Source organism: Bdellovibrionales bacterium (genome assembly GCA_019750295.1).
GTDB lineage: Bacteria > Bdellovibrionota > Bdellovibrionia > Bdellovibrionales > JAGQZY01 > JAIEOS01.
This window is the reverse complement of sequence record JAIEOS010000023.1, coordinates 1-57,671: the sequence shown is the minus strand read 5'-3', so window position 1 is coordinate 57,671 and position 57,671 is coordinate 1. Positions and strand designations below refer to the sequence as shown.

The following is a 57,671-nucleotide window of genomic DNA, read 5'->3' as shown; positions in this document are numbered from 1 at the left end:
AAAAAAGGAGACCGTTACTTCTCGCTTTTCAACCAGCAACACATGATGACCTACTGGTTTGACAAATCCACCGAAATCCCTGGAGACCTAGAGTCCGACAAAATCTATATCGTGACCTCGGTTTTCGAAATGAAGTCTCTCAAGGCTTTTGCAGGAGTCACTCAAGCGGATATCACTTTTGTTGAAGAGCAGAACTACGAGTACCAGATTATTTTTTCGACCCTCAATCCTGAAGAGCAAGATGCACTTCGAGATGTTTTTATTGAGGGGATTGAAAGTGGTCGAGGCTTTGATATGAAAAACGAAAAACACATTATGACGTCTCAGCAGATCTTCGAAACTCCCCAAATCAAGCAGGCCATGATCTTCTCTTACCTGAAGGTCGAGTATACATTTTCGGATTACTTTATCGTTTTGATGGGAAGCCTTCTCATGTTTTGTCTCTCGTCCCTCACTCTCTTATTAGGATACTGGTGGGCCGAGAAATCGCTAAAGCATTAAAACGTTCGAACCTTTTGCGACGCTTCGATAATATCACCATATTCAGCGGCGACCTTTTCCATCAGCTCCTGAGCGAACGCCCGAGGCTCCACAGAAAAGTCCTTGAGGGCTGAGGTCGGCACCGGAGTACCTTCATTACTGACGTTCACTGCAAAGTGAATCAACGAAGATTGAGGTGACAAAGTGGCTATAGAAATATTGAGCTTCTTCTTCTCCCAATAAATATCATCGCCCTGGCGTTTTAGATTTTGCGCGAGTGGGCTTTGGCTTTTTAAGATGTCGATGGTCATTTCGGCCATCAGCCTCTGCAGCACCACCGCTCCCTTGAGAGGAAAATCAAAGGCCTCAATGATGAAATGAACCATCTGCTCACCGCAGATTTGGCTTTGGGCGCGAACATCTTCTCCATCGATCATGTGATCGAAAGGAACATTGCAAGGGCCAACCCAGGAAACGATCGACGTGCCGAGCACGCCAAATTCCATGTAATTATTGAGTGGCTTCAGTTGCTCGCCGGAATAAAGGAAGTTTTTCTCAACAAATAATGTCTTCATCATAATACACCTGCCGCGCGACGAGCGCGATCAAAACGCTGACACGATTCACACTCTCCGCACCACTGCTCACCCCCAAAATAGCAGGGCCACAGGGCATTTAAGTCTAAGCCCATCTCTAATCCCCAGCACACGATTTCGGGCTTTTGCATATCTTGAGTGTAACAAACCACTTTCACTTGATTTTGGGTGGAAAACGCAAACGCTTGATCGAGAGCCTTGGCATATTCGCGCGTATTGTCGGGAAACGTCGCCGCTTCCTCGGCATTAAATCCCGGGATAATCATATCGGCACCCAGTCCCTCGGCAAAGCCAGCGGCGATGTTTAAGAAGATTCCGTTCCGATTAGGAACCCAAACCATCTCCGCCGTTTTAAAGCTCTTTTCCATGCTACTGATATCGACGAGGTCTTTTTGGGGAATCTTCGAATCGCGGCCGACGAGACCGCTTTTTTGAGAGAACTTTTGAAAGAATGAAAGATCCACCACTCGATGGGGAAGTTGGTGCTTTTCGCACAGCTTTCGCGCCCGCGAGATCTCCTGTTCGGCCGCCCGCTGGCCATAATCAAAGGTAATGACCATTTTGACCGTGGTTTCGCGAAGAGCTTGGAGCAGATTCACCGTCGAATCTAAACCCGCAGAGAGGAGAACAACTGAGGACTTCATGCCTCGTGTCTTAACCGATGTTTGGGGATTTCTCCAACGGTTTTCCATAGGATGAAATATAATCTCTTTTAAAGACTTTTGAGGTCTTTAATTAACAACTGAACGCGGCGGGTTCCCATGTATTCATTCCACTGGGGCTCCACCAAAAGAGTGATTTTTTTAGCGGTGGCTTCGTCTCCGAAAATTCGCACGCGGTCTTCGGTACTGGCACCAAACCACATGGCCTCGAACGACTCTGATTTTTCGGACCGCAGAGTGAGTCGTAAATGACCGCCTTTCAGTTCACGCAGTTGCGTGACTTCGACATCTTTTAAATGAATCAACGGCGGCGAAAAATGCTGGCCGAAGGGCTCAAGCTTATCCCACCAACTCATAAACTGACGGATTTCTCCGTAGGTGCTCGAGAAGTCGTAGGTCAACACTCGGTTTTCATTGGTGAGATCTACTGAAGAGAAAAACTCTTCGAGCTTGTTCCGGAACGCCTCGGCGTTTTCGGGAAGTAACTCAAAGCCCGCGGCCGCAGGATGACCACCAAATTTTGTGAGGGTCGCGCTCGCAAACTTGAGCGGCTCGAGAACGCTGATCGGATTCTCCTCAGGAGTTCTTGCGCTCCCCACGATTTTACCGGCGGCTGTGAGTGTTCCAATAAAAGCCGGCTTCTGTTTTCGTTTCACGATCTGGGTGGCGAGCAATCCGATGACCCCTTTGTGAAACTCTTTTGACCACGACCAAACAAAACGGTCGGCCTCATCTTTTTCTAAATTATTTTGTAGAGCCTTTTCACAGGCCGCCATGATTTTGACTCGTTGCTGGTTCGTCGCTAAAACACGCTCGACCATCGCTAATGCTTTGCTCGGATCATTCACAAGAAAGACGTCGATGGGCTTGATCTCCGACTCAAGACGAGTCAAGGCATTGAGCTTGGGCACAAAACGGATCGTCACATCACTGCTCGAGAGCTTTTTCTCCGAAAGCTGAAGCGCTTCCAAGAGAACCTTTAGCCCAAAGCGCTTGGTGTTTTGCAAAACCTGGAGACCGTGCTTCACTAAAATGCGATTTTCATAAATCACCGGGACCATGTCGGCGAGAGTCGCGATGGCAAAACAATCTAAAAGAGTTTTGACATCAAAATCCTTCTCGAGGAGCCCTTGATTTTTAAGTTCGCGCCGGAGCGCCATGATCAAGTAAAATCCCACGCCGGTTCCACAGAGGTGCCCGAGCCCCGACGTGCAATCCTTGCGATTAGGGTTCACCACCGCGATGGCGCGAGGCAACTGTTCGGCCTCTTGGTGATGATCCGTGATGATCACATCGACACCCTTCGCGTTCGCCGCCTCAACTGTGAGGACGTCGGTGATCCCTAAATCCACTGTCACAAACAAACTGGCGCGATGCTCTTGAATGATCTTCTCTACAATGTGCGTATGAAATCCATAGCCATCCTTATGGCGATCCGGTTGAATGGGGATTAAATTTTTAAATCCTAACTGGGATAATCCATCAAGGACAAGTGCGAGCCCCGGAGTCCCATCCATGTCAAAGTCAGCGTAGATACAAATGGTTTCTTGTTTTTTAAAAGCATCCACGAGGCGATCCACGGCCTTCTGCATGTCGATGATGGAGAGAGGATCTCGCAAGTCTTTCAGTTGAAAATTGAGAAATTGATCAATCGCTTCGGAGGAGGAGAAACCGCGGGCTAAGAAGAAGTCCTTAAGAGCCCCAGTATAAGGGAGATCGGTCGTCGAGAGGACTTCGCGCTGACGCCATTCCGTGATCAAAATCCCCCCTTTGTTATCCAATGAATTATCGAAAAAAAAATCGGAGTTGACACCCCACTACGAAATCCGCAGTGGAGTTTTTAGTGAGCTTAGCCAGTGACCTTTTTTAAAAACTTGTCCGTCATCAAAATCATTGGAGAGGCAATGTAGATCGTCGAGTAACTTCCGATCACTACACCTACCATTAGTGTAAAGGCCAACTCTTCGATCGCGCCCGTTCCAAAGATGTAAAGGCAGGTCGCAGAAATGAAGGTCGTTAGCGACGTTAAAATCGTACGGACAAGGGCTTCGTTGACCGATTTGTTGATCACGAAATTAAAGCCTTTATCCTTATAGATCGGCTCGTTGTTCCGAATAAAGTCAAAGTTCACCAGAGTATCGTTCAAAGAGTAACCGATCAGGGTGAGAACCCCAGCAAGAACCTGCACATTCACTTCGCGCCCAAGGACAACGTAAATCCCTAGTGTAATGATAGCATCATGGAAAAGACAGAATACGGCTCCTGGAGCGTATCTAAAATCAAACCGCAGTCCGACATACACGAGAATCATCAAAAGACTGTACAACGTGGCTAACATCGCCTGCGTTTTGAGTTCAGAACCCACCTGAGGGCCCACAGAATCCACGCGGCGAACGCCATCCTCTGGAAGTCCTGCCTCTTTTTGCAGAACTTGCGTGGTCTTCGTCACCATTTCCTGGTTCAAACGGTTGGTCTCCACGGCATCTTTGCCTTGAGGCTGCTGCATGCGAATCAAAACCTCGTTCTTTTCGCCGAAAGATTGCACAGTAGCTCCAGGAAGACCTACGCCCTCTAACGACGAACGAATTTTTGCGATATCGGGAGCTTGCGGAAACTGCAATTGCATTTCCGTTCCCCCGGCAAAATCGATTCCGTACTTAAAACCTTTAATGGCGATGAGTGCAATCGAGGCTATGACAAGAGCTCCAGAGATAAATCCCATGATCGGAGCCAAACCCATAAAATCAATTTTAAAAACATGATTCTTAATAGACATCTTTAGCTCCTACAGTTTGACATTCCATTTAAATTTAACCGTGAACAGATCGAGAAGCGCTCGACTTAAGAAAATCGAAGTGAACATCGATACCGTAAGACCGATCAATAACGAAACCGCAAAACCGCGAATCGGTCCCGTTCCGTAATACATCAGCACGACGCAAGTTCCCGCCGTGGTGACGTTGGCATCAAAAATCGTCCAGAACGCGCGATCAAAACCTTCGCGAATCGACGCTAACAAACTTGCACCCTTATTCATTTCATCACGAATCTTTTCGAAGATGATGATGTTCGCATCGACGGCCATACCTACGGTTAACGCGATCCCCGCGATTCCAGGGAGGGTCAGCGTTGCGCGCAGAGAAGAAAGAATCGCAAAAAGTAAAATGATATTGAGAACAATTGCGATATTTGCCACCAAACCAAACATTCCGTAATAAACAAACATAAAAAGGATCACCAGACCCGAGCCAATGAGGGTCGCCATTTTACCCTTATCGATGGAGTCTTTTCCCAAAGATGGACCCACCGCTCGCTCTTCCAACTGCTGAAGCGATACCGGAAGAGCTCCCGACTTAAGAACCATACTTAATAGATTGGCCTCGTTTAAAGTCTCTTGATAATCCCGAGTTTGACCTAACTGAATCACGCCAGAACCGTTGACGATCGGCGAGTTAATCACAGGTGCCGACTGCACCACTCCATCCAGAACGATGGCCATCAACTTCCTGACGTATTCTGTAGTGAGCGCACCAAATTCACGCGCACCTTTATCGGCAAAGCGGAAAGCCACTTCGGGGCTATTTGTTTCCTGACTAAATGTGGTGTAGGCATCACTGAGAGTATCCCCACCCACCATGGCGTCCGTGCGAAGGACATAAGGCAGTTTGCCCGCCTCGAGATTTTTAGCATTCGGAGCTTTGATAAAACGGACCACCGTATTCTTAGGAAGTTTATCCTTGATCGCTTCGTTGATCTTTTCAAGGTAAGCAGAATAACGAAGATCGTCTTTACCGAGGGCAAAGTTCCCCTCTTTCTCCGCTTGATCAATCCATGTTTGCACGTCCTCTAACTTCGCATCTTCACTGACGATCATAAACTCAAGTTTAGCTGTGCGATTGATGAGATTCTTCGCACTCTCTGTATCCTTAAGACCCGGAAGCTGAACCAAAATTCGGTCATCACCTTGCACAGCAATGTTCGGCTCGGCTACACCAAACTCATCAATACGGTTAGCGATCACTTGCCGCGCTTTTTCGATGAGGTTTTTCTTAAACTGGATCAAGTAGGCATCGTAGTATTGAACTTCGATTGAATCCGCAGCCGCTTTAATCACTTGCAATTCATTGCGATGATAGCGATCGAGATAGTCTTCCACCTTCTTCTGGTCACCCGAAAATAAAATTTTGAGGTGAACGACTTCGCTATTTACAGTTTCTACTGCGGCGTCGATACTATGGTCTTGCTTAAGACCATCTTTAAGAGAATTCCCGACACGACGGCTCTGCTCTTTCAGCGCCGCTGGAATATCCACACCAAGAGCTAAATGTAGGCCCCCTTGCAGATCTAATCCGTAGACGAGCTTTTCCTTTGTCGGCCACCAAATTTTGGAAGTGTCGAACACATTGGGCATCACCCACACGATTCCGAACAACGTCACGAGTAGGCAGACAATCAGTCGGCCTCTTAAAGTCTCTATCATTTTTCCACCTCTTTTACCGTCCCCGAAACCTGCGAGCGTAAAACGCGAATGCGTACTCCACTGGCCACTTCAAGGGTCACGAATTTGTCAGTCAGACCCTCAATAGTCCCTAAGATTCCACCTGATGTCAAAACTTCATCGCCACGCTTGAGAGTTGTCAAAAACTCCTGCTGTAACTTTTGGCGCTTGGCTTGAGGACGAATGATGAAAAGGTAGAAAATAAAAAATAAGGCAATGAACGGAAACATCTGAAGTAAAAAGCTCGGCTTCTCCGCGGTCGCCGCTCCCGCCTGGGCCCAAACAGAAAGTGAAGTCACCACTACTGATAAAACAGTAAGAACATATCGCATACAAACCTCCAAAGAGATTTATGTACAAGACGCCTCTCAAGAAGTCGCTGTTTACTGCTTGTTAACGAAACGCATCAACTCGCGGTCGCGGAACGTGGACCATGTTCCCTCGAGGATGGCCTCGCGCGCCTTCCGCATGAGCTCGAAATAAAAATGCAAATTGTGAATGGTGTTAAGACGAGAGCCTAAAATTTCACCACTTAAAAACAAGTGGCGCAAATACGCTTTGGAATAATTTTGGCAGGTCTCGCAACTGCAATCTGGATCTAATGGCGAGGGATCTTCCTTATACTCGGTCCGTTTGATGCTAATTTTCCCTTGAGACGTGAACAAGGTTCCGTTGCGAGCCACGCGCGTGGGCAAAACACAGTCAAACATATCAATACCGCTATCGACAGCGAGAAGTAAATCCACCGGAGTTCCCACCCCCATCAGATAGCGCGGTTTGTGGGCCGGCATATAAGGTGCTACTTTTTTAACCAACACATGCATCTGATCGATCGGCTCACCCACGCTAAAACCACCTAAGGCATAACCTGGGAGGTCCACCGAGGTGATCTGCTCGATACTTTTGATCCGAAGCTCTTCGTTGAGTCCACCCTGAGCGATGCCAAACAATAAACTCTCTTTGCGAGTCATGGCCGCTTTACTCCGATGAAGCCATCGCAACGTGATATCCATCGCTTTGTTAAGCTGTTCCTCGGTGGCGGGCCACGGCGGGCACTCGTCAAAGGCCATGATAATGTCAGAGCCTAAGGCCATTTGAATCTGAATGCTTTTTTCCGGGCTGATAAAATATTTGCTGCCGTCGATATGGCTGCGAAACTCCACACCCTCTTCGGTGATTTTTCTCAAATTCGCCAAAGAGAAAACCTGAAATCCTCCGCTGTCGGTAAGAATCGGGCCGTGCCAGTTCATAAACTTGTGAAGGCCACCCATTTTTTCGATCACATCTTCACCGGGGCGCAAGTGCAAATGATAAGTGTTTCCTAAAACCACCTGGCAGCCGTTATTCACGAGCTCGTCGGTGCTGACAGCCTTTACTGTTGCGCGGGTGCCGACCGCCATAAAAACAGGAGTGCGAATTTCGCCATGTGCGGTTTGCAAAGTGGCGGCGCGCGCCTGGCCTTCGGTTTTTTGGATTTCAAATGTGCCCACGGCTTTCGTTGCGCCGGGTTCGGTTACTTCTCCCATACGGTGAGATCTCCATAGCTAAACAGGCGAAAGTCTTTTTCGATGGCCCATTGATAATTTTTAAGAACGCGCTCTTTTCCAGCGAACGCACAAACGAGAGCCAATAGCGTCGATTCCGGCTGGTGAAAATTAGTCAGCAGAACATCGACCACTTTAAAATTGTATCCCGGCTTAATAAAAAGATGGGTTTCGCCGCGATACCCCGTCTCGGTTTTTTGTAAGTGGTTTTGTGACCACGCCTCGAGGGCTCGAGTCACCGTTGTGCCCAACGCCCACACTCGACCGCCTCCGCGCTTCACACGTTCGATCGTGCGTAGGGTTTCCTCTGGAATATCTACGAACTCGGAATGCATTTTGTGATTTTCCAAATCTTCGACGTGAATGGGCAAAAATGTTCCCAAGCCGACATGTAAGCAAAGCGGTGCGACCTCGGCTCCCCGAGCTCGAATGCGCTCTAAATCCTTGCTGTCAAAATGAAGACTTGCGGTCGGAGCGGCTAAACTTCCCGTCACTTCGGCCCAAGCGGTTTGGTATTCGGCCGTGTCGGCATCACGACTCGCTCTTTCGTTACGTTGCTGTTGAATATAGGGAGGCAATGGGATGTCTCCGTACTTTTCGAAATAGTCGTAATCCAGCTGGCGATGGACCTTGACCGTTTGTGGAAGTCCACTGGTCACGAGCTCTAGCTTGGTCCCGCAGGGTAAAATCTCGCCCTCTTTCGACCAGCGGCGCGCAGGGCAAAGAACTTCCCAAACATCGCCCTCAGATAAACTCTCCAATTGTTTAATGAATAAAACTTCTAGTCCGCTAGGACAAGTGACCCGAGCCTTAATGACTTTGGTGGTGTTGATCACCAAAACATCTTCGGGTTTAAAACGCGTGATCAGATTAGAAATTGTGGTTTCGTGAGGAGCGGACTCATCCCGACTATCGCCGCACCACAGAACGCGACTGATTTTCGCTTTCGACGTGGCTATGAGGTTTTTCGGATAACTATATGAGAATTCGGAGGTTTTCACCGGCTTATCCATAACTTTAACTGGCGCCGATGTCTAGAAGTAGTGCTGAGAAAACCTGCAAAAAAACTGGGGACGGGGCCAAATCTCTAGCCCTTATCCCCCCACCAACACACTTGAGCCTATCCTGGCTTTCCCCTGAACCTCATCCATGAGATTCATTTGTAAAGACTCCAGGGCCCGATAAGGTGGTTAGTTTTTAGGCGCAAATTGATTTTATAGGTCGTATTGACTTTTCTTTGAGGAATGAGTTAACTGCCCGAACCTCAAGTGATTTAAGCCGAAAGGCTTTCAACTTTTCGATGCGCGAGTGGTGGAATGGTAGACACACTGGCTTGAGGTGCCAGCGGTTAACAGCCATAGGAGTTCAAGTCTCCTCTCGCGCACCATCCCAGGTAACAGTTCCCTTTTTGCATTGCGAATCGTCAAGTGTAAGCGCCCGACCACTCATACTTCTCGGGATTTGAAAAATGCGGCGACGCAATCCTTTTCGAATCACTTCCTCTTTCTCTGAATCCAAGGGCTCATCGAGCCAATCGCGATCTAACATCAACGGTGTAGATTCAAAATTAAAGAGATCACTGGGTTGCCATTGAAAAAGCAATGCCGGAACATTCAAAGAAGAATAATTGTAATCGAAAACCGATTTACAAAGCTCAGCTTTTACTGGATTTTGCAAAACATACTTTACACAGTTCCAATAATAAATTTCATTTTGAATCACAGACCACTTGTAGCGACCACCAAAAAAATGATTGATACGACCTGATGATCGATTTGCTCTCCTAGCCACTTCGCGATGTAGATACTTCATAGCCTCACCGAGATTACATCTGGGAGTGCTTATCACAAGATGGTAGTGATTAGACATAAGAACGAAAAAGTGTATGTCGCAAAAAAACTGAATTTTAAGTTGGTAAAAACATTCAATAAATATTTCCCACAAATGATCTCGATCGACATAAAAAAACTCTTTATTATTTGATCGGTTGTAAACGTGATAAGGAAATTGGTCGGTTTTATAAAGAGATTTTCTTGGCATATCCTCCTTGATGCAATTTTGCGTAGAGGTTGTCGTATCGACTCATTTCTCGCCGCTACAAAATGTCCGATTTTCCTTAACAACTCCTCGGTAACGCAACAAAAAGGGAACTGTTACCTTTATACCTCCCATAAGAGGATATTATAATAAACCGTCTAAATTATCGTATTTCCTTTACTATTTACAATTCAAAAATAAAAATTCGTGTTTATCGCGGAGTTATCGTAGAACGGCTTCTGTCTCGTGTTTTTGGGATTCATTAACAGATTGGGGAATCATGTTAAAATTTTTAGTTTTCAGTGCTGTTGTTTTGAGTGGGGCTTGCGCCTCCGCCTCTTTGGAAGCGGACGTCGAAAATGTGCGCATCGAGAGCGTGCGCCAAAACAAAACTCGTCTTCCCGAGATGATTCAAGAAGGTCGAAAGATTTGCACCTACCTCCGCGATAAGCCGAGCGAATACGAAACATGCATGAAGCAACTCCTGGCTTTGGCGACAAGTCAGCTGGGCTGCGAATCGAGCTTAAGCCGTTGGACCGAAATGGGGATCAAAGATCAAAAAGACATGAACTCCATTCTTGCGGACCACCCGTTGGTTCCCGTAAATGATACCGTTTCTAAAATTTTTGAAGAACTGATCGAAGTGGGAAACGCACAGTGGGTGCAAGCAAAGCTTGACTCCTCCCTTCCCGTTGCACTTTTCCCCTTACCTCAATGGAACATTCGCGCTTACAACGCTAACTTTTACAATGCTCATGCCGGCGCTGACGGCAGTGTGTTGATCTCTAATAAATTTTGGAGTGAGCAAACCGCCTTTACCGAAAGCGAAATTCGCGCCATCTTAGGTCACGAGGTCGCCCACGTCCTTCTCAATCACTCGTTGCAAACGGCTTGCGTGTACAACGAATGGGCGGCGAACACTCCAGATCTATCGCTTCAGGAAGCGCAAGAGATTATTCGCGCTGATTTTAGCGTTCAGTACGGGGGTGGTAAAGCGTGGTCCGAACTCTCGCAGCGCAATGAGTTTCAGGCAGATCTTAAATCGGTCGAGCTTCTTGACTCTCTGGAGTACAATGCGGGCGCGATGTCTTCGGCCATTCGAAAACTTCACGAGATGAGTCCCAAAGGTGGATTCACCTCGGGAACTCACCCCGAACTTCTCGTTCGTGCCGATAAGGCCCAAGCGAAAGCGCAGGAGCTGGCGAATAAACGCCTTGGTTTTTAAGTTTTAATAACTCACGGGAACATTAAGATTTTTTAAAGTTCCCGATTCACCTGTCTCCAATTCTTCAGATCTCTAAAGATTCAGCCAAATAAAAATAAATTTTTTGGGCTTTTCAAATTCTCACTCAACTCCTCGCAAAAGTTTCCGAAAGGATCTTGAGTGAGGTCGCATGAATCGTAATTGTTTACTCCAACTCATCATCGCCGCGATGTTATTGTGCGCCTGCGATAAAGACAAAGAGACGGAGAACAATGAATCGACCAACGCTCCCAATATGGTCGACTACATAAAGAGAACCGGAGACACGATGACGGGTCCGTTGACTGTTTCCGCTCAAGGGTTACATTTCCCAGACGGCACTCTGCAAACCACCGCTTCCGTCTCGGGCACATCCTGCATCGGCAGTACGTGTCTGGGAGATACCACTTTCAGCGGCCAAATCGCGATCACAGGGAGCCTATCTGCTCAAGGTGCCGTGGTTGCGCAAGACACATTGGAGGTCAACAACTCCATCACTACTCACGGAAATCTCAGCGTGGATGGAGCGATCGTGTGTACGGATTGCGTAGGTCACCTTGCTCTTTCGTCGGACTCGGTGACCAGCGGGAAAATCGCAAATGATGCCATCACCTCTGATAAGATTATTGATGGTGCCGTCATAGGGAGTAAAATCACCGCGGGTGCCATCGTCTCTTCACACATCGCCGCAAGTGCCATCACGAGTCTTCACATTGCCAATGATTCCATTTCGTCGGTGCAGATTTCTAATAGTTCTATCTCAACTAGCAAACTCGAAAATTACTCGGTCACTCCGGAAAAAGTAAGTGCCGGCGCTCCAGCTCAGATCTTAACAACGAATGCGAATTCCCAGGCCGCTTGGTCCAACGCACTCATTCAATACGGCCTCCACTTTTCCTACCTCAACTCCAGTCGCATTCGCTTCACCCCATCGGGCGTGGATGGACGCGCCAGTGTCTTAGTCTCGGATGGGACCCACGTGATGGCCTCACTGATCACTTCCGCTCTCGACGCCGATCTCACGATCTCGGGCGCCGGTGGACTGGACACGGGCTCAGAGTCCGGAGCTACAGGCTATGACGTCTATCTGATTACAGACAATCAAGGAGAAAATCCTTCACTTCTGCTGACGATTTCGGGAGCTTCTCCCCAACTCCCCTCGGGGTACTCATTGAAGTCGGATGTTTTATGGTTTATTTCGAACTCCATCGGCACTGGGAGCGCAGATATCGTTCCTTTCGTTGATTTAGGTCAGGGAGAATGTCAGTACCAAATTTCACAGGGACTTTCTGCACTGACGGGGGGAAGCTCAACCACTGTGACCGCCATCGATTTAACTAATAAGATGCCTTCCGCAAGCAAACTTGCCATCCTCTCCTACCGCGCGATAAATCCTTCGGCGGTCTCTTACTCACTAGAGCTTTCAACAAATGCCGCTGGCACTTCAATCTTTCAGTCCATGGACGGGATTGGAGGAATTCTCGGTGGACTTGCAAGACAAGAGCAACAGATTCAACTGCCGATTTTTAATACTCTCAGCACTTCACTTTATTATAAATTTACAGGTTCGTTAGGTTCACCGAGCTTGAATCTTTACGTGAAAGGCTGGCGCCTCCCGCGACGAATGAACTAAATATCGACCGCTGTGGCCGAAGAGTCTCCAGGGGCATCAGAGGCGGGCGCATTGACTCGTCGGACTCGACTAGCGCGCTCACTAATGACGGTCTCGTTAATATCGCTCAACATTTTGTTGATCGTGGCGTCGGTCGGCACCTCGAACGAAGGATTGCTCTCGCACTTTACGGCCAAAGCATTGGCATAGTTCGCCACCGAGCGCCCGAGATTATAGTTACTTCCACGCAATACGCCGTCTAAATACTTTTGAAGCTCGGACGCTTCTGTGGGGCGATTCTCAATAAGAACGTTGAGTTTTCTTTTATCTGTCACACGATCTAAATTTCGCGTATTACAGTCACAAACGGCGACAGAATCCGTACTGGCATTTTTCGAAGTGCGATCTCTCCAGCACGTCGCATTGGCACGACAACGCTCTTCGCCTTTAATGCACTCGCTTTTAAATTGCTCAATGGTGAAGACTCCGTCGGTCGCATTCGCCGTCAAAACTTGAAATATCATGAGCATCGAAATGATCATTTGGATCCCCTTTCCTCTATTGGTCGACACCGCGATTAAAGAACCAGTCCATAAAAGACGGATGTTCTTGAGGAGCATAACCACGTGCGCGTTGACGTTGATAGTACTGTGGCTCCGTCACGGGATATCCACGAGGGGCGCGTCGGCCACCGATGGGCCCACTTCTCATCGCGGAACAATCTTCGTAATGTAAATGGCAACCGGTGACAAGTCCCGTGCGCCCCACAAGACCCAATCGGGTTCCCGCCTGAACAGTTCCACTGCCCACATAGATGGCCGACATATGACCATAGAGAGCTGTACATCTTCCGTAATTCACTAAAACAGTTTTACCGTAGCCACCCATCCAACCGGCGCCAACGATCTGGCCCGTTTGTCGTGAGTTGATCGGAGTTCCGCAAGGAGCGGCGTAGTCTGTCCCCGCATGAAATCTCCGGCGACCCGTCACTGGGTGACGACGCCATCCTCGGCGCGAAGAAATACGATAAGAAAAAGCGTCACCTCGACGAGCAGCGGGCTCACGTTGATCGAGCAAATCTTCCGACGACTCTTCCTCAACTTCGCTTGAGAAAGCCGCTTCTTCAGGCTCATCCTTCGCGTTTCCGTAGAGGAAGGTTTCGTCGTTAAAAAGCTCTGCGAGTTCTTCTGGACTGAGTGGAATAATTTCCGTATTTGTTGAAAAATGACTTCCTGTCTTTCCGACAAACAAAAATCCAAAAACCATTAAACAACTAAATAGAATCCTTCTAAATAGATTATCCATATGTCCCATTTATAACATGGGGGCTGACGAACTCCCGCCAGCGAAATGGTTTCCATGATGCTTTATGGACTATCGTCGAGCCGGAGAGCTGGCAGAAAGGCACTGGGCCGTAAGACTACCCGTGATCAAAAAAATCGGATGCTCGGAAAGGCCAAAGTATGTTTGACCCATCTCATCTTTGATTTCGACGAGAAAATAATCCGCATCGTAATCGGCCACATTTTTTCCGATAATCACAGCGCTTTTGATTTTGAGATTTGAATTCGACAGCAAGCGACCCAATGATTCCTGCACAACTCCGGTCTCCACGCACTTTTCTTGAAAACTGTTCTGCGTCCGATTAAAATCGAGAGACGTGGGCCAGCTGTTTTCGAAACGATGAGGTTCATTCCGATAAACTCTCTCGTTGTAGGCACCGATCTTAGAAATGATATTGACCCACTCCGAAGGAATTTCTTTTTTGACAACCCAGTCGGAAGCCGTTGCTGAAGACGTGATGACCAGAGAAAACACACCCCACAAAATTTTCGAAATCATAGGTACCCCTTTTTTGTTGTTTTTATTTATACCAAAATGCTCAACGCCCTTCTCGGGATTCACAAGAGCGCTGTAGTAATTTCTGGCATGACCAATCGAAGAACACTTTTGATCGACTGTTGAATGTTCTACAATTGTTTAAAGATCGCTAAACAAACGTATTTTTTTATAGATTTTGTAAAATAAGTTGGGGTAGGGTCTTCCGATGCAATTGAATGCTCTACAAACTCTGGCCATCACTGCCGCTGTTATTTTATTTGGCCGCTATCTCAAAAATAAATGGACTCTCCTCGACAACTACAATCTTCCAACCCCGGTGGTGGGTGGGTTACTCTTCGCTTTAGTTCTCTACGTCGCGAAAATTACTACCGGTTGGACAGTCACTTTTGATCTCGTCTTTCGCGAACCTCTGATGATCGCTTTTTTTGCGTCGGTGGGCTATAGCGCGTCGGTCAAAGCTCTTAAAGCGGGAGGCATTCCGGTGATTTTCTTTTTTGGAATCACAGTGCTCGCGCTTCTTTTACAAACAGGCCTTGGGATTATGGCGGCGCAATCCTTTGGTTACCCTCCGCTCCTCGGAGTACTCACAAGTGCCGTCTCCCTGACAGGCGGTCCCGGAACGGCTCTTGCCTTCGCTCCGCTTTTCGAAGTTCGCGGTGTTGAGCATGCGGCGACTGTAGGTCTTTCAAGCGCCATGGGCGGAATTATTGTTGGCGGATTGATTGGATCGCCGATCACCACGTTTCTCATCCGTAAGCATAAACTGTCTGCCACACCCGACCAGAACGACGAAAAACTTCCCCACGAAGACGCTCGCGAAGCTTTGAGTGATCTCGAGGATAAGCCCAAGTTTTTTACACAAAACTCTCTCAAGCACGTTATTGGCATGTTGATCATCATGGGTTTAGGAGCGTGGATCAGCACCGCGATCAACACCACGGGCATCACACTTCCCATCTACATTGGCTCAATGATTTCAGCCGCACTCATTCGCAATCTCGATGACGTCACCGATTGGTTCGACATCGAGGACTCATCGATCGAAGACATCGGGAACGTGTGTCTGTCCCTGTTTATTGCGATGTCGATTGTGACTCTGGATCTTTCTCAATTACAGAACACGGCCGTCGCCATTTTGATTTTCCTCGTTCTGCAGTCCGTGCTGACGGGTCTCCTCGCCTACACTTTAGTATTTAAAGCGATGGGCAAAGACTATGATGCCGCCGTGATCAGTGGCGGATTTACGGGATTTATGATGGGGACTACGGCGAACGCTATGGCCAATATGAATGCGATCACCGAAAAGTATGGTCCCTCCAACAAAGCCTACTTGGTCGTTCCGCTGGTCGGCACCTGCTTTATCGATTTCGTCAATGCCGCACTCGTCACCTTCTGCATCAACTTTTGGGGATAGAGTCCTTCTTACAAACGGCAAAGATCGCCGTTCACCTTGCAGTCGAGCAGAGCTTTTCTCAGCAAGGATGATTTTTCGAGAAGTTCGGGCTTTTGAATGCTGGCCAAATACTTTAAGGGCACATCGACCTCACCGTTAAGCGCCATCGAGTAGGCCAGCGCGTATCTCAGCTCGTCGTCTTTGTGAAGTTCGCTCCGCATAATGATATTTTCTAGCGTCGAAATTTTGGGGTACTGCGCTTGATCAATGTAAAGCGCCATGGTCTGCCTTAACTTTTCTTTCGGATCAACGATAAACTGGTTCCAAAACTGCGAGCGTTGGAACAAATGCATCTGCCGGTAGGTTTCAGCCGCATGAAACGAATACTTATTATCGCTGAGACTGGCGTACACAAATCCCTCAGCCGAAGCCCCATAGTTATTCTTCTGAAAGTAGAACTGAGCCAACGCCAAATTTAGATCCACATTCAAAGGGTGAGCCAGTCGCCCCAACTCCAAAAGCTCCAACGCCGACTCCGACTCTCCTCTTTGAAAGAAAACCTCTGCGATGTTCTGATATTGCGACGCAAGCCCGGCATGAACTCTAAACCACTCGAACGCCGCGCTTTGCGCTTGGTGCACCAACTTCAAATCTAAAAGCAACTGGATCTCTTCATTTTTTACGGAAAAAGAATTCCATTGTCTCTGGGCCCACGCCAAAGTCTTCCAGGCCTGGGAAAAATCTCCAGAATTTTTTTCGCATGAAGCTCTTGCTAATACCTGACTTTCTAAATTCATTCTCCGCCGCTCGACTTTCGAAAACTGATCTCGACATTCTTTCCACATCTGCCGATGAGATAAGCTCATCGCATGAAAGATAGAGATGGAGTTTTTCAGCTCGGGATCGGATTCAAAATTCGCAGCCGAAGTGAACTCGCCGGTTGCATCCACCCACTTTTCCTGAGCGTAACGGAGCCGACCTTTGAGATAATAAGAACGAGCCGACTTCGGATGTTTTTTTTGAAACTCTTCCTCGGCAAGAGTTAACTTATTATCGCGCACAAGTGCTTCAATCAGATCGAGTCCCTCGAGCTCGTCATACATCGGATCTTTCACCTCAGCGAGAGAGCTATTGAAAATGATAAACAATAATAGAGATAAGAAATACTTCATCAGTTCAACTCAAATTTAATTTTTTGTTGGGTCCACGCCGCCACAAGCTCACCTTTGACGATGGCCGGCTCAAAACGCCACGCCTTAATCGCCCGCGTCGCGGATTGATCGAACACTCCCTGAGGCTCGCTTTCTAAGATTTCGACTTTCTCGATGGCTCCATTGAGCGCCACCAGAATTTTTAGGAGCACAAATCCTGATATATTTTTTTGCCGGGCCTCTGATGGATATTCCACAGGGCTTTTCGAAATCAAACGAGGAGGCCGGTGAATGTTGCCCTTGTCTTTAGCGAGTTCACTGGCCGAAGCCCCAAAGCCCCCACCACCGCCGACGGCTGGTCCAAAACCGCCACTCCCGAAGGACACTCCTCCCCCGACATCTTGAGCCGAGGGACTTAAAGAATCTGGGGCTAAAGTTGACATCAAGCTCGCCTCTTGAGTTTTCTTCGGGGGCTCGGGAAGTTGTTCAGTCTTGGGAGGCTCTGCCAATTTCACGACTGTGGGCTTTTCAACGACTTTTTCGTCTTTAACAAGATGAATGGGGTCGATCGCGATGAGTGCGCAGACGGTGACGACGATCAGTAAAAAAACAAAGACTCCCCCCAGGGCGGCGAAGATTCTTTGAGATTTCATTTTCGTCATCAGCGCTTTCACATTACACCTTTAAGAGAGAGCTAAACAGCCCAGCAATGAGTAATAAAATGAGGCTTAAAAAAATCAATGGACTCAGATCCGCTAGCTTTTCCACCAGAGTTCCTTGCTTTTTGATCATGGCCGCTTTATTGAGCGAGTGAAAAACATAAAGATTAAGACTCGACTCGTTCGGCGACGGAGACTTTTCAAGGGCTTTCAGTAAGCCCTCTCCGTTGGGACCGAGAACGTAGTGGGAATTATCCACCGATCCTATAGCCGCCACTCGACCGAAACGTGTGACCGTGCCACTGACTAACTTATTGTCTTCGTCGAGAAAAGTAGACGGAAACACTTCGACTTTGGAAGACTGTTCTAAGAGGGAGTTGGCTTCGGAAAAGATCTCATCCATCTGGGCTACGCTCAGTTCCTCTGGAACATTCACTGTCGTTTTATCTTTGGTCGCTTCAAAGTGCAAACCCGCCGCGTACTCCGCAAGAGCCAGTTTTGACTTTTTGTACGTGGATTCCAACGAAGTTCCTCGCTTTTGCAATTCTTTTTTACGGCGATCTAACTCCGTCAGCTCCTCATGGCGATCATCATTTTCTCCAGAGAGAGCTACTGTCTCCTTCTGTGCAGCGATGGTCTGCGCTTTCGCCACAGCAATACGTTGACTCAAATTTTGCTCGGTTCTCTGTTTTTGCTTGATCAATGTCTCTCGCTGCGAATTAAGATAAATAAATTCTCTTTGAAACGCTTTATCGATAGTCTCTTCTGGTTTTACAGAGGGGTTTGTCGTTTCGGTCTGAGCTATGGCTATACCTAAAAATAAAATCAACCATGTCATCATAAGCTCGCTCCTACGGCATCGCCGGTTCTAGGGAGTTGGTAGTAACCTGAATCATTTTTATTCCGCAGATCTTGAACAAGAAGCAGGACCGAACTCTGTTGGTCTGTCTCTTCAATAGGAGCCCACTCCCACCCTGACGCCTTCTTCTTAAGTGCAAATATTTCCCCTTGGGTCGTCTTTGCGAACATCCATTGCATTCCTAGCCGAGCGACTTCCACCTTCTGATCTTGATTCTTAAGCTTAAGAGTTAAAATGCGGTATTCATTAGTTTGAGTGAGCTTCATCTCGCTTTCGATAAACGCCCAAAGATCAGCCACGATGAACTCCATCGGCTCATACCCTTTCTGCACTCTTTCTTTTAACTTCGTTAGCTCCCCGGTCCGCCGCTCTATTTGAAACGGCAACGTGCCTTGCACTGATCTTTCCGTGGCTTCGATCCAACCTAAAACTCGCTGGCTGGATTTTGGATCCACCTTCCCCTGATGTTTGACTTTGGCCTGCAGACGTTTGAGTTTTTCGTGGATTTGCAAAGATCGCATCTTCTCGCGATCGAGTCCTTGCGTCGCCTCTTGACGCCGTTGAGACCACTGTTCGAGTTCGACCTGTTTTTCTTTTTGTAAGGCCTCAGTTTCTTTTTGTAAAGTCTCTAGCTCTCCGCGGAGTTGGGTGACTTGTTGGACCATGACCTGCCAGTTGGCCGATGCCAGAGACAGCGTCAACGATAATCCTAAAATTAAAGACAACAAAGAAATCTTATGTTTCATACTCACCTCTTAATTTGTGACCGGTTTGTCTGTGGTCACCGCAAAATTTTTAACGCCGGTCGATTTAATCCAGTCCAATACTTTAATCACTTGTCCGTAAGGCAGATCTCGGTCCGCAATGATCACGGCTTGCACCTCGGGATTTCTCTCCACTTCGGTCCGCGAAAGACTTTTCGCGGACTCCTCATCGACGCTTTCATTATTGAGCTGGACGGAGCCGTCGGCGGTGATGGATATATTTAATAAACTCGGAGTGGTTTCGTCGGCCGAAGACGCTTCAGGAAGGCTCACTTCAACGCTCGGCTTGATCAGGGCCGGCGCGGTCACCATAAATATGATAAGCACCACGAGGATAATATCGATCAGAGGGACCATGTTGATTTCGGAGATCGTTTCTCCGCCACCGGCTTTTGCACCCATATCAGTTCCCCTTCATTTTCGCGTAAGCGATAACCATGTCTCTGCAGTTCTCCATACCGGTGACGATCATCTTGACCTGCTTCTGGAAGTAGTTGTACGCCAAAATATTCGGGATCGCGACGAGAAGACCGGCCGCCGTAGCAATGAGCGCTGCGGAAATTCCTGACATCACCGTTTGCTGACCGGCTGAAGAAGCATGAGCTAAGTCATGGAAGGACTTCATGATCCCTAACACGGTTCCAAAAAGACCAATGTAGGGAGCATTAGAGCCCACTGTCGCTAAAAATGTGAGAGATCGCTCTAGGCGCGGTTGTTGAAACTGTACATAAGTATCAAAAGATTCTTCGAGGCCTTTAAGACCATTGTGCTTCATGTGGTTTAAAGCGTACTTCATCGCTTTGCCTTCCATGGACTCGGCATCCATTTTTATATCCGGCAGATCGTTAATTCTAACGGATGTTAAAACGTCCTCCATCTTTACTTTTTCCTCGCGGCTCTTTTTGGCGAGCGTGCGTAAACGCACATACCGTTCGATGATCACTCCGATACTGACGAGACTTAGAGCAATAAGTAGATAGAGCACGCCCGCGTCTGCATAATGAGCAATTGCAAATATACGATCCTTCATAAAGTCACCCCAACACTTTCCACGATGGCTCCGTTTTTGACGAGCTCATCAATTATCTTTTTAATATTTTTCTCTTTAGCGATTCCTAAGGCCGACTCACCTGCACCGTTAGGCAAAGCCAGATCGATGGTATTAATCCCATCTTTGTCTTTCCAGCGAGAAATGGTTCGCACTACGGGCAGAGACTTCAATTGCACGGCGCGGGTCAAAGGAGTCTGACCACTGGCGTGCAAGAAATTCGGATTCACTTGCTCCTCGAGCATCTTTTGGAGACCGAGCGTGTCTTCGTTTTCGACCGCCGTAAAAAAATTCTCCTGCTGTTCTTTTTGTCGATCACTATCGAGAAGATTCCACATCTTAGGATTATCCTGGGCATGATCGATTGCCGTTTTCCCCAAAGAATCCAGCACCGATACATCTGCACCCTTCTGCAAAAGTTTCCAAACAAACCGAGCTCGATTCTGGATCGTCGCGTGAATGAGGTAAGTTCTTCCATTGGTCAGCAGTCGGTTCAGGTCATCAACATCTGCCAGAAATCCATCAAACGCCGCCTCATTCCCCACGTCGATGGCCATGATGAGTTTTTCTTCGTCGGTTTTATTCTGGTTGCCTTGAAAAGAATTGCTGTTATCCAAAAAGGCGGAGTTCACACTGCTGTGTTTTCCACAGGCCGCCACAAAAAATAAAAACACTGTTAAAGCGATCTTCATAAGACAGCTCCAAGAGTTAACCCGAAGAAACGACCGCGACGGTAGGATCTCACCACTTCATCCGCTTGCGTTGACTCGATCTCAGGATTTAAGAGATTGCGCGCCCGAAATCCAATGGTCCAAAATTTTCCCACTTTTTCGGACGCGACAAAGTCGAGCTGCCCGAACGGTTGCTCGTAGGTGTCAGGCACATCGTTGGTACCCACTTCGGTGATGCGTTTTCCTACAATATTGTAAAGCAAAGTCGATGAAAAACCCCATTGCGGACGATCATACTGCAATTGCAGGTTGATCACATAAGGAGACTGACCTTGCAGAGGTCGAACTTCCGAAGTTTGAATGCCTTTGTTCTTCTCATCCAACTCAATCTCTGAACGAATGAGCGTCAGGTTGGTCAAAAGAGTCCAGCGGCGAAGTTCGCGAGAGAAATGTCGCAATCCCGTGCGATTCTCAATCTCAATCCCGTAATTCTCTGCCCCTTGAGCATTATCAAAAGACTGGATTCGATTGACCCCAGGTATAAACATCACCTCGATCGGATTGACAAACCGCTTATGGAAAAGCCCGAGGGACATATACTCATCCGAGGTCCAATAATACTCCCAGCGATGATCTATATTTTTAATCACCGTCCCTTTGAGGTTGGCGTTGCCTTGAACATTGTACCCTGTTTCATCGTCCACAAATCCGACGGTCGACAACTCTCTAAAATCTGGACGAGCGAGAGTTTCGCTGTAAGCCAGACGGGCCCGCCAGTGATCGGTGGGCTTCCAAGTGACGGCGTATACGGGCAACACGTCATTCATTTCTAGCTGCGAGCGAGCAAACGGGCGATCCGGCTCAAAATATTTAAATGTTTTTACAAGCTGTGTAGAACTCTCGCGCCGGAAACCCGCTTGAAAACTCCACTCGGCCACCGGAGCGATTTCCGCTAAAATATATTGTGCGCTAATCGTTTGTTCCCCAGAGTAACTGTCAGCTTCATTGGTCAGATTCTTTAAGAGGAAAACTCCGGAATCAATATTCGGTTTAGAAAAAATATCTTCTGGACTGCCGTTGAGCGGAATTGGCGTTGCCCCGGAAAAATTATTGGCAAAAAAGAGACGAGTGATATCAGAGCGTCGATTTTTCTCGATCTGATTGAAGCCCAATTTAACTTTTACTAAATCTCTGGCCTTATACACCCAAGGAATCGTGAGATCCATGGCCATCTCCGATGAATCATCGGTAAGATCGCTAAAGGTACGAGTATTTCCCGAACTATCACTCGCGATGGTGGTATTCCCATTAATAATATCGTACATGTAGTCGCGGCGATCGGGACTGTTGCGATTGGCCTGCGAAAGACCTAAGCGCCAATCCCATTTCACCGGATAATTGACAATCTTTTGCAGATTATGCTGGCCTTTAAAGTGCTGAGCAAAAAGTTGACGCTCCGTCCAGTCCAGCGTGGTCGCTTCCGTTTGATTGCCATTACTGAGATAGTTAATCGTTGTGTCTCTTTGGGCCAAGCTCGTTGTGTTTCTCAGGATAAAAGCACTTGCCGAGATTTTATGATCTTTGAATATCTCGGCACCCACATCAAAACTTCCCGCTAAACGAACTTCAGTTTCGGCAACAACGGACTGTCTTTGGAAGTCGCGCTCAAATTTTCCGCCGGTCCCCACGTTAAAACCTTGTGAAAAGCGGTTGTAGGCGTCGATCGATTGACCATAGAGCAGGCTTCCTGCAGTTCCCAATTTAAATCCCGAAAACTTCCAACCGTTCCCCATAGATAAGGCAAGGTTAGGCATAGAGGGTTGCGACGTCGTATCGGTATTGTAATTGACGGGCAATGTATTTCCCAAATCGATCAACTGCTGCTCAGTTAATCCCTTGTCTTCTCCCGGGATATTTTTAGTGAGCTTCAGCCCCTGACCTAGCACATTTTTAATGGCCGTAGGAAGTTGTCGGGAGCCATCGTCGATCCCTAACCAATCCGTACTTCCTCCCTTATAACCAAGTCGACCTTGAGCATTTCTCTCGTAGGCGGTAGCAATCGTCGCACGAAGAAAAAAACTTTCTGGGAGCGTCTTCGTTTGTAACTGAATGACTCCTCCTCCAAATTCACCAGGCAGATCGGGAGAATAACTTTTCTGAACGACAATACTCTCCATAATGGCCGTCGGAAACAGATCGAGCGGCACCACACGACGTGTAGGCTCTGGACTTGGCAAAGAGAATTGATTCATTAATACACCGGAATATCTCTCACCAAGTCCGCGCACGTACACAAACTTCCCGTTGACGAGAGTGAGGCCAGTCACGCGTCGAAGAGATGCGGCCGCGTCCCCGTCTCCAGCTCTCGCCATTTGCTCCGCTCCTAAAACGTCAGTGACCGCCGAGCTTTGCTTTCGCACCTCAACCAATGCAGAAAGACTGCCCTTTACTTTTGGAGCCAGAACCACCATATCTTCAAGCTGATTCAGAGACGGTTTAAGCTCAATTTGAAAAGTTTCGGTCGATGTTTTTTCGACCTTTAAAGAATTTAATGTGAGTGTTTGAAACTCTGGATGAAAGAAAGTGGCCGTAGCTTCACCCTCGGGTAAATCGACTTGTACAATTCCATGGTCGTCGGTCCTGGACACCGCTTCTAATCCCGAAAAAAGGACGGTGGCATTTTGAACGGGGCCGCGCTCACTCCTCACCTGGAATCGCATTTTAACTTTGGGTCCTTGAGCAGTGGTTGTTTGCGTCTCCGCTTTTGGAGTTTCGACTTCGACATCGCTCTGCTCGGCCAAAAGATTGACGATCACTTGCGATTCGAAGCCGGGAGTAATTTTGACCTTTATTTTTTTGTGTATACTTGGGATCGTGATTTCATGATCCTCTTTGGCCGACAACTTGGTTGTGATGACGCCATAATCGTTAGAAGACTTCTCCCCGGCCGGAGTAATGACTTTTACATTTGGAGCCGGCAGGCCATTATTAAAAACATAGATTGTCAGGTCCCCTTCGGACTTGTCATCAAAAACTTTGACAGAGTCCTTTTCCATTTGAAAACGCGACTCCACATTGCCCTGAGAAAAAACGACGAGTGGGCATGCTACGCACACCCACATCAGTACCATTAAACTTAGTCTAGACCGTCGTTTTATCATAAGTCCGGTAGTTTCACTTTTGTTGACCTATTTTTTGGTCCAACCCGCGGTCCAATCCTGCGCATTCTTAGAGCTTAGCGCTCCTACGAAACTGACCGGAATGAATTGCCACTGCCCTGGGAGCTCTGGAAGTTCATCCACGGCACCGCCCACAGCAGGACTATCTTCACCAGGAATCCAATCTTTCAATTGCGGGTCCATGACGTAGTTGCTTTTCGTTTCGTCACCAGAGAACCACTGACTGACTGACCATAGATCCGTTGCGTCCTCTTTAAACTGAGTGCCCGAGCAGCTCACGATCGAGTTGCTCATCACAAGTCCCGTTTGTTCCACTTTGCCATTCACCATCTGACCACCAACCTTAAAGGTCTCTTCGTTATCAATGTTGACGCAGTTCTGGAAAGTTCCGGTGACAATCGTATTAAAGATTTTTCCCGCTGTTCCGTGACGGAGAAGAATTCCGTTGAGAAGCTTAGGGTTAGTTCCTTTACCGATAATGGTAACGTTGCTGATCGTCGGATTTGAACGAGGCTCCGCTGTCATCGGTGACTTTAAATTGTCAGCTTCGATTCCGTTAGGATCTTTTTCTGTAGCGTTCTCTAACTGGATCAAAACGAATTGAGCGTTTCCTCTCCAACCCATATCCCAATCCAGTCCATCATCGTCATTATCAATGATCACGACGTGGCGAATGTTGACCGTTCCACCAAAAAGTTCAACGCCATCATCTGCGCCTTTGTAGGCTTCGATGTAATCCACTTCGGTTCCACGTCCGACCGCATAGAATGTGATCGCATTTAACTCGTTATCTTCGGCCAGAGTGTACCCGGCGTACTCTACGCGTACATAGTTTAAACGGCCCGAGCTCTCGTCGTCATTATTTCCGCCGAATTTCGGAGCATTGGTTTGAATACCTTCAACAGTATTGTCGCAACTTTGAGCTGCACCTTTACAGTTGTTGATGGAGGCGTTTCCTGTGATGACCAATCCACCCCAAAAGCCAGGCACTGGATTTTGGCGTTCTAATGCCGTAAATACGACCGGCTTAGACGCAGTTCCATTCGCAAAAATTTGCGAACCTCGAGAAACAACAAGATAGGCGCCAGAAGATCCGTAAACCTGAGTTCCTGGCTCTAAAGTGAGCGTGGATTTATCCACGTTATCGCCACCAATGCGGACATCCCCCTCGAGAACATAGGCATTGTTGGCCGTGAGGGAAATGTTAGCATTCAGGTAAGATCCGCGAACCACGCAAATGGGTTTGCTTTCGATCTGTCCTTGTTTTGCAGTCGTACCCTCGGGGCAGACAGCGTAAGCTTGCGTTCCCGCAAGTAGTAATAAACCAAAAAGTGATGCTTTAAGCATAATTATTCTCCTCCAACAATCACGGGGCTGTGATATGCCCGAATCATCAAGGAGATGAAGCCACAAGTAAAATTAGGAAATTGTTAGCGCCGACTTCTTAACAAAACCTTAACCAATTGACGCGGGACTGTTCAGGTTCCTCAGAAGTGGGTAAAGATAGCGTTTCTGGCTTTGTAGAGTTGAGTGTAGTGGGTGCCCGTTCTCGCATCGGACGTGATGATCCAAGCGCTGACGATCAAAGCGATAAAAACCAAGGTGAGCACTTCAGTTTTCAGCAATATTGCAGTGACATGGGACTTTGTATTTCGAGCGCGCCAATAGTAGAGTAAAAAAGGAACCAGAATCGAAATCGTCATCATTAGAAGTAAATTCCAAACCTGAACTTTGAGTCCGCAGTACATATCTTCGCCACAAACTGCATCATCAAAAACAGCCAGGGCCATGTTCATAAAAAAAATAATACACCAAAGCCATATCGAAATCGAATTGGGTAAATAATTTTTGCGGGCATGATTGAGATTCTTCAGGGTTAAGAAAGGCTTGCTCAGCTTAGGGCGATCCGATTTGAGCTGCTTGAGCCCGGCATCACGGCGAGAAACTAAGGCCACATAATCCACGTTGTCTTTGACGTAATACAAATAAGAGATTCCAAAAAGAGTATAAATCTTTTGAATCTCGTCCCCCCGTAAAACAAACGGGCGCTGCTTTCTCCAGTCATCGAGAGAGTAATGGGTTGTGAGTTGAAGAACAGCATTTAAGCGCAGTCTAAAGTGATATTCATTCATTGGACCGACTGACTTGCAAAGCCTCGCTGACGGGCGATTGGAGTTTTGATTGCTTCGTGCCTTCGGAAGCGTAGAGCTTATTGTACCAGTACCAGTTTCTTAGAATCGTCGCTACGTACTCGCGGGTCTCGCGGTAGGGAACTAAATCCATAAACAGAACTGAATTCTCTGTGGGATAACGCTTGACCCAATCATCCACCGCACTGGGACCGGCGTTATAAGCGGCCAATGCTAAATGCACTTGCCCATTATAGCGTTTGAGAAGATAGGAAAAGAATTTAACTCCGGCCTGAATATTCTTTTTAGGAATAAACAAATCATTTTTTTTAATCCGCCCAAAGGATTTCGCTGTTCCCGGAAGAAGTTGCATTAAACCGCGGGCTCCCGCAGCACTTTGGGCTTTGGGATTAAACGCACTTTCCTGGCGAATCAAAGCCAAAAGCAAATAGGGATTCACCGACTCTTTATGCTCTTCCACAAGTTCATAGTACCAGTTCGGATAATAAAACTTCATAGTGACCGGAGTTTTAATCGAGGGATTTTTGTCGAAGGCTTTGGTCATGGCCTGAAATTTTAAAAGACCAAATTGGGCGCGGTTCGCGACGATAGAAAGATATAAGAGCACTTCTGCAGGTTCAGCACTGATGTGATCTGGCTTGACGCCTTCAAGAAGGTGAAAGGCGAGGTCCTTTTCATCAATACGTAAAAACACATCTGCTGCAGCGAGAATGCTATTTAACGTTTTGTTGGTCGTGGAGCGATAGGCAATCACGGGATCCGGGTTGGAGGTCAAAAGATCAAAGGCAGGAGTGTTAAAACCCTCGTCAGCCACTAAGGAATGAAAACTGAGAGGAAATTCCTTATACATTTCTTTGCCAGGCTCAACGGAGGATTTGGCGGCAACCGATGGAGATTGTTTTTGACACCAGTCTCTCCAATAGGTGGACCGCGACTGAAGGTACTTGGCTTCACCCGACTTCAACTGCGCATCAAAAAGGGGAAGCGCCTGCTGACAATCATTCTTCCACACGTGAAGCATGGCTAAGCGATAGTTGGCGCGGTCCAACGCCTCACCTTTGGCGCATTTGGTGGACTGCTCCAACAAGGTTCGTGATAAAGTCACGTTCTCGTCTTGGGGGAAACCCACTTCGAGGACTGCGGCTAAACCTAATGATAGCGTTTCCGAAATACATACGGGGGAAAGAGTCGCGGCTCGACTCACCTCTAAAAGTTGTGCTGATTTTAATTTTTTGGCGGCCGTAATAATCTGCTTTGAAGATGCTTTCTCGAGTTTTACAAAATCCTTACTTTTAAGTTGCGCTAAAACCTGCTTGGCCGAAAGCACTGCTCCCTGCGACTTGCGACGAGAGCGCTCCACGTTCCATCGCTCTTTAAAAGCGATACAAAAAATATCGTTTTCGTCGTGTTTGCACCGGCGTAGAACCGCAACATGCGTGTTCGATTTGCTTCTCTCTTGCACAAAAGCTTTAGCTTCGTCCATAAGAGTTTGAGACTGCTCTAAAGGAATCCCATCTAAATTCTGATTCACCACTTTGGAATAGCTGATGGATTCATCTTTCGGCTGAGCAAACACAGCGGAGAAAGAAGTGATCTGGCGCTCGGCCAACTCATCCACGTCAATCACCTCTTCTTCGTCGGCCTTCAAGGCATAAGAGGGAGCACCTCGAGACACACAGGCGGCTGTGATTAAAATCAAACCTGAAATGGCCAAAAAACTCGGCACGACAAACGATGAAGAATTGCGATTTTGCATGTCTAATAGATTAACAAAATCGCTAAGAAATCTCTAGTCCAGCCTACTCAAAGACCGGAAAACAGCCGACATATCGAGGATAACCATTTTCGTGCTGTTCCTTTGGATTTAACCGAGGAATCAGATTCTCAAATTGAGACCCTGATTTTTGATGAGTGACAAAGTATGGACTTTGATAAGACTCAGAGATCATTGGGCTCATCTGGGACTTCACGTCAAAGGAGTTCCAATCGGTGCACAGGATGGCCGTCGCACCCTGAAGAGCTCGCTGAAAAGAACTTTTAGGATTCGCAATATTGTAAAGACTCGACCAAAGAGATGTTCGATCGTCATCCACGCCTTCGGACGGGGTTGCAAGCTCCTCCCATCCCTTAAGCCAACGTTCATCGGCTCCCAAAAGTCGCTTGGCCACTCCTTGCGCAAAAAGAGATTCACCGCCTCGACGAGTGACATAGATGACATCTTGGCAGCCCGCCGCTTTAAGCACTATGACCGGATGAAGATCCGACCATCCCCCTGCAGAAATCAGACGTTCGCCCCTTTGGGTGGTGAATCGCTTCAAGGGAGAAAGTCCCGGCTCCGCCGGCGATAATCCGAGCGCGACTTTCCAAGGGGCTGGGCCCAAACTTAGAAAGCGCAGGCTCTTTTCGTCGTCCCCCGGTAAATTCTTTTCGATTTCGGCTAATCCCGTTTCGCGTCCCCAATATCCAAAACGAACTGTATCGGGGTAGGAAATATTAAAACGTTTTCCAAAGTCGCTTGTCATCGATAGGGCGTACTCATTAAGAGCCGCATCGGCCTGCTCGTAAGAGGTAGGTAAGTTTTTAGGACCCAACGCTCCTCGAACGACCGGGGTCCGAGACAGCACAGAGGTCGTTGGATAGGAAGCGATCGATGCTCCGATGGGGCGCAATTCAAAAGTTTTTTGCGGTTCAGATTGAAAGTGAGTTTTAACTAATTCGTAAAAAGTCTGGGCGCAGAGAGGATGGCTTTGGCGTAAATCACTCCAAACTTTTTTCTCCGAGGGTTTTGAGCATTGTTTAAAAAACTCCACCCACAGACTCTGAACTGCCGGCGTTTTATTATCGGCCGTGTAGAACTGCGCGATACGTCCGAATTGTTTGGCGAGAACATCGAAGTTTACAATTCCTGGTCTAAAAAATAAATTGTCGTCAGACTTCGCATCAAACTGTCCAAAGACGCGAAGAGTATTGTAGAGCTCGCGACCGTAAAACTGAATCGTTAGAAGATGCTTTTCGATCTGCGAGGCCCCCGTGGCGGTGGGCAATCCAGTAAGTGCCCCCAATAGCGGTTGGTAAGACACGGGATCAATAAATCCAAGCTCTGTCGCTAATTTAATATTCTTAAGAAGTAATTCCGAATTCTTCGCAGACCATGCTTTGGCCTGACTCACACTCAAAGACTGGGTGGAGTTGAGCTGCGCGGCCACAGTCTCAATCACCGACGAACTCCCCAATTGAAGCGCCTGAACCTGGCTGTAAAGAAGGGCAAACTCCTGCCATTGTTGCGTCTGCGATAAAAACTCGACAATGCCCTCTAAACTTTTAATTAAAAGTGCAGCCTTCACTTTGTCATTTTTAATATAAGGATTGGTCGATATCGCATCCACCAAAAACATGGTGATCGAAGCCGAACTGCCCCCGGCTTGGGCCTGCGGTAACCCCAGCTTTTCAACGACGTTCGAAACGGCGCCCCAGTGCGACGGAGCCAATTCCCCATTTCCTCGAAGAGCTAAACAATAACTACTCCCCTGAGCAACTCTCGCCAGAGAAAAACACACCGACAAAACCAGAATCGCTTTTAAACTTTTCTTCACCAAGGACCTCGCTTCTAAAGCAATTGGGGTAAAGCAATGGCTATGCCCGCTCTCGAAGGCGCAGGCAAGTTTCTAGGTCCCTGAAGGCTCTAAATTACAGTCACTTATGAACTATTTACTGAGAGGTGAATTGACCATCGAGAGGCCCGCTTGAAACGTGAGTACAAACTGGTAGGGCAGATTTTTCTGTTTCACAAATCTATACCCTGCCTGCTGCATCTCGTTTTTAATCTGCGGCGGCTGATACCTGTGCTTTTGGGGAGGACCCATCGGCGACGTGGGTAGAAAATCGACGATCACGACTCGGGCGCCGCTGTTGAGATGAGGGATTAACCCTTTAAAATAAGCGCTCCGATTCGGAATATGGTGGTAGGTGTTCACCACCAAAACGACGTCCAGCTTTTTATCCGTGGTAAAACCCGATTCTTCGGCGAGCACGGCAGCCACGTTAGGAAGCTTTAATGCTTTGGCCCGATTCTCAAGGTAACGGACCATATCCTTTTCCACATCCACACCGTAAACTGTACCCTGGGGCACGAGTGGCGCGATCTTCACAGTGAAGTAACCCGTCCCCGATCCAATATCCGCCACGTTATCGGTCTTTTTGAGCTCCAGTGCTCGGAGGACGTCTTGCGGGCGTTGCCATTGATCACGCTTCGGATCGTCGAACTCCTTGGCCCACTCTTCGGCGCCTTTAAATGCTTTGTGGTGATGATCCTTATGAGAATGCTCTGGAGGAGGCGCCGGAGTGACTTCCTCTTGTTGAATACCGAGAGTCTGATCTTCCGGAGACGAGGACTTTGGAGTGGAACAGCTGCTCAAAAACAAAGCCGTCAACACATAACCGATCTTCATCGCAACTTTAGGCATAAGGCCTCCTTAAAAGAATTTTATTTTAAGCGCGAGCTTGCGATTTGCGCAAATAAATTTAAACTCTTCCTATGGAACAAGAAGAACAATTTTTTACATGTCCCTACTGCTTTGAGAACATTTCCATGGTGCTTGATAAAACCATTGATGACGAACAGTCGTACGTGGAGGACTGTGAAGTGTGCTGCAAGCCCATTCAACTCGTCTACAGTTGCCAAGATGGTGAAGTTCTCGAATTTTCTGCCGCCACTCTTGATGAATAGACCGTGTCATAAATGATCCCTTCATTTTCATAAGTTTCTCTTCTAAGCTTTAACTTTAGGGGGACAATCTATGCGTTTATTCTTATTGGGGTTACTCTTTGTTTTTATAAGCTCAACGGCTTCGGCGGCGAGCCTTCATGGAATCTGGACCGGCTGGGGTGAGTGGACTTACGAGGGCAGCGGCACGAGTTGCCCGACCATGCGACTTCGATTTAAAGAAACTCAAAATTTTCTGGAAAGAACCGCCGGGTATTTTGATTGCCAAGTGGTTGGACTCGAAACTTATCCCGCAAAGTGGTTTAAACGCCAAAACATCCTCATGACTCCCACCCAGGCCCAAGGGACCTATGACGGTAACAACTTAAAGATCAAAGAGCTCTACGGAGACGGTATCCAGATCATAACGACCATCAAAGCCGAAGGCTTGCATATGGATTATCAGGAAATCTGGTATCAAAAAGATGGTGCCGTCCTCTATGAGATCAACGGCCGCTTGTTTAAAAAAGAAAAGTAGCCGGAAATGGTCGCGTTGCCGGGTCTATTCCTATAGACCAACGATTGTAATTATTAAAGGTTTAAGGATACCTTTATGTCTCTTTTTGGAGTCCATGCTATGAGCATGAACCAAAGGAGATCTACTTATGATCACTACGCGTTTCTTCGTCGTCGTTTCTTTTCTTCTTATGTCCCATCTGAGCTTTGCCGACACCTCCGTCACGGTGTTCGATGCGGTCAGCCCCTTAGGCCCCCTTTCCGTGCACATTTCTCAGGGCGAAAACGGTTGGACCGTACAGGCCTTCGCAATCGACGATGATGGACTTCCGAAAGTTGTAAAACCTCAACGTTTAGTTTTTGGAACTCGGGAAAAAGCGTTGGAATTCGCCCGAGCCCAGTTTGGCGTACGCGACGAGAATATCAACTCCGAGGCCTTCGACACTCCCCTTTCCGTAGAGCTTCAATCGGAACTTCCTACATTCGGCGTGGCCAGTGCCGATAACATCTTATGGAAAGCCGAGTCTTCGTGGTCTTTAGAGATGGAGAAAAAATGCGCCGCTTTCTCCAAAGAAAACCTGCATCCCGAGTTCTATCAAAAATTAGGAATTGCCAACGACTGCGCAGATATCGCTTATCAAGAGCGAATCATTTGCGCGCGCATCTACAATCTTCCCTTTGCGTTTCGTCTCGCGAGCGGCGCATGGTTCACCCACGAGACCATGAAGAAAGAATGGAAAAATCTTAAAACCGTAGCTTGGAAAAAGGGAGAGCTCGATTTCACCTCCACCGATAAAGCGGTCATCGAGGCTCATCAAAAGAAAGTGTTCGAGAATCTCACCAACGACAAACGCCTTCGCGCGGTTCTTGATTATGTCGCCGATTTTACTTACACCCACACATTGGCCAAAGATACTTACCCGATTGAGATCAATAAAGACGCTCTCATGGATGGAACCATTTTCCTTACGTTATCCGGCCCCTCTGGGCACACTTTGATCGTCAGCGAAGTGAACACTGGGGAAGGCGTAAGACTTCCACTGTACACTCTCCATTCCACGGTGCCCAAGGAAGTGCGACCTCTCACCGAAATGCCGTTCTTCGAATCCTCTCAACCTCAACGAGGTCAAGGCTTCGTGCGCTTCCGCTGGCCCTTGATTCAAAATGGAAAAATGAGTCTCGTCGATAATAAAAGTATGCCTTATTTTTCCGAAGAACAATATTCTCCGGAGTTTATGATCGACCCCACAGCCCCAGCTCCTGAAAACGGGACCGAAACCTACTCCAACTTTGGCCTTATGGTTTACAAGCGCATCAATCCTAACTTCAACCCCGCACTTCGCATCACCGAGGGCTTGGCCACCTTAGACGAGATGATCTCTCAGCGGATCGAAGTGGTGAGAAAAGGCTACGACTTCTGCGTCGTGAAAAATAATAACTGTAAAGAGGGCACCGCCGCTTATGAAGACTGGTCGACCCCGTCTCGTGACAAACGCTTACTGACATTAATTAATGATATGGAGGCTTACGCTCAGGCCCTTTATAGTTTTGACGAAGTTCAGCAGAAGTGGAACGAAGCTCTGGAATCCAAGCAGTTTTCTATCGAAGGTCAATCCTACTTACTTAGAAGCCTGCACTGGTCCTGGAGAAACACATTTTTTAGTTCAAACCCGACTTCATCGATTGACGAACGTTGGGGACTTTCCCCTCAATTTTTCGCGAAACGCGCAGCTCAGGAAATTTCGACTCTCACGGAAGAAAGGACTCAAAAAATTAAAACCAATGTGTGCACCTCAAAAGATTGCCCTTTGTTCTCGGCCATTTTTGATAGCCACTCGTCCTTCGATATCGACTCTCGATTTCGCGAGGTCTATGACAAATTTAATCTTTACTGTACCGAGTTCTCCGAACACAATTGCACAGAGTTCAAAAACACTTTTGGACAACTGCCCACGCCCGTCCCTTCTCACAGCGGCATGGACGAGACTTGGCAACTTTTACCCGCGATCAACTCCGACCCTCGCGTTTCTGATGCCTCTCGATGGGGTAAAAACTCTGATCTTCCCATCCTTGCGCGCTTCGAAGGTGATTTCAGTAGCGTAACAAGTTCGGCGTCGGGATACGACCTGTTGAAAACTTCGAAAGTATTCCAAACGGCAGAGACTTACATTGAATTCATGAACTATTACATCGTCAATCGAGTCACGGGTGAAGTTCAAGTCAAGTTCGACAAGGTTTCTGATAAGAATCCGATCTTTATTCATCCGTCACAGCCCATTCTCGTAAAACTTAAAGTCGGTCAGATCGAGATGACCGATATTTTAGGACAAACACTTGCGCAAGGCCTGGCCCCGCAACTGAATTCTCCCGAAGGCTACGGAGCTGAGGTGTTCTGGATGGAGAATCAGAGGCTGGCTGTGTTTTCTTCCTACAATTCGACTTTATCCATCTATAATTACGCCTCTCCAGAAATTAAAGTCGAAAGCACCTTCGAGGACTTCTCTAGCGCCTCCCAGCCCAATTCGTCTTCTGAATATCTAGCGGCCTATTTTCAAAACGCGAGTTCAAAAAGTATTAAGTTACTTCTAGTAAAAAGTAATGAAATTGCTGAATTGCAATTTGATATTTCTAAGTTAAATATTCCGAGTTCAGCTTCGATTTATATCAGCCTCGAAATGGACGGACACTTCATGGCGAGATCCTCGGCCTACGTCAACGAGAAGTACGTGAGCAGCATTTTTGGTTTAGATTCACGCACCGGAAAGGTTAAAAATATCGACTCCTCGTTTGATAATTTTAACTTAGTTTTCGGAAATCTCTTCTCCACAACCACTTACGAACAAAATGACGTCCAAACAAAGCTTTTGTTCATAGATCGCCAGTGGAATATTCAGAGGACGATCGTGCTCCCCCTTGGCACCTCTTGTATCAACTGCTACGAGATGAACAGAAGTTCGGTTCAACTGTTAAACCTGAATGATGAATCGAAGAGCGAGCTGTTTGCGGTCGACTTTAATAAAATGACCATCAACAAAGTCGCGGCTTTTAAGGATCCTACCTTGAGTATCGCGAATACGAGCAATGAGCTGATGATCGCGAATCAAAACGACGGGCAACAAGTCATCGTTAATCTCAAAAATGGAAAAGCAATCCTCACCGCCCACCAAGTGAACTTCGGGCTCGCCGGCGGAGGGTCCAGTTTAGATAGTCCTTATGTCACGCTTGCGCGCGGGATCAAGGTCACTGATTCTAAAAATGTTTTCCAGTACGTCACTCTTCATCGCGACAACTTCAACGCCCCCGCACTGTTCACTCAAGTGAACGTCAATGACTATAGCGATTGTATCCACACCGAGTGCGAAGGTGAAGATGTTGGAATGGCCACTGGGCCTATCACCCCCGTCACCGGCACAGTCCTCCAAATCTTTTCACCTTTCGAAATCACCGAAAAGCCCATTGCGGACGTGAACTACGTCAGCCCGAACTACAATAGTGGTTATACGTTGATGATTAAATCGAAGTAAAACTGGAAGGCGCCGTCGGCAGCAAAGGACAAGGACGGCGCGGCTCTCGCCTAAAGCGAAGGGTCTATCTGTGAAGAGGGAACCTTGGCGAAATGGCAAACTCCGTAATAGAGAGACTCCGACGCACTTTTTTCAAATAGAATCGCCGTGACTCCGCCTTTGTCGTGCTTTCGGATCACAATATCATCCACTCGAATCCCTGCGCTGTTTCGACCAAGCTCGATCATCCCCGCCTTTTGTGCTTTGCACGCCGGGGGATCCATCGAGTAAAAATCTTTTTCAATAAAAATCAAATTGGTTCCCGCCGCATACGTTGCGCGAGGGACTAAAAATTTGGTTCCCAATCTTAGATCTAAATAAGCACGAGACGGAATGATCTCGGACCCTTTGTCCAAGTAAGCAGTGATTGCTGAATCCACATTCGGACCGAGGGAGCGAGGAATAAATCGGCAGGACCCGATGCCTTCGAAATCAATAGGAGATACATTGTAATCTTCGTTGTTCGGCTTCTGGTGGAGATCGTAAACCACACGCATCCAAAATTGGCCTTCGTCCAACACTGGGCCTTTAAGGTACTCCTCACCTTCCCAAATACACCACTGGTGACTTACATTTTGATTGGCGGCGAATACGTTAAGTGAGGTTAATAGAATAAGAACGAATGACTTCATCGAGCTCTCCCCTTTTGGTTATTTTGGGGACAGACACTGGATTTAGGACTTTATCCTTAAAAATTCAGCGTGGCCCCAATGCCGGCGCGAGTAGTACGTGGGTCGTACACATTGATCTCGTATCGGCCATCCAAAATATAAGAGTCTCCCGCTCCGTAGTAAAGATAAGTGGAGATTTTGTGTGTCCAGTCATAGTTTAAACTCAAATCAATGGAGTATCTCCCCTGGGATTCCGGCTCCACTGTCGATCGACTGCTGAATTCGCTAGCAGTTAGGTACACTGAAGTGTACGCGAACGATGCGACGAGAGTGAGGCGATCGGTGATGGAAGCGGTCGAGAGCAAGCTTGCACCCAAAGTGTACAAAGGGAGCAAGTCTCCCTCCGGAGATGTCTTAAACTCGTAGGCATGGTAGCGCGCAAAGGGACGAAAACTAAAAAAGAATCGATCCACAGCGTAGTTAAATCGAAGTTGACTGGTCGCCGTGGTTAAAAGATCACGGTTTTGAGAGTCTTCCGAAATGGGCAAAGTTAAGGAATTCACCCAAATGAACTTCACTCCTGCCGCCTGCCAAGGACTTCTCCATAAATGAGAAAAAGTGGTGTCCGAGGGATAGACTTCGCTTTGCCCCGGTCGAATTTCATAAAGTTTTTGCACCCCTTGAATCAGACGAAATGTATGGGTGGGCGAGGCCAGGTAATCAAATAGCAACGACATCTCTGTCACCGCATCGTTATCATCACGCGTTTCTGGCAAATGATTGATGTCAATGGACATCATCCAAGGCTTCGTTAAATTCCCTGCCACTTCTCCGGTGAGGGCCACGTTAGTCACCTTTGTTTTTGTCGCGGTCGGATTGGTCGGAGCTTTCGTCACGCCCCCCTTTGCATCGGCAGGCAAAGGAGCCGATGTTGAATTGGCATCTTGAGCTTGGATCTCTAAAGACGCTGTCATCAGAAGCGATGACAGCACTAAAGAGTTAAAATACCGAGCCTTCCAAAGCTTCATTAAAGAGTTCCCCCATTAGAGAGAGTATAGATGTAATAAAGCTCTTGGAGATCCAACTTCCCTTCGACGGAAGGACTCTCGAAATCTTCGCTTTGTTTGATATTCTTGTAAATATCATAAGCAAACGGACTTCCCTGCTTTGAGAACACATAATAATGAGAGTTCACGCGGACAATGGCGACCTGCTCTCCCTTTTGAAAATCAGCATCCTTCGATTGAGGAAGAGAGATCAAATCTGCCACAAGATTCGCCGAAGGTTGATACTCAAAGTACTGACCCAATTCAAACGCGCTATAACGCTTAATCTTGATGCGATTAATGAAAGATTCATCTTCGCGGTTACTGTAGTTCATCGCCGACTGAGCGTACAGCTGACGTCCAAAGGAAATAAACCAAGGCTCCATATCCACACGCTGGGTGACGATATTCTCATTCACTTTTTCCATGAGGCTTGCGAGCTCCGGCTCAGCTCGATAAGTCATGTAGGACGAATAAAGCAAGATTCGATTGGGGTTATAAAATAACTGATTATCTCCGGCGAGGAAGAACATCGCGGCCTGTTTATCAAAGCCAATCCCGATCCGCTTCAGCGCCCCCGTAAATTCATCGTACTCACTCCGGAAGGGTTTATCCGAGTTACTCTGCTGAAGAACCGCTTGATAGAACGCGATGGAAAGTCTCATCGCTTTTTTCATTTCGCGATTGATCTCGGTGATCATCTGATCGCCGGCTTCCTTCGAATAACCTTTCGCTTTCAACTCGTCACGAAGGAGGGAGTCGTAGAACCCTGTTCTCCACATCGGTAACATTTGCTTAATTTCTTGCATGGTGGTGTAAATGCCACCGGCGTACCCCGCCGTCGACCAATAGGCCCGCCCAAAACGGTAGTTCCGAGTGTAATAACCGTTTTCGTAGGCGTCGATAAAGGACATCACGATCTCAGTGGGTGTTGAGCCAAAGTCAAATCGGTTACAAAGAGCGCCTGTCAGCGTGTGCTCATCCGTACAGAAAAGATATTTAACTCCATCATCCATCTTCCCTTCGCTGTAAGCGTATTTCAGCGCGGCGACATCGTAGGGCTCCCACGCCATACCGGTAAACATCTCATGCTCCAAGCGATGGTAATCCATCACCGAAGACGAAATCGCCGGATGAAGCTCGGGCTGTCCATTCGGGCCGATGACCACGTTGCCTTGAGCATCTTTCACAGGGGTCGTGGCTGGAGCAAAGTTGGCCTTATCCACAGATCCATAAAAGTTGTGGCGAAGATTTAAGTTGTGACCAAACTCATGAATACCGACGCGGTAAAGAATTCTCTCGGTCAATTCTTGCGTCGAATAGCCCGCAATCAAAAGATTATCGACACCCACTAAAGCCTCTTGCATATCCATCGCGCAGTGGCCGCGAAGATTCATCGATGCCAGCTTGAGTTGCTGGGCTTCGTAATCTTTGATGGCTCCTGAAAGCATTTTCATGGCAGCCAGATCGGGGCGACGAGACGCCGGATTTCTGTCAAAGAGAGCTTTAAAGAGCGGTTGCTCTTCCAAAGGTTCGTAAGCGATCAGGCGTGGGCGGATAAAGGTGTTTTGCCCCGCCGATACCGGTGCGTAAAGATGCTTCAACCACGTTTCGTTCATCGGGAGCATTTTTTCGACGAGCGGCCCTTCCAGTGGACGAGCCTTATCGACTACGACTTGCACGGGAACCATGGAGTCTTCAAGACGAGTAAACCCGTTCGCTCCCGGAAATCCGTAGGTGGTCTTGCTGATCATATGTTCGTAAAAAGAGCCAATCTCGGATTGAGGATCCCAGTTGGTGCCCCAATTGCGAGCTCCGCCCTCATTGAGGAGAGCTTCCATCTTTTTATAAAGATCAGACGTCTCATATTTGTTGGGGAAACGGCTGGCACTGAGTTCAAGCACTTTCATGTAGTACTTTAACATTCCTGTCCAAACGTTAAGATTCGCGGCCAGGATCTCACCTGTGAATGGATTCGCATTGGAGGGTCCGTAGCCCAATGGCGCTGAAGGATCCATCTCCTCCACCACGTTCACAAAAGAATAACGGAGATCCCCGAATTCCTTCACCTTGCCGTCGATTCCGGTATTTTCGTTGAGCTTAAAACGGATCTTTAATCCCGCTTTAATAAAGACCTCGTTGGTCTTGTCGAAAATATCGTAAAAAATAGGCTTATAGTGCTCCGGAAAACCCTTGGTGAAGAAAAAATTGTGCGTCTTTTCGGGGTGCCAGCGGTTAATCAAGAAGACGTTTTTTACTCGACCATCGATGGGATTCATATCTTCTTTGATCGATTGAAAGTAACCAAACTTGCGCATCTTAGGATCAAGTTCGCTCTCGTAGGCCCAAGGCTTGTAATCATCTTTGGTTTCCATTTTGCGGAAGGAATATCGGTACTGAACGGTATAGTTTGAGTTTCCGTTCTGATACTCCTGCATTCCCGGACACATTCTGCGGTAGAGGACTTCCACCACGAAACTGATGTACCCAGGCTCCGTCTGCACGGACCCATCCACGCGGCGACGAGAGAGGGGTTGCCAGCACGAATCGCCGGTGAAAAACGTATTCTCCTCAGTCACATCCGGAAGTGCAAAATTGATCTTAAAGCTGTTCTTTTGGAACCATTCCTTACGATCATCATCGATCTCTTTATTCGTCGTTTTACCATCGATCGTCTGGAGCTGCGCTTCGTGGTGAGTGATCGGCCACTGCAGGAGAATAGGAGATGCCGAAACGGTGCTCTCTCTCCCCTTGTATTGACCTTGGATGTTTTTAAATATGAGTTTGTCTTTGGTAAAATCAAAGTAACCGACTCGCATGTCGGTTTCAAATCCCACGAAGGTAAATCCACCATCGTTGGAGTTCTTCACCGAAGTGATTTTAAAAAAGTAGATGTCGCGCTCAGCACCCGCTCCCGTAAAGTCCCGCTTACTCTGCCAATCTTCGGTGACATTCGGTCGCAGAGGTTCGATACCGCGGTTTTTCGCACAACCAAAAACGAAAACTAAAGTCGTAATTAATAGTAAGTGTTTCATTATTGCACCTCACTCGCTGGGAAATAGACGCGAGCCATTGAAAGATCTTGCTCAGAGAACGAAAGACGTAAACGGTCATTCGGAAAGTACACGCTTGTTAAACGACCGTTTCCGCCCGTGTCGTAAACCGGAAGATACGCACAGTCTTTGATGTTTTTAATCTCTTCGAGAAACTGAACGTCGCTCATACCAAAGCGAGGCACCAATTTTCCTTTGCAAAGGTCCTTGATCTCGTTCTCTTTGAACGACGAACCAATGCTAATGATCTTATAAATCCGTTGCTTATCGTCCCCTTGAACGAGTTTAAGACCGAGCTCCACCCCAACAGATCCTGCCGTGACAAAAGCCTGATCCTGCACGACGACTTTTTCCGTAGTGTAAGCCACTTGCAACGTCGCCACGTCGAGATATCTGGACCGCGCTGTAACGCTCTTTCCATCGATTTGCATTTCGGTCGTCGCCTCTTGGCGACCCAAATCCCAGTCTGTCACTCTCACGACATCCCCAATAGTAAATCCAGAGAGCGTCGTGAAGTAAGGAAGAGTCTCGTATTTAACAAGAGGTTTTCCATCACCACCCATCATCGGCTGATTGTCAAAACCGAGAACCGGCTGTGGACCGATCACCTTCTCCACCGGAGTGGTCATGTTACCATAAATCACGGGATCATAAGCGTTCACCTGGTTACCGATCTGGCGAACCAAAAAGTAAACAAAGTTTCCGCGCTCTTCGCTGATTTTAAATTGAACGAGAGAACCGTTCCCCGATGACTTATCAAACACAATGTTGTAGCCCGTATACTCTTTGATTTCCTTTTTAAGATGTTGACCACTCACTCGAGCAAAAATCTCCGCCTGAGGATATTTGGAACGAAGAGCGTCTCCTATAAATTTATTTAATTTTTCCGCAAAGCCGCGCACATTGCTGCGGCGAAGCCCTAAGCTAATTTGTAATGGCGCAAATCTTTGAGTTCCACTGACCACGGCCTGAGTCTTCGAAGCTTGATTCTTCATCGCAGGATTATCTCCCACCAACAGATCAACGCTCTCACTGGATTCGACAACGGTCATCGGCTGACCATCTAAAGTCAGTAGGCCTTTCCAATCTCCGCCAAACTGATACATCATGAGTTTGTCGGTCGGCTCTGGGAGCTTGGCGGTGCGATCAAACTTTGTCTTGTTAAATACGACATAAACGCCGGTGTAATTTTGTCCGAATGAGTCTGTTGAGACATCGGTTTCGATCTCAAGATCAATCCCGCTGGTTTTTTTAACCTCATCACTCTGACGTTTAAAAACGTCTTGATATTCATCTCCGAGAGAGATGGGTTTCTGATCGGGCACAAGGACGCTTCCCGTGAGGATGTCTGCATTGTTCGCAAAAAGACCTTGCGGGTTAATTTTTTGAACTAATATGCGATAGACCACGAACCGATCTTTACTCATAAGAAGGAGAAGGCCGGGGAAGCTAATAATCGCGTCTTTCTTCTCTTCCGTTCCCCAATCCACAGAGCAAAAGCCCTTAGGTAAACAATCGAACGAAGCCTCTTCTTTGTGGAAAATGCGGTAAAGATCGCGCGCGATTCTTTCCGCTCCCTCTTTCGTATTCACCGGATATTTTTTAGAAAAGTCATGATTAAGACCAATCGACTGCCCATTACCCAGATCCAAACGACCAAGGTAACCCGAATCTAAAAGGAAGTATTCGGGAGTTTGTGGCTCATCCAGCCTCCAGCGAATGATCATGCTTTCGTCATAGAGTGCTGTTCCATTGACATCGGGTCCATAGCGCGGAACCGAAAGCACTTTTCGCGACTCTGTCAGGGTTGTTTTAAAAGAAATTCCCGCGGCACCTTTCGCGTAAAGGATCGGTTGCGACGAATTGAGTTTTACTTTTTCATCGTACTCTTTGCCGCCGACGGAGGCCTCTTCAGGGAGTGGTTTTGTGAGAACTTCTAGCGGGCTCTCGAGATTAGGCACCACGTTCGGGCGATAATCGTTTCCCGGTGGATTTTCTCTTGGATACTCCTTAGGTGACTTTGAACACCCTAAGACCAAAGAAAAACAGATTAGTATTGGAATGATGAACTTCATTTTACCCCCTGGAAAACCCCAGATGTCGGTCATTAAAAAATATTATCGATGTGTATAACCCCAGACGACGCTATATAAAGTCGCTGCGGCATATATAGTCAAGATTCCGTCATAAATGAAGAAGATATACAGATAACATGAGGCAGTAATTACCATTGACTGCTCTCGGGAACCTGAAAAATCTGCAATGCCCCGCAACCTTAAAAAAAGGTCATTGCATGTAACCGCATGGATTTTGATGTCATTTGGTCTAAATTCATTTAACTTATATGTAAATGAGTAAGTTTTTGATCATCCGATTCTCAAGCCTGGGAGATATCGCACAGGCCGCTCCCGTAGCCGCAGCGCTACGGAAATCCCACCCCAACAGCTCCGTCCATTGGGTGACTCGGAGCGATTTCGCCGAATTTGTTCAACTCAATCCCAACGTCGACAAAGTCTGGAGCTTCGAGAAAAAGCGGGGCTGGCTAGGACTTGTTCGTTTATTCCGAGAACTCTATCGAGAAAACTTCACTCATGTCTACGATGCCCATAATAATCTGCGCTCAACTTTCCTTTTATTTCTTTGGCGAATCTGTTTCCTTGGAGCCAACATTACCCAGCGCCCTAAAAATCGCTGGAAGCGCATTTTGTTGTTTCAGTTTCGTCGAAACGTTTTTCCTCAACCGTTTGTGGGTGCTCTTTCCTTTCTCGAGCCTCTTAAAAAATGGAACATTCCCCAAGAACTTCCTTCCCCGCCTCACTTGATCGTAAAGCCCAAAAAAGAATATCCCTTCTCTAACGCGTCTTTTATCGTACTTGCCCCGTCGGCAGCGTGGGCGACTAAACGATGGCCGATAGAGCACTGGAAAAAGCTTGTTCATTTATTACCATCGCAAAATTTGGTGCTTATCGGCGGACCGGCAGATACTTTTTGTGAGGAGATTCGCCAAGAGGACCCCCATCGAATTTGGAATATGGCAGGAAAAACCTCCTTTCTTGAAAGTTGTGAGATCGTCTCTCGGGCCCAGCTGGTGATCTCGGCCGACACCGGCTTTTTGCATATTGCCGATCAAATGGGAGTTAAAAATTTAGGTCTGATCGGCCCGACGGCTTTTGGATATACCTCTCAGGCGCAGTCTCAGATTCTAGAGATCGATCTGTATTGCAAACCGTGCAGTAAAGATGGTCGCACTCCTTGCGTAAATCCGGTTTATCAAAAGTGCATGAAGGACATCTCACCAGAACGTGTCGCCCGCGTCGCCCAGGAGATGTCATGATTTGGATTTATCACTTCTTTTATTTTCTGATTCGCAATCTGCTTCCCCTCATTTCGGGACTCACCCCCAAGTTGAAGGCGGGATACGAAATGCGAAAGAAACAGCATGGTCGTTATCCATGGCTCGAGTTTCCGCGTCATTCTAAACCGCTGTGGTTTCACTGCGCTTCCGGAGAGTTTGAGTACGCGCTTCCGTTAATTCGTCAGTTTAAACAACAAAATCCTCAACAGAGAATCCTAGTGACTTACTTTACGCCGAGCTACGGAGAAAAAATTAAGAGAGAACCTCTGGTTGATTTTGCAACGCCCTCGCCGTGGGACACTCCCTCCGTCATGACTGAATTCATCGAACATTTTCAACCCAAAGCCTTACTCATCTCTCGCACCGATGTGTGGCCGGTGGCGACACGCATTTGCCAACTTCACAAAGTTCCGACTCTGATTTTTTCAATGACTTTTAATAAAAAATTTAAAGGCCTCACCGGATTCTTATCGAAACTATTTTACCGATGGCAATACTCTGCCGTGGACCACTTTTTGGTCGTCTCCGACGAGGATCAAAAAAATCTGGAGCACGTCACGCGCGGCCAGAGGATAAAAGTCCTGGGGGACACTCGCTACGCCCAATGCGTATTTCGCTTACAGCAAGAAAAGCCCATCAAAATTGATAAAACACAACTCCGGAAAAAAGTGTTTTTAGCCGGATCCACTTGGCCGCAGGACGAGGACGTGCTTGCGAAGCACATGGAGCATCTTAAGAAGGATTTCCACGTGATTCTAGTGCCTCACGAGACCGATACTTCTCATCTCCTTCAGCTCGAAAAAACTTTAAGCGGTCACCATGTTGAGTATTATTCCCACCTCAAAAATTGGCCCAACTCCTCAGACTCTATCCTTGTTGTCGACGAGATGGGGTTACTTGCCCAGCTTTACAAACTCGCCAACTTGAGCTTTGTCGGGGGATCTTTTAAAAAGCGCGTGCACTCCGTGATGGAGCCCTTAGCCTGCGGTTGTGCCGTGTTGGTCGGCCCTCACTACAAAAACAATCGCGAAGCCATCGAGTTCCAGCAGCAGCAACCAGCGGCCGTTGTTGCGACGACGAGTGAAGACTTCTATTCGCAAGTGAAGCAACTCGAACAGCGCTGGAGCGACTCGGACCGCCAAAGGCTATTGGCCTCGATCGAAAGCAAGGTGAAAGACAGTGAAAAGGTTTTTCAAGAAATTCAACAGATCATTTCGTTGTCGTGACAATGCCAATTCCGCAAGTTATAACTGACGCCTAAGGAGTTCCAATGAAAACGATATTATTAACTGGCGGCACGGGACTGATCGGAAAAGAATTAGGCTTACAACTTTCGCGAAAAGGTTATCGAATCATCGGAATCTCTCGAAACATTAAAAAAGCCGCACTTCAAGCTCCCTACCCTGCGCAATGGATCGAATGCGATTTAGAAAAGACCGTTCCCGCTCTCAACTCCTATGACTTTCACGGTGTCATTCATCTCGCGGGAGAAGGGATCGCCGATCAATCCTGGAGTGCCGCTCAAAAAGAAAAAATTCTCAAATCACGAAGCGAAGGGACTAAAAACCTGGTCGCCGCATTGTCCTCTCAAAAAAATCTGGAGTTTTGCATCGGCGCCTCCGCCATCGGAATATACAAGCCGACCAGCGGCGATGAAGCGGCGATCGAAAGCTCCCCGATGGACAACGGATTTCTTTCGAAGGTCACACAAGAGTGGGAACATGCTTATTCTGGCTTTATCACAAGTACACGCACGATCCTCTTCCGTATCGGTGTTGTCCTTAGCACCAATGGAGGCGCTCTTCCCAAAATGCTTTTCCCGGCGCAGATTTTTGCCTCCAGCAAATTAGGGAACGGAAAGCAATGGATGAGTTGGATTCATATCGATGATTTAATAAGAGCCTTTATCTTTGCCGCCGAAAGTAAAGATGTCCGAGGCACCTATAATCTTGTGGCGCCACAGCCATCTCAACAAAAAGAGATGGCCGCGCTCATCGCTAAGAACATTGGAGCTTTCAACGGCCCCCCTGTTCCTGGATTTATGCTTAAACTTTTGCTCGGAGAGCAAGCAGGACTCGTCGTGACTTCGCTCAAAGTCTCTTCGCAAAAACTCATCGATGCAGGCTTTAAATTTCAATATACAAATCTCGCCTCGGCCCTGGCCGATATTTTAAAGATGTGGAACAATGGACACGCGGTGAAAACATTTAAACAGTTCTTCCCGCTGCCACGAGAAAAAGTTTTTGGCTTTTTTAAAGATGCTTACAATTTGCAAAAGATCACTCCCCCGTCTCTCGACTTTAATGTGCTCCACATGAGCACCCCCGAGATTCAAGAGGGAACACTGATCACGTACAAACTCAAAATCCATGGGGTTCCGGTCCAATGGAAAACGCTGATTGAAACTTGGGAAGCGAATAAACGTTTTGTCGACACTCAAATCAAAGGGCCATATTCGCTTTGGCATCACACTCACACCTTTGAAGACCTCGGAAATGGCACTCTCATGACAGATCAGATCATATATAAACTGCCTCTAGGACTTCTCGGAAGAACAACAGCCCAAGCCTTCGTCGATAGCGATGTTGACAAAATTTTTAATTTCCGCCGAGACAGCGTCGGGCAGTACCTCAATTGATTTCAGATTGTTTCATTTAGAGACGAGCTATTTACCCCTCTCTAAAAAAAGGTACGCCGATCCTTTTCGACGATTTCTCAATTTATAATGTGACAAGGCCGAGGTTCTCGTAGGCCTTTTTGAGAGTGGCGCGGGCTTTGACTTCGGCCCGTTCTTTTCCAAGTTGAAGTAAGCGAGTCAGCTCACCTTTGTCTTTCATCAAGTGCTCGTACTTCTCCTGCACGGGACGGACCGCTTCGATCACCACTTGAGCCAAATCTCCTTTGAAGTGACCGTACATCTTACCCTCGTACATTTTTTCGATGTCAGATATGGACTTCTGCGAAAGCGCCGAATAGATCGTCATCAAGTTCGAGATCCCTTGCTTGTTGACCGGATCGTAAATCACTCGGGGCACTGGATCCGAATCGGTGACGGCCGATTTGATTTTCTTTTCGATTTTTTTAAGGGGATCCATCAATGCGATAAAATTATTGGGGTCTTCATCCGACTTCGACATCTTTTTCGTGGGATCTTGAAGACTCATGATACGCGCACCGGATTTAGGAATATAAGGCTCGGGAATCTTAAATGTTGTGCCGAATTTTTTATTAAAACTCTCAGCCAGATCTCGCGTCAGCTCGAGATGCTGCTTTTGATCTTCACCCACAGGAACTAAATCTGTTTGGTAGAGTAAGATGTCCGCCGCCATCAAAACCGGATAGGTGTACAGCCCGCTATTAATCTCGTTCGTCTTTTGAGACTTTTCTTTAAACTGAGTCATGCGATTGAGCGCACCCATAGGCGCGATGCAATTGAGAACCCATGTGAGCTCGGCGTGGGCCGGAACATGGGACTGCATAAAGATCACGTTTTTTTTCGGATCTAAACCGCACGCCAAATACTGCGCGAAAAATGCTAAAGATCTTTCGTGAAACTCTTTCGAATCCTGCTTGGTGGTGAGAGCATGGAGGTCTGCCACCATATAATGACAGTCGTATTCATCTTGCATTTTAATCCACTGAGAAATAGCGCCGATGTAATTCCCGATCGTGGGAGTTCCTGTGGTTGTGCTACCGCTCAATATGACTTTTTTAGACATGGCTTGACCTTACTCTTTAATAATTAACGTATTTGGAATTTCGTTTCTATCATTAGATTGTATAGGAAAATGCGGGGCAAGGACAAGGGAGCACTGCTTAATTCCGGCTTCAAGCCCTAGCGCCAATTTCTTCTGGCGTAAGCCTTGAACAATTTGATCGACGACATCTTGCCAAGTGTCTTTGGGAAGTTTTTCCGCAATGCTTTTATCGGCGAGCACGACCACTTGATGCTCGAGAAGAGATATAAAAATTAGAATGCCGTGACCGGTATCGGTTTTATCCAAGTGATTCAGATAAAATTCAATCTGAGCCCGATGGATCGCCTGCTCTTCCTCTTCCTTTTGATAAGTCATCCAGCGCTTGACCAGATCCCAGCGGGCCAGTTGAGGAAGTAGATACAATGCAAAAACAAGTCCCACCACCACATGGAGAAGTGACTCTTCAAAAGCATCCCAATACAAATTCCACCCTTCAAGCTGCCAAAAAATAACGAAGATCAAAAGACCGATTAACCTTAACGTCATCGCCACCTGATAGTATTGAGAAGAAGATCTTACAACAACCGGGCGAATTTCTGCCGACGTGATCTTCTCGGAGTCGTGGACCACTGTTTCGAGATGCTGGGCCTCTTCACTTTTAATATAAGATTTAAGCCAACTTGGAATTTCTACCATGATCCTGAAGACCCTCCACCACTAAAGCCGCCACCGCCGCCACTCCAGCCACCGCGTCCGCGACCTGAGGAGATCGATGCTAAACCCAAGAGACCCGCTAAAGGAGAACCCATGACAAAGAACAGTAAAATTAAAACAATATGTAACCAGGAAATGTCGGACTTCTGCCGATGCTTCTTGTAACTCTCTCGACCGAGTTCATCTTGCAAATTGATCGGAGGATCCATTCTTAGCAAAAGAAAATCCACGCCCTCGACAATCCCTTGAGTAAAACTCCCTCGGCGAAATGCCGGGACAATAATGTGATCGATAATTCTTCCCGCGACGGCGTCGGTGATATCACCTTCAACCCCTTGGCCGACTTCGATCCGAACTTTGCGTTCACTCTTTGCCACGAGGAGAAGCAATCCGTTATCTTTAGACTCTGTTCCCAGCTTCCATTCGCGAGCCACGCGAATGGCGGCGTCTTCAATCGGCAAATCCCCGATGGTGTCCACCGTCAAAACCGCGACCTGAGGGCCACCTTTCGCATGGATCTGTTGAAGCGCCTGGGACAATCGATCGGCGACTCGCGGGTCCATCACCTTCGCATAGTCATTCACTCCTCCTCGAAGAGCAGGAACGACAAAGTCAGCGTGAGCGGTGCCTATTCCGCTCACGATCACAAGGCTCAGTACCAGCGAGAAAAGTTTATGCATTAAAACTCAACTTTAGGCGCTTGATCGACCTTCTCACCTTCGGTGGTGGTCCACTGAGGCATTTTCTCGTAATGGAAAAAGATCGAGTTCGTTAAATTGGTCGGGAACACCGTCACTAGGTCGTTAAACATCCGAATGCGTTCAATGTGATCGCGGCGGGCGTTGGTGATGCGGTTTTCTGTGCCCTCGAGTTGATGCTGAAGATCGCGAAAGTTTTGATCGGCTTTCAACTGGGGGTAGTTTTCAGAAATCACCATCAATCGACCGAGAGCTTGTGATAACTCCCCTTGCGCGGCTTGATAAGCTTTCACCTGATCGGGAGTGGCCTTGCTGATATCGACATTCATACTTGTCGCTTTAGCGCGAGCATTCACTACACCTTCTAGAGTTTCTTTTTCGTGGGAGGCGTAACCTTTGACAGCCTGAACAAGATTCGGAATTAAATCCATGCGTCTCTTGTATTGGTTGGTGACTTCCGCAGCGGCTTCGTCCACTCGGTTTTTTGCTTGAGGGATGGACTGCACTCCGCAACCCGTTAAGAAAAGGGACAATGTGAAACCGGAAATCAAAGTGACTAAATGCTTCATGAAACCTCCAAGGCTATTGGCCTCTACATCTAATGCAAAACAACAAGAAAAGGTACGCCGTTCAATTCCCAGATACACTGCGTCTCAACTGCTCTTAAAGTCCCCACAGAACAGTGGCTGAATTCCACCCTGCCGAAACCCGTTGACCGGTCCTAGCCTTCAACTCAAGATTTAAGAACAAACAAGAGGTCTGCCTATGAAGTTTTTGGCTCTCGTATTTTTACTTTTAGGGTGCGTAACGGCCGAGACTCCTGCACCCACCAATGTGCAAAGTCCCATCGATCCCAGCGTCAGGCACAACAAAACGCCGCAAGAGGAATCTTTGAGTATCAAAAACGAATCTTGCGAAATTCGCTTCCTCATTGAGTCCCCATCCACTCCGCCAAAAAAGTCCCTCCGAATTGATGACGATTGCGACGCCTCTCACAAGGAGCGTTACGCTCAATACCTCAAAATCTTAGAATCGATCCTTGCGCTTTATCCTAAAGATCAATTTGTTCGGGTGTCTTCCCACAGTTTTTATCATTTGCAAATCTGGGACGAAGAAATTGCGCTCGCCATGGCGAACTCCCCAACATGGCAAAGCTTCGAGAAGAAGCGTCAAAGAGGCGAAACTCCAAACAAGGTGTTCGTCGAAATCTTTAATGACAGCCATCTTGGAACCGAGCTGATCAATACGTTCGACAAAGTCGGACTCAAAATTCGTTTGGAGCGCGTTGAGAAAGTGATGGAAAGTAAGGCCAAGGACATGCCTTTTGCACAAAAATACGACAAACTTATGGCCTTAGAAAAACGAATCCCGTTCTCGGCCGGTGTTTTTTTCTTTCACGTGAAAAATTAATCTTAATGGATCCGATGCCATTCACCTTCGAGGTTGGCCGTGGAGACCATTCTTAACCAAAGATGTTTGTTCTTGGCGTGATCTTCGGCAGAAACCATTTCCCACTGCCAGCGCAGAACATCTACGGCGATCTTTTTATCGAGGGACTTTAACTCTTGAAGCTTTCCCTGCTCGTTGTAAACGGCAAGCTCGGCCACGTAATTGCCTTTGCGAATGGCGGCAGCTAAATTTCCGTCTTCAAGAGCACTGAGCGCAATGATATTTCGACTTAAACCGCTATGAGCCAAAGACCACTGCGAGTTTTCCACCTGGTAAGAGAAGAGCTCTCCACTGCGTTCATTGTTATAGATCCACATGCGATCGGTCTTAGGGTCATAAGTGAGCGCAGTGATCGTTCCCGCTTCAGGATACATCATGGGCACCCACGCGCGCGTGAATTTTTGCTTCTCCGCACTCCACAGATGCAAACTGCCTTTGACCACCGCAAAAGTCATTCCCGACTTTGTTGTCGTCACCCAAGAGGTTTTCTGCGGAATTTCGTTCACCGCATTTTTTTCGAGAGCCGGAGTTAACGCGGGAACCACTTTACCGTCTTCACGTTTCCATTGAAGCGGACTTTGATATTTGGGAGGAGCTTCGAAGGCTTCCGAGGCTTGCACACTGGCTAACCCGCGACCTTGCGCAGGACTGGGCACTGTAAATTGGCGCCCGACTTTGGCGCCTTGAAACGACACTTCTTTTACACCAGCGATGGTGCGGAGAGACTGCAACAAAGTTCTAAAATCATTTTCGGGATTGTAAGCCTCTTCCCAGCTGATGGGATAGCTGCACATTTTTTCTCGAGGAACGTATTCGATGGGAATGCTCGGAGGTAAACCTTTAAGGAACACTGTCACCGGAGCCGCGACGATGACTTTTTCAATCTTTGCTTTCGCATCGATTTCAAGATCCCACTCCATTGAACCTTTGGCCACGAGAGCTAAAATCTGCGGATTTTCGGTCTCTCGCACTTTGAGTTTGACCACTCCCCCTTGAGCCTCTCCCTCTTCCACCTCGTTACTCCAGCGAAATGGCGGTGGCGTTTGAATCGAAACGATGTGCAACTCGGTTTTCTGATCCGGTCGCTTCCAAACCATGGTGGAATATTCGCAATCTCCACTGGGGCATGGCACAGGAGTCGATGCGAGCTCTTCTTCCACCGGCCAATAGTGAGATTCTGCGAACTGATTTTTTCCACAGGTGAGGTCGTGCTTGGTCTGGTTCTTTACGAGACGGTATTGAGCATCATCGTGCATGGACTTCAGAAGGACTAATAAGCCCGCTTGCAAAGTCACCAACCCCAACATGCAAGCCACTAACAGACGATTTAACTTTTCGAGAAATGTCATATTTCTCTATCGGAAGATTGGTCCACAAACCTGCACAGACGAAAGTCCTAATGCGTAAAGATGAAGCAAATTATTTTTGTAAACCATCAACGTAAAGCAAAAATTTTTGACTGCCCTCAACTTAAACAAAACCCTCAAAGGCCAAAAATATCACTCACCTAACGCTACAAGACAGTTTCTTGGCGCTGAACACTTAATCATTCCCAAAACATGAAAATAAATCAGATTTGACTCTCCTCCCCCTTATACATAACGTTCAATTCATGGGGGGTAGAATCTACCTCGCGTTATCCTAACAATCAGTTTTCTTGAGGAAGCTATGCAACTCGCTTCTCTGAAAAATGCAAAGGGTCTTTTCGAATCGTGAATCCACGCTGGTGAATCGATTTTAAAAGAGGGGATTTTCTGACTTTAAAATTTGCCAATGGGGAGGGCATAATGGAATTGGAACTGGAGAATAAAGATACAATGGAAACAGTGAAAGAATCGCAACAAGATACCACTCAAGAACCGCTGGTGATGAGAGTTAAAAAGCGTGATGGGCGCCTAGAGCCCGTAGACGTCACTAAGATCGTTCGTCGAGTGACTGCGAACTCCGAAGACTTGCGCTTCGTAGATCCTTACAGAGTGGCGATTAAGTCGATCAGCGGCCTCTATGATGGCGCGAGCACCAAAGAGCTCGACAACCTCAGCATTCAAACGGCCGCCATGCTCATCGGTGAAGAGCCTCAGTACTCTCGCCTTGCCGCTCGCCTCTTGAGCCTCTACATCGACGAGGAAGTTCGCAACCTTCACATTAACTCTTTTTACGAGAGCGTGGTCCACGGTCATAAAAAGGGCCTTATTGCGGCTTCGGTTGTGAATTTCGTTGAATCTCATCGCGAGCAGCTTGAATCGGCGATTCAAAAACAAAAAACGAATGTGTTCGAATACTTCGGACTTCGCACAGTTTACGATCGCTACCTTTTAAAGGATCCTCAAACTCGTGAAGTTTTCGAAAATCCACAGTACTTCTTTATGCGCGTGGCCTGCGGCCTTTCGCAAAATCCAGATGAGGCTGTTGAGTTTTATAATTTGATTTCGTCTTTGGATTACCTCCCGAGCACTCCGACCCTTTTCAACTCGGGAACTCTTCATCCGCAGATGTCGTCTTGCTATCTCCTAGATTCACCTCAAGATGATCTCAAGTCGATTTACAATAAATATCAAGACATCGCCATGCTTTCGAAATTTGCTGGCGGTATCGGTGTGGCTTACTCGCGCGTTCGTGCCCGTGGGTCTTTAATTAAAGGGACTAACGGTCACTCTAACGGAGTCGTCCCTTGGCTCAAAACCTTGGACTCCTCCGTTGCGGCCGTCAACCAAGGCGGAAAACGTAAAGGCGCCTGCTGCGTTTATCTCGAAACATGGCACGCCGACATCGAGGAGTTCCTTGAGCTCCGCGACAACACCGGTGACGAAGCCACTCGCACTCACAATCTCAATTTAGCCAACTGGGTTCCAGATCTCTTCATGAAGCGCGTTGAGAGCGACGAAATGTGGTCGTTGTTTGACCCGAAGGCCGTTCCCCACTTCGTCGATACTTTTGGACCTGAGTTCGAAAAAGCCTTCGTCGAAGCTGAAGAACAAAAACTTTACGTTCGCCAAGTGAAAGCTCGCGATCTGTATGGTCGCATGATGAAGACTTTAGCGGAGACCGGTAACGGCTGGATGACATTTAAAGACACCTCCAACATGAAGAGTAACCAGACCGGCGCAAAGAAGGAAAACGTCATTCACTTGTCGAACCTCTGCACCGAAATCTTGGAAGTCACTAGCGACAAAGAAACTGCCGTTTGTAACTTAGGCTCTATCAACTTAGGTCACCATGTGACTGAAGATGGTGTCGACTATGTTAAAATTCGTAAGACTGTAAAAAATGCGGTTCGCTTTTTAGATCGCGTCGTTGATATCAACTTCTACCCGATCGATCAGGCCGCCGCTTCCAACAGCAAATGGCGCCCGATTGGTATGGGAGCGATGGGTCTTCAAGATGCATTCTTTAGACTCGGTCTTCCGTTTGACAGCGACGATGCTCGCGAGATCTCCAAACGCGTGCAAGAGGAAATCTACTTCGCCGCCATGGAAACATCCTGCGAACTGGCCGAAGAGTTTGGCGCTCACGATAACTTTGCGGAAACTCGTGCGGCTCAAGGCCTTCTTCAGTTTGATCTTTGGAATGTCACTCCGACAAATCCAGATCGCTGGAACGCTTTAAAAGCCAAAATTAAGAAGCACGGTCTTAGAAACTCTCTGGCCATCGCCATTGCACCAACGGCAACGATCGCCAGTATCGCCGGTTGCTACGAAGCAATCGAGCCGCAAGTTTCTAACTTGTTTAAGCGCGAAACACTTTCTGGAGAATTCCTCCAGATCAATAAGTACTTGGTTCGCGATCTTAAAAAAGCGGGATTCTGGACCGAGCAGATCCGAAACAAAATTAAAGCCTCAGAAGGATCGATTCAGGATATCGCTGAGATCCCTGAGAGTCTTAAGCTCATTTACCGCACGGTTTGGGAATTGCCGATGAAGAGCCTCATCGACATGGCCGCAGACCGCGGAGCGTACATCGATCAAAGCCAATCTCTCAATTTATTCATTGAGAATCCAACCATTGGAAAAATGTCTTCGATGTACATGTACGCTTGGAAAAAAGGCGTAAAAACAACGTACTACTTGCGCTCACGTGCTGCGACTCGCATCTCTAAAACAACAAATGATGCCAACAACAAAGAGACCAAGCCCGTGGCCAAGGCCAAAGAATACACGAATGAAGAAATCATCGCGTGTTCTATTGATAACCCAGAAGCATGTGAAGCGTGTCAGTAAACCTTTTAAGGAAGAGGGGAATTTATGATTTTAGATCCTGGATTTAATTTAACGTTGCGTCCGATGAAGTACCCCGTATTTTACGAGATGTACAAAGACGCGATCAAAAACACTTGGACCGTAGAGGAAGTGGACTTCTCTCGAGACATCAATGATTTGAGATCAAAGATGACTCCCGCAGAGCGCCACTTGATCAGCCGCCTGGTGGCCTTTTTTGCCACGGGGGACTCCATCGTTGGAAACAATCTCGTGTTGAATCTTTACAAACACGTCAACTCACCTGAGGCCCGGTTATATTTGTCTCGTCAGTTGTATGAAGAGGCACTGCATGTGCAGTTCTATCTGACTCTGCTCGACACCTATATTCCCGACGTCACAGAGCGTGCGAAGGCGTTTTCGGCCATCGACAACATCCCTTCCATTAAGCGTAAGGGCGAGTTCTGTTTTAAATGGATTGATTCCATCAACGAACTTAAGAGCATCGAAACTTTAGAAGATCGCCGAAAATTCTTGATGAATCTGATCTGCTTTGCCGCATGTATCGAAGGCTTGTTCTTCTTTGGCGCCTTTGCGTACGTTTACTTCTTACGTTCCAAGGGCTTACTCGACGGCTTAGCGTCGGGAACAAACTGGGTTTTCCGCGATGAGAGCGCTCACATCAACTTCGCGTTTGAAGTGATCGATATCGCCCGCCGCGAAGATCCTCGCATCTTCACTCCACAGATGAATGACCTCATCACACAGATGATGGAAGAGGCCGTGGACTGCGAAATGGCCTTCGCCGAAGATGTGCTTGATTTAGGAATTGCCGGCATGTCTAAGAAAGACATGCGCGAGTACTTACAGTTTGTAGCGGATCAACGCTTGGAGAGATTGCACATCGCTCCTCGTTTTGGTTCAAAGAATCCGTTTGCTTTTCTCGAGCTCCAAGACGTTCAAGAACTCACCAACTTCTTCGAAAGAAAAGTGTCGGCTTACCAAGTCGGCGTGACTGGTGATGTGAACTTCGACGAAAGCTTCTAAAGATAAAGTTTACGACGTTGAAGACATGTTGAAGACAAAAAGGCCCTCTCACGAGGGCTTTTTTATTACTCCTCCACACACTGTACGCCCGGGGCATTTTGCACAAAAGGGTCAAGTTTCTCCCCCACGAAGATTAAGAACGCATTATATTGTTTACAGCCTGGCACAAAAGCCGCAAACGCAACAGTACTGTGAAATACTCTTTGGGCTCCAAACAGGTTTATGAAATCGATATCCCCAACCGGGTGTATTGGAAGTTGATAGCCTTTGTGGTCTCGATCTTCCTCATTCTCAAACTCTTCACCCTCCTTCAACTTTTGTTTGTTGCGATTCTTATAGCGGTAAGTCTCAATCCTTTAGTCAAACGCCTCCAAAGCTTTAAGATGGGACGCTCGCAAGCGATCGCACTGGTCACTCTTATGGTGGCCGGAGCTATCAGCTGGGTCGTCTTCACCCTGATCCCAACAATCTACGAACAAGTTCAGGTCCTTATCAATGACTTTCCCCAACTTCAAGAGCGGTTGATGAACAGCCTCTCTAAGCAAAGTGTGTTTAAAGGAGTCTTTCATAAAAACTTTATCTCCGAAAAATTCACGGCCAATCCCGGGAACTTTATTCAGCCCGTACTGGCCGTTTTAGAAACCACACTCAGCGGACTGGTCGCCCTTGGGATCGTCTTGGTCTTTTCTGTTTACTTTTTAATCGATGGGAAACGCGCAAAAGATTGGATCATTGATTTCTTTTCGGCCCCGGTGCGCCTCAAGCTCAACGCTACGTCTCAGCAGATTGCGCCTGTGATTTCCGCTTACGTGACCGCGCAGCTGATGAGTAGCGCGTTGTGCGGAATATTTTCGTTTGCGCTTCTATCGCTGATGGATGTTCCTGCCGCATTAACATTAGCCACGGCCGCGGCCATTTTGGATGTGGTTCCCCTTTTGGGATTCCTCATGACACTCATTCCGGTGGTGGCAATCTCATTAACGGTGTCGCTTCCGACCGCGATTGGTGTCTTCGTGGCGTATGGAATGTATCACATCTTCGAAGTTTACGTTCTTTTGCCCATCATCTACAATCGCAAACTGAAACTCCCGGCGCTGGTCATTTTACTGTCGGTGTTAGCCGCATGGAGCTTAGGTGGTCTACTCCTCACTGCAGCCATACTGCCTCTCATCGCCTCTTACCCGATCATCGAAAAAATTTGGCTTCCAAAACTATTGGGTCGTCGGGTGATCGAACGCCATCGCGCTCATGGAACAGACACTATCGATGTCTGGAGTGATAAAATTCTCAAGTTCCAAGACGAGTTTTTTGCGAGTGCTAGCGATCGCCACATCTCTTCAACGCTCGGCCGCACCATTCTTATTATTGATGATGATCACGATATGCGCGCACTTCTCCGCGATGTTCTCGAAACCGAAGGCTACACGGTGCTCGAGGCTTCGCAGGGCCAAGAAGGACTCGAATATTTTGAAACTCACAATAACATCGGCTTGATCATTCTCGATTATCAAATGCCGATAATGAACGGCAAAGCCTTTATGGAGAACATTCAAAGCTATAAGCTCAGTCGAAATATTCCTGTGATCGTTCTCTCTGCCGAAACCAAAGACATCGAAATCAAAGATGGCGATATTATTTTGCAGAAACCCGTTGATCTCAAATTATTCCTAAACACCATCACTCAACTCTTTAGCACCTCATACTCCGCCCCAGCAGAGTCCCATCCCCGTCCCATCATTCAACAAATCTAAAAATTAAGACCGTCTTAAGGAGACCTCATGAAAGAAAAAGCCTCACGCTCAAAAAGTTCGCCCACCTCAAAATCAACGTCTCGACGAAAACCACAAAATGATCTTTTGGAAGTCCGTGATGACGCCGACAAGATTCTAACAGCCAATCAAGGAACACCGATCTCAGACAATCAAAACTCGTTAAAGTCTAGCGAGCGTGGCCCATCTCTCCTTGAGGACTTTAATCTTCGAGAAAAAATCACTCACTTTGATCACGAGCGCATCCCCGAGCGGATTGTTCACGCCCGAGGATCCGGAGCCCACGGGTACTTCGAGGTCACCAACGACATGAAGAAATACACGCGCGCGAAATTTTTAAATGCAAAAGGCAAACGCACACCCATCTTCGTGCGCTTCTCCACCGTTCAAGGCGGCTCGAGCTCGGCCGATTCGGTTCGTGACGTGCGCGGTTTTGCGATCAAATTTTACACCGAAGAAGGGAACTACGATTTTGTTGGAAATAATTTTCCGGTATTTATCATTCAAGACGCGATGAAGTTTCCCGACGTGGTTCATGCTCTAAAAATGGAACCTCACCACGGAATGCCACAAGGTGGATCCGCCCATGACAACTTTTGGGACTTTGTTTCGTTAGTGCCTGAGACCACTCACATGGTGATGTGGGCGATGTCGGATCGCGCGATCCCGCGCTCTTTGAGAATGATTCCAGGATTTGGTATTCACACATTCCGTTTCATCAATGAGGCCGGAAAATCTTCTCTGGTTAAATTTCACATTAAACCCAAATTAGGAATCCACACGATGGTGTGGGACGAAGCTCAAAAAATAAACGGAAAAGATCCCGATTTCCATCGTCGTGATCTTTGGGAAGCGATTGATAAAGGCCA

Annotated in this window: 49 protein-coding genes and 1 tRNA gene (1 of these 50 running past the window's edge); 16 read left to right on the top strand and 34 right to left on the bottom strand. The window is 47.4% G+C overall.

All coding sequences use genetic code 11. The features are described from left to right. Window positions 1-501 carry the 3' portion of a hypothetical protein gene (locus K2Q26_06540; GenBank protein MBY0315157.1) on the top strand. 351 nt of this gene lie to the left of the window's left edge, so 501 of the gene's 852 nt are visible here — the last part of the coding sequence; its start codon lies beyond the left edge, outside the window; its stop codon occupies window positions 499-501. Here K2Q26_06540 and K2Q26_06535 read toward each other — a convergent pair. The 8 genes from K2Q26_06535 to queA all read right to left on the bottom strand — a co-directional run bounded on the left by K2Q26_06535 (window position 498) and on the right by queA (window position 8,781). Next, complete coding sequence (locus K2Q26_06535) at window positions 498-1,058, bottom strand: DUF366 family protein (protein ID MBY0315156.1); 561 nt, start codon at window positions 1,056-1,058, stop codon at window positions 498-500. The two genes, K2Q26_06540 and K2Q26_06535, sit on opposite strands and share 4 nt — an antisense overlap. Next, window positions 1,055-1,720 carry a 7-cyano-7-deazaguanine synthase QueC gene (queC, locus tag K2Q26_06530; protein ID MBY0315155.1) on the bottom strand — a complete coding sequence of 222 codons (666 nt, stop codon included), beginning with the start codon at window positions 1,718-1,720 and terminating at the stop codon, window positions 1,055-1,057. Before queC ends, K2Q26_06535 begins: the two co-directional genes overlap by 4 nt. A 68-nt stretch (window positions 1,721-1,788) precedes the next feature. After that, window positions 1,789-3,498, bottom strand: a complete 1,710-nt coding sequence (gene recJ / locus K2Q26_06525) for a single-stranded-DNA-specific exonuclease RecJ (GenBank protein ID MBY0315154.1) — start codon at window positions 3,496-3,498, stop codon at window positions 1,789-1,791. Window positions 3,499-3,587: 89 nt separating this feature from the next. Further along, entirely contained in the window at window positions 3,588-4,514 is a 927-nt protein-coding gene (gene secF / locus K2Q26_06520; protein MBY0315153.1) for a protein translocase subunit SecF, read from the bottom strand. Between the two features lie 9 nt (window positions 4,515-4,523). Beyond that, complete coding sequence (gene secD, locus K2Q26_06515) at window positions 4,524-6,218, bottom strand: protein translocase subunit SecD (GenBank protein MBY0315152.1); 1,695 nt, start codon at window positions 6,216-6,218, stop codon at window positions 4,524-4,526. Next, window positions 6,215-6,466, bottom strand: coding sequence for a preprotein translocase subunit YajC (gene yajC, locus K2Q26_06510; GenBank protein MBY0315151.1), 252 nt, complete (start codon window positions 6,464-6,466; stop codon window positions 6,215-6,217). The genes secD and yajC overlap by 4 nt, the downstream gene beginning before the upstream one ends. A gap of 153 nt (window positions 6,467-6,619) precedes the next feature. Next, window positions 6,620-7,762 carry a tRNA guanosine(34) transglycosylase Tgt gene (gene tgt / locus K2Q26_06505; GenBank protein ID MBY0315150.1) on the bottom strand — a complete coding sequence of 381 codons (1,143 nt, stop codon included), beginning with the start codon at window positions 7,760-7,762 and terminating at the stop codon, window positions 6,620-6,622. Next, window positions 7,750-8,781 carry a tRNA preQ1(34) S-adenosylmethionine ribosyltransferase-isomerase QueA gene (queA, locus tag K2Q26_06500; GenBank protein MBY0315149.1) on the bottom strand — a complete coding sequence of 344 codons (1,032 nt, stop codon included), beginning with the start codon at window positions 8,779-8,781 and terminating at the stop codon, window positions 7,750-7,752. The genes tgt and queA overlap by 13 nt, the downstream gene beginning before the upstream one ends. 301 nt (window positions 8,782-9,082) lie before the next feature. Between queA and K2Q26_06495 the strand changes: the two genes are divergently transcribed. Next, a tRNA-Leu gene (locus K2Q26_06495) sits at window positions 9,083-9,167 on the top strand. On the opposite strand, the gene K2Q26_06490 is transcribed toward K2Q26_06495, so the two are convergent. Next, window positions 9,146-9,820 (bottom strand): transposase, encoded by a 675-nt coding sequence (locus K2Q26_06490; GenBank protein ID MBY0315148.1) that lies wholly within the window; start codon window positions 9,818-9,820, stop codon window positions 9,146-9,148. The two genes, K2Q26_06495 and K2Q26_06490, sit on opposite strands and share 22 nt — an antisense overlap. Before the next feature lie 277 nt (window positions 9,821-10,097). Between K2Q26_06490 and K2Q26_06485 the strand changes: the two genes are divergently transcribed. Continuing rightward, window positions 10,098-11,042, top strand: coding sequence for a M48 family metalloprotease (locus K2Q26_06485; GenBank protein MBY0315147.1), 945 nt, complete (start codon window positions 10,098-10,100; stop codon window positions 11,040-11,042). 169 nt (window positions 11,043-11,211) lie between these two features. After that, the gene (locus tag K2Q26_06480; protein MBY0315146.1) at window positions 11,212-12,693 is read left to right on the top strand and encodes a hypothetical protein; all 1,482 of its coding nucleotides are present in this window, start codon (window positions 11,212-11,214) and stop codon (window positions 12,691-12,693) included. Here K2Q26_06480 and K2Q26_06475 read toward each other — a convergent pair. The 3 genes from K2Q26_06475 to K2Q26_06465 form a co-directional block, all read right to left on the bottom strand. Continuing rightward, complete coding sequence (locus K2Q26_06475) at window positions 12,690-13,214, bottom strand: hypothetical protein (protein MBY0315145.1); 525 nt, start codon at window positions 13,212-13,214, stop codon at window positions 12,690-12,692. The genes K2Q26_06480 and K2Q26_06475 overlap by 4 nt on opposite strands. Before the next feature lie 16 nt (window positions 13,215-13,230). Continuing rightward, on the bottom strand, window positions 13,231-13,977 hold the full coding sequence (locus K2Q26_06470) for a M23 family metallopeptidase (GenBank protein ID MBY0315144.1): 747 nt from the start codon (window positions 13,975-13,977) through the stop codon (window positions 13,231-13,233). Between the two features lie 69 nt (window positions 13,978-14,046). Further along, window positions 14,047-14,514 carry a hypothetical protein gene (locus K2Q26_06465; protein ID MBY0315143.1) on the bottom strand — a complete coding sequence of 156 codons (468 nt, stop codon included), beginning with the start codon at window positions 14,512-14,514 and terminating at the stop codon, window positions 14,047-14,049. A gap of 205 nt (window positions 14,515-14,719) precedes the next feature. Between K2Q26_06465 and gltS the strand changes: the two genes are divergently transcribed. Continuing rightward, window positions 14,720-15,928 carry a sodium/glutamate symporter gene (gene gltS / locus K2Q26_06460; protein ID MBY0315142.1) on the top strand — a complete coding sequence of 403 codons (1,209 nt, stop codon included), beginning with the start codon at window positions 14,720-14,722 and terminating at the stop codon, window positions 15,926-15,928. Window positions 15,929-15,936: 8 nt separating this feature from the next. Here the strand turns inward: gltS and K2Q26_06455 are convergent, their stop codons facing one another. From K2Q26_06455 to K2Q26_06395, 13 genes are all read right to left on the bottom strand, one after another. Beyond that, window positions 15,937-17,079 (bottom strand): tetratricopeptide repeat protein, encoded by a 1,143-nt coding sequence (locus tag K2Q26_06455; protein MBY0315141.1) that lies wholly within the window; start codon window positions 17,077-17,079, stop codon window positions 15,937-15,939. After that, a complete protein-coding gene (locus K2Q26_06450) occupies window positions 17,079-17,720 on the bottom strand; it encodes a TonB family protein (protein ID MBY0315140.1) in 642 nt (213 codons plus the stop codon). The genes K2Q26_06455 and K2Q26_06450 overlap by 1 nt, the downstream gene beginning before the upstream one ends. A 13-nt stretch (window positions 17,721-17,733) precedes the next feature. Further along, window positions 17,734-18,558: a hypothetical protein gene (locus K2Q26_06445; protein ID MBY0315139.1), complete on the bottom strand. Its 825-nt coding sequence runs from the start codon at window positions 18,556-18,558 to the stop codon at window positions 17,734-17,736. Next, window positions 18,555-19,322 carry a hypothetical protein gene (locus K2Q26_06440; protein MBY0315138.1) on the bottom strand — a complete coding sequence of 256 codons (768 nt, stop codon included), beginning with the start codon at window positions 19,320-19,322 and terminating at the stop codon, window positions 18,555-18,557. Before K2Q26_06440 ends, K2Q26_06445 begins: the two co-directional genes overlap by 4 nt. 9 nt (window positions 19,323-19,331) lie before the next feature. Then, on the bottom strand, window positions 19,332-19,742 hold the full coding sequence (locus K2Q26_06435; protein MBY0315137.1) for a biopolymer transporter ExbD: 411 nt from the start codon (window positions 19,740-19,742) through the stop codon (window positions 19,332-19,334). A gap of 1 nt (window position 19,743) precedes the next feature. Beyond that, a complete protein-coding gene (locus K2Q26_06430) occupies window positions 19,744-20,370 on the bottom strand; it encodes a MotA/TolQ/ExbB proton channel family protein (protein ID MBY0315136.1) in 627 nt (208 codons plus the stop codon). Continuing rightward, window positions 20,367-21,080, bottom strand: coding sequence for a hypothetical protein (locus K2Q26_06425; GenBank protein ID MBY0315135.1), 714 nt, complete (start codon window positions 21,078-21,080; stop codon window positions 20,367-20,369). Before K2Q26_06425 ends, K2Q26_06430 begins: the two co-directional genes overlap by 4 nt. Next, on the bottom strand, window positions 21,077-24,115 hold the full coding sequence (locus K2Q26_06420; protein ID MBY0315134.1) for a TonB-dependent receptor: 3,039 nt from the start codon (window positions 24,113-24,115) through the stop codon (window positions 21,077-21,079). Before K2Q26_06420 ends, K2Q26_06425 begins: the two co-directional genes overlap by 4 nt. A 132-nt stretch (window positions 24,116-24,247) precedes the next feature. Continuing rightward, window positions 24,248-25,585 (bottom strand): hypothetical protein, encoded by a 1,338-nt coding sequence (locus tag K2Q26_06415; GenBank protein MBY0315133.1) that lies wholly within the window; start codon window positions 25,583-25,585, stop codon window positions 24,248-24,250. A gap of 140 nt (window positions 25,586-25,725) precedes the next feature. Then, window positions 25,726-26,370 carry a hypothetical protein gene (locus K2Q26_06410; protein ID MBY0315132.1) on the bottom strand — a complete coding sequence of 215 codons (645 nt, stop codon included), beginning with the start codon at window positions 26,368-26,370 and terminating at the stop codon, window positions 25,726-25,728. Then, the gene (locus tag K2Q26_06405) at window positions 26,363-28,144 is read right to left on the bottom strand and encodes a lytic transglycosylase domain-containing protein (GenBank protein MBY0315131.1); all 1,782 of its coding nucleotides are present in this window, start codon (window positions 28,142-28,144) and stop codon (window positions 26,363-26,365) included. Before K2Q26_06405 ends, K2Q26_06410 begins: the two co-directional genes overlap by 8 nt. 43 nt (window positions 28,145-28,187) lie before the next feature. Continuing rightward, entirely contained in the window at window positions 28,188-29,981 is a 1,794-nt protein-coding gene (locus tag K2Q26_06400; GenBank protein ID MBY0315130.1) for a hypothetical protein, read from the bottom strand. A gap of 111 nt (window positions 29,982-30,092) precedes the next feature. Then, a complete protein-coding gene (locus K2Q26_06395; protein MBY0315129.1) occupies window positions 30,093-30,851 on the bottom strand; it encodes a class I SAM-dependent methyltransferase in 759 nt (252 codons plus the stop codon). A gap of 71 nt (window positions 30,852-30,922) precedes the next feature. Between K2Q26_06395 and K2Q26_06390 the strand changes: the two genes are divergently transcribed. The 3 genes from K2Q26_06390 (at window position 30,923) to K2Q26_06380 (ending at window position 35,130) form a co-directional block, all read left to right on the top strand. Continuing rightward, entirely contained in the window at window positions 30,923-31,114 is a 192-nt protein-coding gene (locus K2Q26_06390) for a CPXCG motif-containing cysteine-rich protein (protein ID MBY0315128.1), read from the top strand. 70 nt (window positions 31,115-31,184) lie between these two features. Then, window positions 31,185-31,628, top strand: coding sequence for a hypothetical protein (locus K2Q26_06385; GenBank protein ID MBY0315127.1), 444 nt, complete (start codon window positions 31,185-31,187; stop codon window positions 31,626-31,628). Window positions 31,629-31,755: 127 nt separating this feature from the next. Further along, a complete protein-coding gene (locus K2Q26_06380) occupies window positions 31,756-35,130 on the top strand; it encodes a hypothetical protein (protein MBY0315126.1) in 3,375 nt (1,124 codons plus the stop codon). A 50-nt stretch (window positions 35,131-35,180) separates the two neighbouring features. Here K2Q26_06380 and K2Q26_06375 read toward each other — a convergent pair whose 3' ends face one another. The 4 genes from K2Q26_06375 to K2Q26_06360 are packed head-to-tail and all read right to left on the bottom strand — an operon-like array spanning window position 35,181 to window position 41,954. Further along, window positions 35,181-35,801, bottom strand: coding sequence for a hypothetical protein (locus tag K2Q26_06375; protein MBY0315125.1), 621 nt, complete (start codon window positions 35,799-35,801; stop codon window positions 35,181-35,183). Between the two features lie 56 nt (window positions 35,802-35,857). Beyond that, window positions 35,858-36,808 (bottom strand): hypothetical protein, encoded by a 951-nt coding sequence (locus K2Q26_06370; GenBank protein ID MBY0315124.1) that lies wholly within the window; start codon window positions 36,806-36,808, stop codon window positions 35,858-35,860. Further along, window positions 36,808-39,861: a hypothetical protein gene (locus K2Q26_06365; GenBank protein ID MBY0315123.1), complete on the bottom strand. Its 3,054-nt coding sequence runs from the start codon at window positions 39,859-39,861 to the stop codon at window positions 36,808-36,810. Before K2Q26_06365 ends, K2Q26_06370 begins: the two co-directional genes overlap by 1 nt. Then, the gene (locus K2Q26_06360) at window positions 39,861-41,954 is read right to left on the bottom strand and encodes a hypothetical protein (GenBank protein MBY0315122.1); all 2,094 of its coding nucleotides are present in this window, start codon (window positions 41,952-41,954) and stop codon (window positions 39,861-39,863) included. Before K2Q26_06360 ends, K2Q26_06365 begins: the two co-directional genes overlap by 1 nt. 275 nt (window positions 41,955-42,229) lie before the next feature. On the opposite strand from K2Q26_06360, the gene K2Q26_06355 reads away from it, so the two are divergent. Genes K2Q26_06355 through K2Q26_06345 form a run of 3 tightly spaced genes read left to right on the top strand, consistent with a single transcriptional unit; the run spans window position 42,230 to window position 45,872 of the window. Then, window positions 42,230-43,213 (top strand): glycosyltransferase family 9 protein, encoded by a 984-nt coding sequence (locus K2Q26_06355; GenBank protein ID MBY0315121.1) that lies wholly within the window; start codon window positions 42,230-42,232, stop codon window positions 43,211-43,213. Then, the gene (locus tag K2Q26_06350) at window positions 43,210-44,460 is read left to right on the top strand and encodes a hypothetical protein (GenBank protein MBY0315120.1); all 1,251 of its coding nucleotides are present in this window, start codon (window positions 43,210-43,212) and stop codon (window positions 44,458-44,460) included. Before K2Q26_06355 ends, K2Q26_06350 begins: the two co-directional genes overlap by 4 nt. Window positions 44,461-44,504: 44 nt before the next feature. After that, window positions 44,505-45,872: a TIGR01777 family oxidoreductase gene (locus tag K2Q26_06345; protein ID MBY0315119.1), complete on the top strand. Its 1,368-nt coding sequence runs from the start codon at window positions 44,505-44,507 to the stop codon at window positions 45,870-45,872. 82 nt (window positions 45,873-45,954) lie between these two features. Here K2Q26_06345 and trpS read toward each other — a convergent pair whose 3' ends face one another. From trpS to K2Q26_06325, 4 genes are read right to left on the bottom strand one after another with little or no spacing between them, the layout of a single operon-like run. After that, window positions 45,955-46,953: a tryptophan--tRNA ligase gene (gene trpS, locus K2Q26_06340; protein MBY0315118.1), complete on the bottom strand. Its 999-nt coding sequence runs from the start codon at window positions 46,951-46,953 to the stop codon at window positions 45,955-45,957. A gap of 9 nt (window positions 46,954-46,962) precedes the next feature. Continuing rightward, on the bottom strand, window positions 46,963-47,628 hold the full coding sequence (locus K2Q26_06335; protein ID MBY0315117.1) for a TPM domain-containing protein: 666 nt from the start codon (window positions 47,626-47,628) through the stop codon (window positions 46,963-46,965). Beyond that, the gene (locus tag K2Q26_06330; GenBank protein ID MBY0315116.1) at window positions 47,622-48,326 is read right to left on the bottom strand and encodes a TPM domain-containing protein; all 705 of its coding nucleotides are present in this window, start codon (window positions 48,324-48,326) and stop codon (window positions 47,622-47,624) included. Before K2Q26_06330 ends, K2Q26_06335 begins: the two co-directional genes overlap by 7 nt. Then, a complete protein-coding gene (locus tag K2Q26_06325) occupies window positions 48,326-48,913 on the bottom strand; it encodes a LemA family protein (GenBank protein MBY0315115.1) in 588 nt (195 codons plus the stop codon). The genes K2Q26_06330 and K2Q26_06325 overlap by 1 nt, the downstream gene beginning before the upstream one ends. Before the next feature lie 196 nt (window positions 48,914-49,109). Between K2Q26_06325 and K2Q26_06320 the strand changes: the two genes are divergently transcribed. Next, complete coding sequence (locus K2Q26_06320) at window positions 49,110-49,754, top strand: hypothetical protein (GenBank protein MBY0315114.1); 645 nt, start codon at window positions 49,110-49,112, stop codon at window positions 49,752-49,754. 2 nt (window positions 49,755-49,756) lie between these two features. On the opposite strand, the gene K2Q26_06315 is transcribed toward K2Q26_06320, so the two are convergent. Then, entirely contained in the window at window positions 49,757-51,142 is a 1,386-nt protein-coding gene (locus K2Q26_06315; GenBank protein MBY0315113.1) for a hypothetical protein, read from the bottom strand. 468 nt (window positions 51,143-51,610) lie between these two features. Between K2Q26_06315 and K2Q26_06310 the strand changes: the two genes are divergently transcribed. The 4 genes from K2Q26_06310 to K2Q26_06295 all read left to right on the top strand — a co-directional run. Further along, window positions 51,611-54,010 carry a ribonucleoside-diphosphate reductase subunit alpha gene (locus K2Q26_06310; protein ID MBY0315112.1) on the top strand — a complete coding sequence of 800 codons (2,400 nt, stop codon included), beginning with the start codon at window positions 51,611-51,613 and terminating at the stop codon, window positions 54,008-54,010. A 24-nt stretch (window positions 54,011-54,034) separates the two neighbouring features. Beyond that, the gene (locus tag K2Q26_06305) at window positions 54,035-55,033 is read left to right on the top strand and encodes a ribonucleotide-diphosphate reductase subunit beta (protein ID MBY0315111.1); all 999 of its coding nucleotides are present in this window, start codon (window positions 54,035-54,037) and stop codon (window positions 55,031-55,033) included. Window positions 55,034-55,224: 191 nt separating this feature from the next. Further along, on the top strand, window positions 55,225-56,784 hold the full coding sequence (locus tag K2Q26_06300; GenBank protein MBY0315110.1) for an AI-2E family transporter: 1,560 nt from the start codon (window positions 55,225-55,227) through the stop codon (window positions 56,782-56,784). 27 nt (window positions 56,785-56,811) lie between these two features. Continuing rightward, window positions 56,812-57,671: catalase (locus K2Q26_06295; protein MBY0315109.1), on the top strand; the 860-nt coding region annotated here is incomplete at its 3' end.

What these genes read in the sequence shown, in the direction of transcription:
- K2Q26_06535 (MBY0315156.1), bottom strand. Translation starts at nt 1,058, where the DNA reads ATGATGAAGACATTATTTGTTGAGAAAAACTTCCTTTATTCCGGCGAG.
- queC (MBY0315155.1), bottom strand. Translation starts at nt 1,720, where the DNA reads ATGAAGTCCTCAGTTGTTCTCCTCTCTGCGGGTTTAGATTCGACGGTG.
- secF (MBY0315153.1), bottom strand. Translation starts at nt 4,514, where the DNA reads ATGTCTATTAAGAATCATGTTTTTAAAATTGATTTTATGGGTTTGGCT.
- secD (MBY0315152.1), bottom strand. Translation starts at nt 6,218, where the DNA reads ATGATAGAGACTTTAAGAGGCCGACTGATTGTCTGCCTACTCGTGACG.
- yajC (MBY0315151.1), bottom strand. Translation starts at nt 6,466, where the DNA reads ATGTTTCCGTTCATTGCCTTATTTTTTATTTTCTACCTTTTCATCATT.
- tgt (MBY0315150.1), bottom strand. Translation starts at nt 7,762, where the DNA reads ATGGGAGAAGTAACCGAACCCGGCGCAACGAAAGCCGTGGGCACATTT.
- K2Q26_06490 (MBY0315148.1), bottom strand. Translation starts at nt 9,820, where the DNA reads ATGCCAAGAAAATCTCTTTATAAAACCGACCAATTTCCTTATCACGTT.
- K2Q26_06485 (MBY0315147.1), top strand. Translation starts at nt 10,098, where the DNA reads ATGTTAAAATTTTTAGTTTTCAGTGCTGTTGTTTTGAGTGGGGCTTGC.
- K2Q26_06480 (MBY0315146.1), top strand. Translation starts at nt 11,212, where the DNA reads ATGAATCGTAATTGTTTACTCCAACTCATCATCGCCGCGATGTTATTG.
- K2Q26_06475 (MBY0315145.1), bottom strand. Translation starts at nt 13,214, where the DNA reads ATGATCATTTCGATGCTCATGATATTTCAAGTTTTGACGGCGAATGCG.
- K2Q26_06470 (MBY0315144.1), bottom strand. Translation starts at nt 13,977, where the DNA reads ATGGATAATCTATTTAGAAGGATTCTATTTAGTTGTTTAATGGTTTTT.
- K2Q26_06465 (MBY0315143.1), bottom strand. Translation starts at nt 14,514, where the DNA reads ATGATTTCGAAAATTTTGTGGGGTGTGTTTTCTCTGGTCATCACGTCT.
- gltS (MBY0315142.1), top strand. Translation starts at nt 14,720, where the DNA reads ATGCAATTGAATGCTCTACAAACTCTGGCCATCACTGCCGCTGTTATT.
- K2Q26_06455 (MBY0315141.1), bottom strand. Translation starts at nt 17,079, where the DNA reads ATGAAGTATTTCTTATCTCTATTATTGTTTATCATTTTCAATAGCTCT.
- K2Q26_06450 (MBY0315140.1), bottom strand. Translation starts at nt 17,720, where the DNA reads ATGACGAAAATGAAATCTCAAAGAATCTTCGCCGCCCTGGGGGGAGTC.
- K2Q26_06445 (MBY0315139.1), bottom strand. Translation starts at nt 18,558, where the DNA reads ATGATGACATGGTTGATTTTATTTTTAGGTATAGCCATAGCTCAGACC.
- K2Q26_06440 (MBY0315138.1), bottom strand. Translation starts at nt 19,322, where the DNA reads ATGAAACATAAGATTTCTTTGTTGTCTTTAATTTTAGGATTATCGTTG.
- K2Q26_06435 (MBY0315137.1), bottom strand. Translation starts at nt 19,742, where the DNA reads ATGGGTGCAAAAGCCGGTGGCGGAGAAACGATCTCCGAAATCAACATG.
- K2Q26_06430 (MBY0315136.1), bottom strand. Translation starts at nt 20,370, where the DNA reads ATGAAGGATCGTATATTTGCAATTGCTCATTATGCAGACGCGGGCGTG.
- K2Q26_06425 (MBY0315135.1), bottom strand. Translation starts at nt 21,080, where the DNA reads ATGAAGATCGCTTTAACAGTGTTTTTATTTTTTGTGGCGGCCTGTGGA.
- K2Q26_06420 (MBY0315134.1), bottom strand. Translation starts at nt 24,115, where the DNA reads ATGGAAAAGGACTCTGTCAAAGTTTTTGATGACAAGTCCGAAGGGGAC.
- K2Q26_06415 (MBY0315133.1), bottom strand. Translation starts at nt 25,585, where the DNA reads ATGCTTAAAGCATCACTTTTTGGTTTATTACTACTTGCGGGAACGCAA.
- K2Q26_06410 (MBY0315132.1), bottom strand. Translation starts at nt 26,370, where the DNA reads ATGAATGAATATCACTTTAGACTGCGCTTAAATGCTGTTCTTCAACTC.
- K2Q26_06405 (MBY0315131.1), bottom strand. Translation starts at nt 28,144, where the DNA reads ATGCAAAATCGCAATTCTTCATCGTTTGTCGTGCCGAGTTTTTTGGCC.
- K2Q26_06395 (MBY0315129.1), bottom strand. Translation starts at nt 30,851, where the DNA reads ATGCCTAAAGTTGCGATGAAGATCGGTTATGTGTTGACGGCTTTGTTT.
- K2Q26_06390 (MBY0315128.1), top strand. Translation starts at nt 30,923, where the DNA reads ATGGAACAAGAAGAACAATTTTTTACATGTCCCTACTGCTTTGAGAAC.
- K2Q26_06385 (MBY0315127.1), top strand. Translation starts at nt 31,185, where the DNA reads ATGCGTTTATTCTTATTGGGGTTACTCTTTGTTTTTATAAGCTCAACG.
- K2Q26_06380 (MBY0315126.1), top strand. Translation starts at nt 31,756, where the DNA reads ATGATCACTACGCGTTTCTTCGTCGTCGTTTCTTTTCTTCTTATGTCC.
- K2Q26_06375 (MBY0315125.1), bottom strand. Translation starts at nt 35,801, where the DNA reads ATGAAGTCATTCGTTCTTATTCTATTAACCTCACTTAACGTATTCGCC.
- K2Q26_06370 (MBY0315124.1), bottom strand. Translation starts at nt 36,808, where the DNA reads ATGAAGCTTTGGAAGGCTCGGTATTTTAACTCTTTAGTGCTGTCATCG.
- K2Q26_06365 (MBY0315123.1), bottom strand. Translation starts at nt 39,861, where the DNA reads ATGAAACACTTACTATTAATTACGACTTTAGTTTTCGTTTTTGGTTGT.
- K2Q26_06360 (MBY0315122.1), bottom strand. Translation starts at nt 41,954, where the DNA reads ATGAAGTTCATCATTCCAATACTAATCTGTTTTTCTTTGGTCTTAGGG.
- K2Q26_06355 (MBY0315121.1), top strand. Translation starts at nt 42,230, where the DNA reads ATGAGTAAGTTTTTGATCATCCGATTCTCAAGCCTGGGAGATATCGCA.
- K2Q26_06350 (MBY0315120.1), top strand. Translation starts at nt 43,210, where the DNA reads ATGATTTGGATTTATCACTTCTTTTATTTTCTGATTCGCAATCTGCTT.
- K2Q26_06345 (MBY0315119.1), top strand. Translation starts at nt 44,505, where the DNA reads ATGAAAACGATATTATTAACTGGCGGCACGGGACTGATCGGAAAAGAA.
- trpS (MBY0315118.1), bottom strand. Translation starts at nt 46,953, where the DNA reads ATGTCTAAAAAAGTCATATTGAGCGGTAGCACAACCACAGGAACTCCC.
- K2Q26_06335 (MBY0315117.1), bottom strand. Translation starts at nt 47,628, where the DNA reads ATGGTAGAAATTCCAAGTTGGCTTAAATCTTATATTAAAAGTGAAGAG.
- K2Q26_06330 (MBY0315116.1), bottom strand. Translation starts at nt 48,326, where the DNA reads ATGCATAAACTTTTCTCGCTGGTACTGAGCCTTGTGATCGTGAGCGGA.
- K2Q26_06325 (MBY0315115.1), bottom strand. Translation starts at nt 48,913, where the DNA reads ATGAAGCATTTAGTCACTTTGATTTCCGGTTTCACATTGTCCCTTTTC.
- K2Q26_06320 (MBY0315114.1), top strand. Translation starts at nt 49,110, where the DNA reads ATGAAGTTTTTGGCTCTCGTATTTTTACTTTTAGGGTGCGTAACGGCC.
- K2Q26_06315 (MBY0315113.1), bottom strand. Translation starts at nt 51,142, where the DNA reads ATGACATTTCTCGAAAAGTTAAATCGTCTGTTAGTGGCTTGCATGTTG.
- K2Q26_06310 (MBY0315112.1), top strand. Translation starts at nt 51,611, where the DNA reads ATGGAAACAGTGAAAGAATCGCAACAAGATACCACTCAAGAACCGCTG.
- K2Q26_06305 (MBY0315111.1), top strand. Translation starts at nt 54,035, where the DNA reads ATGATTTTAGATCCTGGATTTAATTTAACGTTGCGTCCGATGAAGTAC.